Genomic DNA, 55,031 nt, shown 5'->3' with positions numbered 1-55,031 from the left:
GACTGGCCCCAGATCGCCGGCCTCTACGACCAGCTGCGCAAGCACGTCCCCAGCGCCGTCGTCGACCTCAACCGGGCCATCGCGATCGGCATGGCCGACGGCCCGGAAGCCGGGCTCGCCCTCCTCGACACCCTGCCGCTGGAGGGTTACCACCTGCTGGCCGCCACCCGCGCCGACTTCCTCCGCCGGCTCGGCCGCCCCGCCGAAGCCGCCCGCTGGTACCGGAAAGCCCGCGACCTGGCCGGCACCGAAGCCGAACGCACCTACCTCACCCGAAGAATTTCGGACCTCGTGTCGGTCCCGGCCGACGCCGTTCGTCGGGCTGGTGGAACCCGACCACCGGAGGAAGCCCCATGACCACCCTCGCCGTCCCCGGCGCCACCCTCACCTACGACGTCCACGGCACCGGCCCGGCACTGCTGCTGGTCCCCGGCGGACCCGCCGACGCCCAGGTGTTCACGCACCTGCGGCCGCTGCTGGCCGAAGACCACACCGTCGTCACCTTCGACCCGCGCGGCCTGTCCCGCAGCCCCCTCGACGGCATCCCGGACCCGGACCCGGTCGGCGACCACGCCGGCGACGTGCACCGGCTGCTCGCCGAGGTCGGCCCCGCCGACGTCCTGGCCAGCAGCGGCGGCGCGATCACCCTGCTCGAACTCGTGCGTCGCCACCCGGCCGACGTCGGCACGGTCGTGCTGCACGAACCGCCCGTCACCCGGTACCTGCCCGCCTCCGACGGCCCCGACATCCCGGCCCTGTTCCGCGACGAGGGCGTCGCCGCCGCCTTCGCCGCGTTCATGAAGGTCGTGGGCGTCGACCCCGCGCCGCCGCTCGATCCGCGCGCGGAAGGCAACTTCGCCTACTTCTTCGGCCACCTCATGCCCGCGACCGGCACCTACGAGCCCGACCTCGACGCACTCCGGGCGACGCCGGCGCGGCTGGTGGTCGCCGTCGGCGAAGAGTCCACCGCGCTGCCGGTCCACCAGGCCGCCCTCGGGCTGGCCGCCGCCCTCGGCGTCGAAACCGAGGTGTTCCCCGGTGGCCACGGCGGGTTCGACACCCACGCCGAAGCTTTCGCCGCGCGCCTGCGCGAAGTCCTGAAAGGATGCTGACATGCAGTACCTGCTGATGATCTGCGGCGACGAGACCGCCGAAGAACACGCGAACGACGGCTGCGGCGGCTGGAGCGAAGACGTGGAACGCCGTGGCATCGTCCGCGGCGGTGGTGGCCTGCGCCCGCCGACGGAAGCCACCACGATCCGCGTCCGCGACGGCGAAGTCCTGCTCACCGACGGGCCGTTCACCGAAGCCAAGGAACAGATCGGCGGCTTCGTCATCCTCGACTGCGCCGACCTCGACGAAGCCCTCGAACTCGCCGCCCGCCACCCCGCGGCGACCTACGGCAGCATCGAGGTCCGCCCGATGCTCGGACCGGAGGACTTCGCCTGATGCCGGCCGTCGTCGAACGGCCCGCCCAGCGCTACGTCGCCGAGCGCGCCACCCTCGCCATCCCGGAGTTCCCGCGGATCGCCGACCGGCTGCCGCCCCTCATCGGCACCCTCGCCGCCCACGGCGTGGCCCCGGCCGGAGCGCCGTTCTTCCGCTACCGCGTGCTGCACCCGGGGATGCGGTTCACCGTCGAAGCCGGCGTTCCCATCGACGGCGACCACACGCCGGCCGAGCCCGCCTTCCTCGGCGAACTCCCGGCGGGCCGGTACGTCCTCGACACCTACGTCGGTGCCCCCGACGGCCTCGCCGCCGCCACCGAAGCCGTCCTCGCCTGGGGTGCCGACGAAGGCCTGAGCTGGGACCGCACCGAAGGCCCGGACGGCGAGGAATGGGGCTGCCGGCTGGAAGTCCTGCGCACCAACCCGCTCGAAGTCCCCGACCCCGCGCGGTGGGTCACCGACCTGCTCTTCCGTCTCGAGGACTAGCCGCGCCCGGTGAGCACGGCCCCGACCAGGCAGCCGAACCCCGCCGTGCTCACCAGGGCGCGCAGCACGTTCCAGCGCACCCACGCCGTCTCGAACGCCGCCCGCACCGCCGCGTAGTCGTCGCCGCCGCGGTCGAGGGCGTTGTTCAGCGGGATGTGCACCGCGCCGGTGAGCAGCACCATCCCTGCCAGGCAGCCGAACCCGGCGATCACCCACGGCAGGGACGGCGAACCGAAGTGCAGGAACACCGCCACCCCGGCCAGCAGCGGCGCCCCCAGGAACGTCAGCATGAACACCGGGTTGATGATCGCGATGTTGATCCCGCGCATGCCTTCGACGAAAGTCTTGTCGTCCCCGCGCGCCAGCCCCGGCAGCACCGAGCAGGCGTAGGCGTAGAACAACCCCGCGATCAGTCCCGCCGCGACCAGCGCGGCCACCAGCACCACCGTCGCCATCGGTTTCCCCTTCCCCTTCACCGCGTCCAGACCCCGGTCGCGGCGGCCTCCCGCGCGAACTCGGCGAACTCCGTCGGCGGACGGCCCAGCACCCGCGCCACGTCGTGCGTCACCGACTCGTTCCGGCCGTCGAGGACGCGGGCGAACAGCTCGGTCAGCGCGCCGACCTCCTCCTCGGGCACCCCCTGGCTCGCCGCCGCGGCCGCGAACTCCCCGGCCGAAACCGGAACATAGCGGACATCCCGCCCGGAGGCGGCAGCAATCTCCGCGGCCGCGTCAGCGAAGCTCAGCAGCCGCGGCCCGGTCAGCTCGTACCGCCGCCCGGTGTGACCGGGCTCGGTCAGCACCTTGACCGCGACGTCGGCGATGTCGCGGACGTCGACGAACGGCTCCGTCACCCTCCCCGCCGGCAGCACGATCTCCCCGGCCCGGACGGCGTCCAGCAGGAAGTGCTCGCTGAAGTTCTGCGCGAACCAGCTGCACCGCAGGACCGTCCAGCCGGTCCCGGCCTCCCGCACGATCCCTTCGCACGCCTCGGCTTCTTCTTCACCGCGGCCGGACAGCAGCACCAGGTGCCGCACGCCGGCCGCCACCGCGAGCCCGGTGAACGCCCGGAGGTCGTCAGCCGCCTGCGGCACCACCAGATCGGGGTAGTAGGTCAGATACACCGCGTCGACGCCCGTGAGCACCTCCGCCCAGGTCCCGCGGTCGCTCCAGTCGAACGGCGGCGACCCTCGCCGGGACGTGATCCTCACCTGCTCGCCGCGCTCGCGCAGCCGGTCCGCCACCCGGCGCCCGGTCTTGCCGGTGCCGCCCACCACCAGGAAGTTCGTTGTCATGCCGTTCAGTCAAGCGACTCGCAGTGAGACTCTCCATGGTTCAAAGCCTTGATCGCATGTTCCAGCGTCTACAGTCGTGCGCATGGACCCGCTTGCCGCTCTCCTCGACGGCCCTCGCGCCCACGGCGCGTTCCTCCTGCGCTCGGTACTGACCCCGCCGTGGTCGCTGCGCATCGAAGACCGGGCGCCGCTGACCGTGGTGTCGGTGGTGCGCGGCGAAGCGTGGATCGTGCCCGACGACGGCGAAGGCGTCCTGCTGGGCGAAGGCGACGTCGCGATCGCCCGCGGCCCGGAGCCGTACCTGGTCGCCGACCACCCGTCGACACCACCGCAGGCGCTGATCCTGCCCGGCCAGGAATGCCGCACCCCCGACGGCGGGCACCTGACCGCCTACGCCGACCTCGGCGTCCGCACCTGGGGCACCGGCGGCCCGGTCGTGCTGCTCACCGGCACCTACGGCATGGAAGGCGAAATCAGCAGAAAGCTCATCGCCGCACTGCCCGCGCTGATCGTCCTGCGCGCCGCCGACTGGCCGACCCCGCTGGTGGGGCTGCTGGCCACCGAGATCGGCCGGGACGTCCCGGGGCAGGAAGCCGTCCTGGACCGGCTGCTGGACCTGCTGCTGATCGCCGCGCTGCGGGCGTGGTTCGACCGGCCGGACACCAGCGCCCCGGCGTGGTACCGGGCGCACGAGGACCCGGTGGTCGGCCAGGCGCTGCGGCTGCTGCAGCACCAGCCGGCCGAACCGTGGACGGTCGCCAAGCTCGCGGCGGACGTCGGCGTGTCCCGCGCCGCGCTGGCCCGCCGCTTCGCCGCCGCGGTGGGCGAGACCCCGATGGCGTACCTGACCGGGTGGCGGCTCGCCCTGGCCGCGGACCTGCTCCGCCAGCACCCGGAGACGACGATCGCCTCGATCGCCCGCCAGGTCGGCTACGGCAGCGCGTTCGCCCTCAGCGCGGCCTTCAAGCGCGAGTTCGGCGTCAGTCCGCAGCACTACCGGACCCGGACGTCATGACCGCGGATCACCGAAAAGGGCAGATGTGGGCGGTCCAAGCGGGACAGCCCGCGGCCGTGGTTCCGGCGCCCGAGATTCCCCTGGTGACGGGCTGATCAGGACTTCAGTTCGCCACCGAGCCGGTCGAGCCACTCGCCGGTGCCCTGCTCGCGCCACTCCGGCTTCTCGGCGCCGTCCAGGAACGTGTCCTGCTCGGTGAGCACCAGCCGCGTGCCCTCACCTTCGGCGAGCAGTTCCACGGTCGTGGTCGAGACCGTCGCGAGCGCGCCGTCGCCGGTGAGCGTGCCGGAGAACACGATCCGCTGCTCGGGCACGATGTCGTGGAAGGTCGCGACGAAGGTCATCGGGCCGCCGGCGGGAGTGCGGGCGTCGATGGTCTCCCGGCCGCCGACGCGGAAGTCCAGCTCGTGCTCCGCCGTGGCCGCGAACCAGCGCTTCTTCGCCTCCGGGTCGGCCCAGGCGGCGAACACCCGCTCCGGCGGGACCGGGTAGGTGCGCTCCAGGCTGAACGTGCTGTGCAAGACGGTCATGACGTGCTCCCTTCCGACGTTCCGGGCGGCTCGGCGAGGAAGTCGCCGAGCCGGTCGAGCCTGCTCTCCCACGTGGTGCGCTGCCGCCCCAGCCACTGCTCGCCCGTGCGCAGCACCGCCGGTTCGATCCGGCAGGTGCGGACGCGGCCGACCTTCTCCGACCGCACGATCCCGGCAGTCTCCAGCACCTGCAGGTGCTGCACGACGGCGGCGAGCGACATGGTCAGCGGCTCGGCGAGCTCGCTGACCGACGCCGGGCCGCGCACGAGCCGCTCCACCAGCGCCCGCCGGGTCCGATCACCCAGGGCGCGGAACACCAGGTCCAGCGACTCTTCATGGTTAAGCACCTACTTAAGTTAATGCTGCGACGCCTGACGGTCAAGTAATCGCTTAAGTGTTGCGGGCAGCTCGGGCGTGGCACGCAAGGCGCTGAGCACATCGGCCAGCTCGCGCTCGGCCGCTTCGGCCCGGCTGGACGTGGCCCGCAGGTCGGCGCCGAGGTTCGTGGTGGTTTCGTGCATCGACCGGACGGTCTGTTCGTGCCCCGCCTGCAGCTCGGCGAGCCGCTGGTCGAACCCGGCACGGGCCGCTTCGTGCGCCGCCATCGCCGTGGCGTGCTCATCGCGAGCGGCGGCGAGCGCTGCGGTCACCTTCGCATGGTCGTCACGGGCGGAATCCAGCGCCGCGGCCACCTTGGCGTGGTCCTCGCGGGCCGCGTCGAGCCGTTCCTGGACGGCATCGGCCCGCGCGACGGCGGCCTGCCCGCGCCCGCGTTCCTCCTCGAGCGCCGCCCGGACAGCGGCCAGTTCGGCGGTCAGCGTCGCGATCACCGCGGCCCGTTCGCCGGCGAGGGCGGCGGAGGCGTCGGCCCGATCGGCGACCCGCGCGAGCTCGTCGCGCACCGCGGCCAGCTGCCCTTCGGCCCGCTGCTGCTCCTGAACCGCAGCCCGCCGGGTGGCACGCTCCTCATCGCGCTCCCTCAGCGCGGCCGCTTTGTCCCGCTCCGCCGCGGCGGCCTTGGCGACCGCGGTCTCGGCGATGTCCCGGGCCTGGGCGGCTTCGGCTTCCGCACGGCCACGCTGCAGCCGGTGGTCGTCGGCCTCGGCCAGGGCCGCGTCGCGTTCGGCCAGGGCGGTGGCGGTCGTCGCCTCGAGCTGGTGGCGCAGTGTCGTGAGGGTCTCGACCAGCCCACGGGCCGGTTCGAGGACGCGGTCGACCTGACCGGCGAGCGCGGTGACGGCGGTGTCGTCCAGCTCGGTGTCGCTCTCCCGCAGCGACTCCGCGTCCGCGAGCACGGCCTCGGCGTCCCGGCAGCTGAGGTTGCGCCGGCCCCAGGTTTTCCCGTCCTGGCAGAACCGCGCCCGGCTTCCCCGCCCCACCGCCGGCGGCAGCGGCGCTCCACACCTCCGGTACTCGCACACCCGCACCTGACCAGCGTCTTCTGTCATGATCAGGACTCTACCAAAGCTTCTAATCAGAACTAGATTTACCTGTTCAAAATTAAAAGATAAGCGGCAACAGCTCTGAGTTTGGATAAGGTCACATATCCTAACCCAGAACCAGACAGATGACCGAGGGACTGACAAGGGTCGGATCGGGGCTCGAAAAACTAGGACCCCTCGAAATGTCAACCCAGGGTTGACGCGCGCTTCCGTTCCAGCAGAGTCCGTTCCGCGGTGTTGCCGGTGAGCTCGATGGCCGTCGTGTAGGCCGCGGCGGCCTCCTCCGGGCGATCCACCCGCGCGAGCAGATCCGCCCGGATCGCGTGGAACAGCGGGAACCGCGGCAGATCGAGCTCCTCGACCAGCTCCAGCGCCACGAACGGACCGTCGACCTCGGCGACCGCCACCGCCCGGTTCAACGCCACCACCGGCGTCGGCGTGTGGGCCACCAGCTGGTCGTACAGCGCCTTGACCTGGGACCAGTCCGTGGGCGCGTCGCTGTGCACGGCCTGGATCGCCGCCTGGATCTGGTACGGGCCCGGCTGGTTGCGGCGCAGGCAGCGGCGGACGATCTCCCGGCCTTCGGCGATCAGGCCGGCGTCCCAGCGCGACCGGTCCTGGTCGGCCAGCAGCACGACGGCACCGGACGCGGTCGTGCGCGTCTCGCGGCGGGCGTCGATCAGCAGCATCGTCGCGAGCAGGCCCTGCACCTCGGGCTCGTCGGGCATCAGCCCGGCCAGGACGCGGGTCAGCCGGATCGCTTCCCGGCACAGCTCGGCGCGGATCAGCTCCTCCCCCGCGCTGGCCGCGTACCCCTCGTTGAAGATCAGGTACAGCACGGCGAGCACCGCGGCCAGCCGCGCGGGCAGGTCGGCGTCCCGCGGGACGCGGTACGGGATGCCCGCGTCGCGGATCTTGTTCTTCGCCCGGACGATCCGCTGGGCCATCGTGGGCTCGGCGACCAGGAACGCGGCCGCGATCTGGCCCGTCGTCAGGCCGCCGAGCAGCCGCAATGTCAACGCGACCTGCGCGGGCCGGGCCAGCGCCGGGTGGCAGCAGGTGAAGATCAGCCGGAGCCGTTCGTCGGGCACGGCGCCCTCCTCCACGGGCTCGGTCTCCGCGTGCAGCAGAGCCGCCTGGGCGTGCTTGTCCGCCCGGGCGGCCTCCCGCCGCAGCCGGTCGATGGCGCGGTTGCGGGCGGTGGTGATGATCCAGCCCGCCGGGCTCGGCGGGAGCCCGGCCGAAGGCCACCGCCGGACCGCCTCGGCGAACGCGTCCTGCACGGCCTCTTCGGCGACGTCGATGTCCCCGAAGACCCGCACGAGCACCGACACGGCCCGGCCGTACTCCGCGGCGAAGACGTCCTCGACGCTCACCCCTGGAACGGCCGCACCTCGACCGGCAGCGGGGCGACGGCGTCGGCGAGCCGGCCACCCCAGGTGAGCGCGGCGTCGAGGTCGGGCGCGGTGATGATGGTGAACCCGCCGAGGTGTTCCTTGCCTTCGGTGTAGGGGCCGTCGGTGACGAGGGTGTCGCCGTCGCCGGCCCGCAGCACGGTGGCGGTCGAGGGCGGGTGCAGCCCGCCGGCGAACACCCAGGCCCCGGCCGCCTTGAGATCGGCGTTGAGCGTGTCGAGCTTGCGCACGATCCCGTCCAGGACCTCCGGCGGCGGGGTCGGGCCGTCGGGCTGGTAGATGCTGAGCAGGTACTGCTTCATGTCGTCCTCCTCGGTGTCTTACCGCTGATACGAACGGCACCCGCGTGGATCGACACGGGAACCTACCGGGATCCCGTAACCTCGGCGCGTGCCCGAGCTGGAACCGGTGACCGACGCCGCGCTGAGCGCCCGCGAGCGGCTGGCGCTGCTGGACGAGGCCGCCGCCCGGCACGTCGACGAGCAGCGGCCGCCCAACACGCTCAAGGCCTACGCCCAGGACTGGCAGGTGTGGCAGGACTACACCGCCGAAGCCGGGATCCCGCCGCTGTCGGCGACGATCGGCGCACTGACCGGATTCGTCGTGTGGCTGGAACGCGGCCGCACGCTGCGGCCGGGCGAACGGGCCGTGCCCGACGTCCCCGAACGGGCGGCCCCGGCGGCGCCGTCGACCATCGAGCGACGTCTCACCGGTGCGCTCGCCGGGCTGCGCCACCACAAGGTGATCGTCGATCCCGAAGCCAGCCGCGCCGCGTGGCGGGCACTGAAGGGCTACCGGCAGCGGCTCGCGCGCGAGGGCGTTCAGCGCGGCCGCGGCAAGGCCACCATGGTCACCCTCGCCGACCTGCGGGCGATGTCACGAGCGTGCCCGGACACCCTCGCCGGCGCGCGCGACCGGGCGATGCTGCTGATCGGCTTCCCCATCGCCGCCCGCTGCTCCGACCTGGCGAACCTGCTGGTCACCGACGTGCAGCCGGTCGACGACCGGGGGCTCGCGGTGACGGTCCGGCACGGCAAGAGCACCGGCGACATGGTCGTCCCGCGGCGGGAAAGCCCCGACACCGACCCGGTGCGGGCGTGGCACGCGTGGCGGTCGGGTGCGGGGCTCGCCGAGGGGCCGGCGTTCCGCCGGGTGGATCGGCACGGCAACGTCGGTGAACCCGCGCTGACCACGACCGGCGTCAACCAGATCCTCACCCGGGCGGGCGTCCGCGCGGGGCTGCCGTACCCGGTCACCGGCCACTCGCTGCGGTCCGGGTTCGCCACCGAGGCCCGCCGAGCCGGGGCCGACGACCTCGCGATCGCCGACCAGGGCCGCTGGGTGCGCGGCAGCCGGGCGCTCTACGAGTACATCCGCCGCGTCGACCAGTGGAACGACAACGCGGCGGGCGCGCTCGACCTCTGAGTTCACGGCGCCGATCGGGTCGCGCCGACGACTTCGCCGTCCCACCGGGCGAGCCAGCTGCCGCAGACGCAGCGCACGTAGTCGAGCCGAGGGGTGACGGGCTGCGCCGCGGCCGCCGGGAGTTCGGCGAGCGGCCAGCCGCAGCGGGGGCAACGGTTCCGGTCCATGCCCCCGATCGTGGTGTAATGACTTTGTGCACTTCAACCCTTACGGCGGTCCGGCCGCGCTGGTGGCCGCCGACCTGGTCAACGCCGGTTCCGCGAGCGAGCTGCTCGACGGGATGGTCCGCAACGGCATGGCGATCAAGGCCCTGACCGACGGCGAAGCGACGCTGATCGGCGCGTGGGCCACCCGGCTGCGCCCGGTGTTCGCCGCCGACGTCACCGCCCGCCCGGACCTGGTCAACGAGCTGCTGGCCGAAGCGGCGTGCCGCCCGTACATCACCACCCACGACGGCAAGCCGCCCCACCTGCACTACTCGGCGGAGGACGCCGGGCCGGTCGGCCGCGTCCGCGCGTACACCGCGGGCGGGCTGGCCCACCTGGTGTGCGAAGCCCCGGATCGCCTGGGCATCTGCAGCCGCGAAGGCTGCGAAACGGCGTATGTGGACACCTCGCGCAACGGCCGCCGGCGGTTCTGCTCGACGCGGTGTGCGACGCGGGTGCACGTCGCCGAGCACCGGGCCCGGCAGGTCAGCGCCTAGGGGGCCAGGAGCCCGGCCGTGACCGCGGCTTCGACGCAGGCGACGGCCTGGTCACGCTCGGCGGGGCTGGCCTTGGCGTCGGCGTAGGGGCGTGCTTCGAGGCGGCCGTCGGGCAGATTGGCGATCGCCGGGGACAGGTCCTTCCGCACGCGGGCCACAACGCCGCATCCAACGTGCGGGTGGCTGCCGCGCGGGCCTCGTCACCGATCCGGGTCCCGCACGCCGTGCACCGCCTGCCATCGCGGGAGCACAGCGATCCGGACATGCCAGTCAGCGGCTAGTTCCTTCGGCGTACGGCTTTCTCGCCCGCCACGCGAAAACCGTCGGCGTCGGCGCGCCGCCTTCGGCGAACCGCTCGAACACCAATCCCGCCTCCAGGACCGCGCCCAGCAGTGCGGGCAGCGGCCGGTGGGTGGCGCCGACCTTGTCCCGCAGGCCCTGGTCGCTCCACGACTCCATGGTCCAGCCGGGCTCCCGGTAGCCGGGCCGGATGACGACCGCGCGGGCGTCGGTGCGGTCGGCGAACCCGCCGCAGAAGCACGGGTGCACGCCGACGTGCACGAACACCCCGCCCGGCGCCAGGACCCGGGCCGCTTCCCGCAGCACCGCGGGATATCCGGGCATGTCGGTGTGGACCATGATCGCCACGACGGCGGGCAGCGCACCGGTCGCGATCGGCAGCGCCGTGGCATCGCCTCGCACGACCGGCAACCGCGCCCCGGCGTGCCGCAGCATCCCCGCGGAGACGTCGACGCCGAGCGGAGTGCGGCCCAGCTGCCGGATTCGCCCGGCGTGGGCGCCGGTGCCACAGCCCAGCTCGAGGCACGCTCCGGCGCCCGGTCCGAGGAGGTCCCGCAGCACCGGCCCGAACTCCAGCGGATCCTCCCGCCAGCCGGGGACGAGCGTGGTTTCGTACCAGTCGGCGATGGCGTCGTAGGAGGTCACCTCCCCGTCGTACCGGCGGGGCGCCGGGTGGTCCACGGATTTCGCGCGGAGCGGTCTACAGCAGCCGTTTCAGCCGGGCCACCGCCTCCTCGCGGTGCTGCCGCCGGTACATCGCCAGCGCCCGCGACCAGGTGTCCCGCGCCGCGTTCCGGTCTCCGAGCGCGTCGTGGGCGCGACCCTGCCGTTCGAGGGTGTCGGCGGCGAAGTACTCGCCGCCGCAGGCCAGGTACGCGGTCACGGCCTGGCGGTAGTAGCCGACGGCGGCCTGGTGCTCGCCGGTGTGGTCGGCGATGAAGCCGAGGCTGTCCAGCACGTCCGGCTCCAGCGTCGGGTGGCCGAGCCGGCGGATCAGCCGCAGCGAAGCGGCGCAGTGCTCCTGCGCGGGCTCGTACTGCCCGAGCCGGGCGTGGTACCAGCCGACCGAGTTCAGCGCGACGGCCTTGGCGTGCGGGAGGTCCAGCCGGTCGTGCAGCCGCAGCGCCGTGGTCGCGTGCTCCAGCGCGGCGGCGGGCGCGTCCTGCTGGCCGTAGGCCTGCGCGAGGATGACGTGCGTGCGGGCCTGCGCGGCCAGGTCACCGGACTGCTCGGCCAGGCGCAACGCTTCGGTCAGGTGCGCGCCGGCCTCCCGGTGGTCGCCGGCGTGCGCGGCGGCGTGGCCGAGGTTCGCGTGGACGGTCATCCGCACGTGGCACGACTCTTCCGGGGCCACCGAGGCGAGCGCCGCCCGCCACGACTCGAGCCGGTCCCGCACCCGGCCCTGGCGTCGCTGGGCCACGTCGAGGCTCCAGGCGAACCGCCACAGCACGTCGCGCCAGCCGCGCTCGGCCACGAGCCGGAATGCGGCCTGCAGGTTGGGCATCTCGGCGCCGAACCACTCGACCGCTTCGGCCTGGCCGGTGAAGCGCCGGGGCTCGCACCCGGGGCGCGGCGGGTCCAGCGGTGGCACCGGGTACAACGGCTCGGCCAGCGCGCCGGCCGCGGCCGCGGTGTGCAGGGAGAACTCGACGAGCCGGGCCAGCGCGTCATCCTGTTCCGCGTCCGTGAGGTCCCGCCGGCTGCACCGGATGGCGAAGAGCCGGATCAGGTCGTGCAGACGCCAGCGGCCGGGGGCGTGCTGGTCGACCAGGTGCAGCTCCGCCAAGGCACGCAACACCCGCTGGGCTTCGGCGACGGTGAGCCGGGCCAGCGCGGCGGCGGCGGGCACCCCGATGTCGGGCCCGGGCGCGAGCCCCAGCAGAGCGAACAACCGCGCGTGGGTGGCGGGCAGCGTCTCGTAGGTCGACCGCAGCACCGCCGGCAGGCTCGTGGCGACGCCGTCGTCGAGGGCGTCCAGCCGGCTGTCGGTCTCCCGCAACTCCGCCGCCAGAGCGGCGAGCGCCAGCTTGGGCGTGACGGCCGCGCGGCCGGCCACGATCCCCAGCGCCAGCGGGTATCCCGAGCAGTACGCCAGCAGCTCGTCCACCGCTTCGGGCTCGGCGGCCAGCCGCGCCGGCCCGAGCCGGGCGGCCAGCAGCCGGCGCGCCTCCCGCGGGGGCAGCACGTCCAGCGGGAGCGGCCGGGCGCCGTGCCGGACCACCAGGTCGGTCAGCGAACGCCGGGACGTCAGCACGACCACGCACGCGGACCCGGCCGGCAGCAGCGGCGCGACCTGCGCCGAGTCGGCGGCGTTGTCCAGCACCACCAGCATCTTCCGGCCGGCCAGCACGCTGCGGTACAGGCCGGCCATGCCCTGGGTCGTCGCCGGGATGGCCGTCCCGGCGATGCCGAGCGCCTCCAGGAAGCCCCGCAGCGCTGCCGCCGGCTCCAGCGGCGGCATCGACGGGCTGAAACCGCACAGGTCGACGAACAGCTGCCCGTCGGGGAAGCGGCCGGCGTTGCGGCGGGCCCAGTCCAGCGCCAGCCACGTCTTGCCGATGCCGCCCGCCCCGGCGATCGACGACAGCACCACGACACCACCGGGGGCGTCCGCGACCGCCGCGTCGAGCGCCGCCAGTTCGGCGTCCCGGCCGACGAACGCCGCGGGCGAAGCCGGAACTTGCCGCGGCGACGGCAGGTTCCGGGTGTCCCGCCGGGGGGCCGCCAGCGCCGGATCGGCGTTGAGGATGCGCGCGTGCAGTTCCTGGGTGCGCGGCGCGGGATCGGTGCCGAGCTGTTCGGCGAGCCGCTCGCGCAGGGACCGGTAGTGCCCCAGCGCGTCGGCGACCCGGCCGGCGCGGTAGAGCGCCAGCATGTACTGGGCGGAAACCCGTTCGTCCCAGGGGTGATCCGCCGTCCGGGCGGCCAGTTCCGTGACCAGGCCCTGTTCCCGGCCGGTGCGCAGCCGGAGGTCGGTGTGATCGCACACGGCGTCGAACAGCTCCCGCTCGAGCTGCCGGCGCTGCCGGGTGGCCCAGTCGCCGTCCAGCCCGCCGAGGGGATCGCCGCGCCACAAGGCGATCGCCTGGTCGAACAAGTCCGCCGCGGAGTCGTCGTCGGCGGCCCGGGCCCGCGCGCAGAGGGCGCGGAAGCGGTGGAGGTCGATCGCCGTCTCCGGGATCGCCAGCAGGTAGCCGCCGGACCTCCCCACCACCTCGGCGGTCAGCAGGCGGCGCAGCCGGGACACGTAGCTCGCCAGCGTCGCCTTGGCCCGCGGCGGCGGATCCGCGCCCCACACGCATTCCGCCAGCCGAGCGGCCGGCACCACGCGGTTCGGCTCCATCGCCAGCGCCGCCAGCACACACCGTTGCTTGGCCGGCCCGGCCGCCACCGGCCGCCCGGCCACGCAGGTCGTCACATCGTCCAGAAGCACGACTTCGACACTCATGGCGCTCCCCTCGCCAAGACCAGGCATAGCCGAGGTCGAGAGCGCATCGCACGCGAACCGGACGAAGTCCACACGAACGGCCGACAACGCACCCGGAGCAGGCGATTGCAAAACCACACAACCCCCGTGCAATGCGCCGACACCATGCTTCTGCACCGAGGGGGGAACTCATGAAGCGAACACCGATCATCACGGTTTTCGTCACGCTGGGCGCTGTCGCCGCCGGCTGTGCGGCCCCACCGGCCACGCCGCCGGCGGCCGCGGTGCCCGACAGCCGGGTGCTCGACGAGGCCGAGCAAGTGGTGCTGCGCGATTGCATGGCGAAAGCCGGCTTCGAATACCGGATCACGCCGCCGCCGTCCGTGCCCGATCAGCGGGAGTTCCCGTACGTCGTCGACGACGTCGAGTGGGCTCGCAAGCACGGCTACGGCTCCGACATCGAGCAGCAGCTGGACGCCCTGCGTGCCGATGATCCCAACCAGCGCTACTTCCGGAGCCTGCCGGCGGAGCGCCGTCCGGCGGCCGCGGCCGCCGCGAACGGCCCGAAACCGCTCGGCCTCACCGCCAAGGACCCCGACGGCGGCACCGTGACCCGCAGCGACCAAGGCTGCCGCACCGAGGTCTTCCGGGAGCTGTACGGCGACCCGCAGACGTGGTTCCAGGCCAGCACCACCGTCGCCGGCCTGAAACCCCTCCGGGTGCGGCGTGTCATGGCCGACCCGAAGTTCACCGGCGCGCTCGGCCCGTGGTCGGCGTGCATGCGCTCGGCCGGCTTCGCCTACTCGAGCCCCGCCGACCTGCGCGCCCACCGGCCCGAGCAGCCGGCGTTCGCCGACGAGCAACGCATGGCGGTCACCGAAGCGACCTGCGCCGGGCAGAGCGGGCTCGCCGCCACCGCCAAGGAGCTGGACGCGCACTACGAAGCCGAACTGAACCAGCAGTACCAGGCCGCGCTCGACACCCGGCACCGGCTGCAGGTGGCCGCGCTGCCGCACGCGCGGCAGCTGCTCCGCCAGGACCGCCCGGGCTCGTAGGCCCGGGGGAAACGCACCACCGAGAGGGAGGACCACCATGCGCAAGTCCCGGATCGCCGCGGGGGCGGTCACGATCGCCGCCACGGCACTGGTCGCCGGAGCCGTCACCGCCGAGGCGGCCACCGCGCCGCCCGCGGCACCGGCCACCGCCCAGGCCGACGGGTACTTCTACACGTACAACGGCCCGTACTTCACCGAGTTCTGCAACGGCTGGCGCACGGGCTCCACGAACTGGGGAGGCTGCGCCAACGAGGACGAGTCGCTGTGGAACAACGGCTACCCCGGCCGTCTCGACGACGTCCTCGTCTTCTACGCCCCGGGCCCGAGCGGCGCGTGGCGTGGGGTCTGCAACGGCGACGCGCTGCCCGACATCAGCGGGCTGACCTTCGACTGGAGCGGCGGCGAGGACGGCCACGGCGAGTCGATCTGGCACAACATCGCCGCGCACAAGTGGGCGACCCTGGGGGGCGTCTGCGCTTGAGCCGGCCGTGGTGCGTGCTGTCGCAGGCGGCACGCACCACCCCGTCCGGCGCTGCCTACACTGGACACATGAGCAAGCGCTTAGTGACTTTGGGGGACTCGTTCACCGAAGGCGTCGGCGACGACGATCCCGCCGCCCCGAACGGCGTGCGCGGCTGGGCCGATCGCGTCGCCGAACAGCTCGCCGCGCGGGAACCGGACTTCCGGTACGCCAACCTCGCCATCCGGGGCAAGCTGATGCCGCAGATCCTCGGCGAGCAGCTCGAGCCCGCGCTCGCCATGGCACCCGACCTCGTCACCCTCTACGGCGGGGGCAACGACCTGATGCGGCCCAGGGTCGACATCGACGCGCTGATGGCCGGCTACGAAGCCGCGGTCGCGAAGATCCGGGCGACCGGGGCCCGGCTCGTCCTGTTCACCGGGGTCGACGGCGTCGAGGACCCGCTCTTCCGCACGATCCGCGGCCGGGTGGCCATCTACAACGAACTCGTGCGCGGCATCGCGGCCCGCCACGACGCGCTGCTGGTGGACCTGTGGTCGATGCGGCAGCTCTGCGACCGCCGGTTCTGGGCGCCGGACCGCCTGCACCTCAACGCGCTCGGGCACACCGAGGTCGCCATCGAGGTGCTGCGGGTCCTCGGCGTGGAACACCCGCTGGTCAACTCGGAACCGGCGCCGCGCGTGGTGCTGAGCCCGGCGGCGCGCCGGAGCCAGAACCTGCGGTGGGCGCGGGAACACGCGCTGCCGTGGGTGCGGCGGCGGGTGAAGGGCGAATCGTCCGGGGACACGCTCACCGCGAAGCGCCCGACGCTGGCGCCGGTCGGCTCAGCGCCGGTCCCCCGCTGACGGGCGGAGGCCGTCGAAGAGGATCGCCACGGCCCGGTCACGCACGGGTGCGTCCGGGCCGGCGTACTCGGCGGCCCGCGCGACCCCGATGATCACCGGGATCAGCTCGCCGACGACGAGGTCGGCCCGGACCGCGCCCGCCGCTTGCGCCCGCGACAACAGCACGCCCAAAGCCGACAGCAGGCGCGCGCCGGCGTCGGACTTCGCCACGGGCACCGTGACCCCGGCCGCGGTCAGCGCTTCGAAGTAGGCGTTCTTCGCACTCGACATCTCGACCCAGCTGCCCAGGAACGTGAAGAACGCGCCGCCCGGGTCGGTGGACTCCGCGGCCACGGCCGTCTCGGCCTCGTCGACGAACCGGCTCAGCCGCGCGAAGAGCACCGCTTCGAGCAGCGCCTCCTTCGTCGGGAAGTGCCGGAACACCGTGCCGATGCCGACACCGGCGACGCGGGCGACCTCCTCGGTGGGTGCCCCGGTGCCCTTGGCGGCGAACACGCTCTCGGCCGCCTCCAGCACGCGCGCCCGGTTGCGCCGCGCGTCGGCGCGCAGGGGTTTCGGCTCGGCGGGCTCAGCGGCGGGGGTCACCTTCCGATCCTAACGGCGCCGGATCGGGCAGCGAGTCCAGCAGCCGGGCCAGGGCCCGCGGGACGTGGGAGCGCCAGCCGCCACCCATGATCCGGCGGGAGACGCGCTGGAACTCGTCGTCCGGGTCGAACCCCTCGTGGCTGAGGAACAGCCGGGTGCCGGTGCCCTCCGGCTCCAGCCGCCAGGTCACCGTCCACTGCGGACCCCAGCGGATGCTGAGCTTGCGTTCGGGTTCGACCTCCAGGACTTCGCACGCGACCGGTCCGCCGGCGAACCCGGCCGCGGGCACCGGCTCGGCCAGCAGCTCGAACCGGTGCCCCACCACGGGTTTGATGTCGTTGGGCATGTTGAGCCAGCGTTCGAGAAGAGCCGGCTCGGTCAGGGCGCGCCACACCTTGCGGGCCGGGTGGGCGAGGAACTGGTCGACGTGGATCGCGGCCGGGTCGTCGTCGGTCACAGGTCTTCCTCTTCGTCCAGTAGGTCGCGCAGGGTGGCGAGCTTGGTGCGCCAGAAGCGCTCGTACGGGGTGAGCCAGTCCGCGACTTCCTCGAGCGGCGCCGCGTCGAGGCGGTAGACGCGGTTGCGGCCTTGGCGTTGTTCGGTGACCAGACCCGCCTCGCGCAGCACCCGCAGGTGCTCCGAGAGGCTGGGCCGGGCCATCTCGAACCGTTCGGCGATGGCGCCGGCGGGCATCGGGCCGTCGAGCAGCAGCCGCAGCACTTCGCGCCGCGCCGGGCTGGCCAGCGCGGCGAAGACGTCGTCGTTGACCGGCATCAGCGCGGGACGGCGCCGAAGTCCGACGGCTCGAGGAGGCCGATCGTGTGCCCGTCGACGTCCCGGAACGACGTCGCCCGGCCCCACGGCCGCTCGTCCGGATCGGCGACGTCGACCCCGGCCGCCCGCAACGCGGCGACATCGGCGTCGACGTCGGTGGTCTGCAGCTGGAAGTGCCGCGGCCCCGGCTCGACCCCGGTGACCTGCTGGTCGGTCAGCACCACGCCGGTCTTCGCCCCCTGGGGTGCGACCAGCACGAACCGGCCGCCTTCGGGCGTGCGGCGGTCGACGAGGGCTTCGAAGCCGAGCTTGCCGACGTAGAAGTCCCGCGCGCGGGCGTGGTCGGCGACCGGCAGGGTCAGGAACTGGACGTGGGTGATCGTCATGCCGGCGACAATACGTAGGAGATATCCTACGCGTCAAGCGGGTGGCCGAACCACCGTTCCAGGGCCGTGCGTAGGGCCTTGCGTTCGGTGTCGTCCGGTTCCGTCGCGCTGCTCGCCCAGGCGACGTACCCGTCGGGCCGGACGAGCAGCGCGGTCGCGTCGCCCTCCGCGTGGCTGGGCACGAGGTCCACGCGGTCGGTCCAGCCGCGCAGGTCGTCACCGAGCGAGCCGGTGAAGTCGAGCAGCAGCGGCCGGGCCGTCGTGGTCAGTTCGGCCAGCCGGGTGCCGTCGGCGAGGACGAGATCGGGGGCCCACCGGCCGTCGAGCGGGTGGTCGGTGCCCGGCTCGTACCGGACGTCGGCGCCGGACATCAGGTCGGCGACGTGCTGCACGGTGCCCGGCAGCCGCAGGAGTTCGCCGAACAGCTGGCGCAGCGCGGTGACGTCGCGGCCCGGGCTGATCAGCGCCGACTGGGCCTGGGTGTGCATGACGACGCGCTCGGCGACCGGGCGGCGTTCGCTCTCGTAGGTGTCGAGCAGGCCCGCCGGCGCCCAGCCGCGCACGGTGGCGGCGAGCTTCCAGCCGAGACCGACCGCGTCCTGCAGGCCGAGGTTGAGGCCGGGGCCGCCGATCGCGGAGTGGACGTGTGCGGCGTCGCCGACCAGCAGGACGCGTCCTTCGCGGAACTTCTCGGCCAGCCGCGTGTTGCGCCCGCGCAGCCGCCGCAGCAGGTGCGGGCCGTCGCCCTCGGGCGCGCCGAGCGGCACCTCGACCCCGAGGACACGCCGGACGCTCGCGCGCAGCTCGTCGACGGACATCGGCGGCTCGTCGACGGACTCCGGTTCGTCGGTCCATTCCATGGTGCTGATCAGCGGGCCGGCGGGGAACGGCGCGTACACGAACAGGCCGGTTTCGGTGCGGTAGTGGAAGAACGGCGGGATGACGCCGTGGCCCGGCACCCGCAGGCCACCCGATTCCGCGTCGGCGAACTCCGCGGGCACCGTGGCGTTCGCGGTGAAGGACAAGGTGCGGTCTTCGGTGACGCCGGGAAAGCCGATGCCGGTGAGCTTGCGGGTGACGCTGCGGCCGCCGTCCGCGCCGACGACGTACCGGGCACCGATGCGGTACGGCCCTTCGGGACCGGTGACGTCGAGGGTGACCGCGTCGGCGTCCTGGGTGAGGCCGGTGAGCTCGTGGCCGCGCCGGACCTCGATGCCGAGTTCGGCGGCGCGTGCGTTGAGCATCGCCTCGACCTGCCGCTGTGGCACGCCGAGGATGTTCAGCGAGTTGCGCTCGGCCAGGGTGAGGTCCAGGCGCAGCCCGCCGAAGACGAACGCCGGCGCGGGCGGCGCGATCGGGCCGGCGAGCCGTTCGTGCAGGCCGCGGCGGTCGAGGAGGCGGACGACCTGGCCGACGAGGCCGTTGGCGCGGTTCTCGGTGGTCGGTTCGGGCAGCCGTTCCAGCACCAGCGGCCGGACGCCGGCGAGGGCGAGTTCGCAGGCGAGCATGAGGCCGTTGGGGCCGGCTCCGGCGATGACGACGTCTTCCACGGTGGACTCCCCTTTTGCGGGCATGGCGAAGCAGCCCGGCGTGCGGGCGCTTCTCCGGGTTTTCGGATGAGGTGGGCTAGCGGGGTTCGGGCAGGCCGGCGGCGAGCCGGCCGAAGACGTCCCGCAGGACGTCTTCCAGGGCCGGTCGCGGATCGGCGACCAGCCACTGCTGGGTGACGACGTTGAGCGCGGCACCGACGACCCCCGCGACGAGCCGCGGGTAGACGTCCCGGGTGACGTCGGTGCCGGTGCGTTCGGCGACGGCGAGCGCGAACTCGGCTTCGGCGGCCGCACCGGCCTTCTGGAACTCCCCCTGCAGGGCGGGTTCGGCGACCATCAGCCGCAGCCCCTCGACCCAGCTCCGGTCGGCGGGTTTCCCGTCGGGCACCGGTTCGCCGAGCGCGAACCCGTCGAGCGCGGCGCGGGTGAGGGCGTCCCAGATCGGTTCCCCGGCCGGCCGGTCCCGCAGCGCGGCGGCGATGGCGCGCGCCCGGTCGTGGTGCCGGGCGACGATGGCTTCGCCTTTGCTGCCGAAGTAATTGCTGAAGGTCCGGGTGGACACCCCGGCTTCGGCGGCGATGTCTTCGATCCGGACGTTGTCGAAGCCGCGTTCGACGGTCAGCCGGATCGCCGCCCAGCTCAGCGCGATGCGCGTTGCCCGCTTCTTGCGCTCACGAAGGCCGGCGCGGTCGGTGTCCATGAACCCCACCGTACCGAAACTTGCAGGATCTGCAAAGTTTCCTAATCGGCAAGCTTTCGGCCGGGCTGGAGGAGCCGGCGCACGGCGTCGCGCAGCCACCGGTGGCCGCTGTCGGCGGCGTGGCGCGGATGCCAGGCCATGCCGATCTTCAAGGGCGGCAGCGGCAGCGGGATCTCCAGCAGGCGCAGGCCCAGTGCGTGGGCCGGGTCGCCGAGCGGCGAGGGTGGTTCGCCCGGCACGGCGGCCGGGACCAGGCAGACGACATCGCTGGCGGCGGCCAGGGCCATCGCCGCCAGGTGCCCGGGCAGGACGGCGCCGACCCGGCGGGTGAGCCCGTGTTCGGCCAGGGCCGCGTCCAGCGGTCCGGTGAAGCGGCCTCGGCGGCTGACCGCCACGTGCTCCGCCGCCGCCAGCCGGGCGGGCGTCAGGACGCCTTCGGTGAGCGGGTGCCCGGCGCGGACGCCGGCCGCCATCCGCAGCGTCACCAGGTCTTCGACCCTGGCCTCCGGGTCGGCGTGGCCGATGTTCCCGATCTCCAGGTCGATCCGGCCCTCGCGCAGGGCGGGGCCCGCCTCGAACTCCTCGGCCAGCACCCGCAGGGAGACGCCCGGGGCCTGACGGCGGGCCAGGTCGAGCAGGCCGGGCGCCACCGCCGCGCCGACGACGTCGGCGGCCTGGACGGTGAACGTGCGCCGCAGCGTGGCGGGGTCGATCCCGCCGCCCGGGGTGAGCAGGGCCGCCAGCCTGCGGACCACCGCGGCGGCTTCGTCCCGCAGTTCCTCGGCGCGGGGCGTGGGCACCATCGCCTGCCCGGCACGCACCAGCAGCGGGTCCTGGAGCACCCGGCGCAGCCGGGCCAGGGTGCGGCTCATCGCCGCGGGCGAAGTGCGCAGCCGCTCGGCGGCCCGGGTGACGCTCTGCTCGGTCAACAGGGCGTCGAGGGCGAGGGCGAGGTTGGCGTCGAGGTTCGGTAGCGGGTCGCTCACCAGCATTGTTCCGTTTCGGGCAAGGATTGCTTGCTGAGGTTCCCATTGTGGCAATGCGGTCGGGATCCGCACGATCGAGGGGTCAATCCGATCCGACACAACCGCGAGGTTCCATGATCGTCATCACCGCGCCCACCGGCCAGATCGGCGGGCGCCTGCTGTCTTCGCTGCTCGAAGCCGGCGAGGAGCTCCGGGTCGTGGTCCGCGATCCGGCCCGGCTCCCGGAGTCCGTGCGGGAACGCGTCGAGGTGGTCACCGGCTCCCACGGCGACGCCGCGACGGCCGAGCGCGCCTTCGCCGGGGCCGACGCCGTGTTCTGGCTGGTGCCACCGGACGGCTCGGTCCCGCCCGAGCAGGGCTACCGCGGCTTCACCCGCCCGGCCGCGCGGGCGTTCGCCGAACACGGTGTCGGGCACGTCGTCGGCGTCTCGGCCCTCGGCCGCGGCACCCCGCAGGCCGCCCGGGCCGGGCTGGTCACCGCGACCCTGGCCGTGGACGACCTGATCGCCGCCTCCGGCGTCGCCTACCGCGCGCTGGCCTGCCCGTCGTTCTTCGAAAACCTCCTGGAGGAGGCCGGCTCGATCCGGGACCACGGCGTCTTCACCGACACCGTCGCCGCGGACCGCCCGGCGCCGCTGGTGGCCGTCGCCGACATCGCCGCGGCGGCGGCCGGGCTGCTGCTGGACCGCTCGTGGACCGGCGTCGGCAGCGTCCCGGTGCTCGGCCCGCGGGACCTGTCGCCGGACGACCTGGCCCGCATCATGACCGAGGAGCTGGGCCGCCCGGTCCGTTACCACCGCGAGTCACACGAGGAGTTGCGGGCCACGATGCTCGGCTACGGCCTCGATGCCGCGTTCGTCGAGGCCATGGTCGCCATGAAACGCGCCAAGGACGAAGGCCTCGACGCCGGCGTCGCCCGCTCGACGCCGTCGGGCACCGAATTCGCGCAGTGGTGCGCCACGACCCTCAAGCCCGCCGTTCTCGCCGCCCCGGAGGCCGCCGATGCCCGCTGAATCGACCGTCACCGCGTTCATGCTGGTCAAGACCACGCCCGAATGGCTGGCCTTGACCGTCGACGAACGCATCCACGCCTTCAAGACCCAGATCGTCCCGGTGATCGAAGCTCAGACCCACGGCGTCCGGTCCCGCTTCTACGACACGGAGTTCTACTCCGCGCGGGTCACCGACGTCTGGGTCTGGGAGGCCGACGACCACGACACCTACCGGCTGCTGATCGACGCGCTGCGGGAAACCCCGTTCTGGGACCGCTGGTTCGAGGTCGTGGACCTGCTGGTGGGCCTCGAGAACGGCTACGCGCGCACCTACGGCGTGGAGCCGGTGGCCACCATCGCCACCTGAGTCCCGCGGCACCTCCGGTGCCCGGTCACCGACTGGACGAGAAACCGGTCATCGATCGCCGAAATCGTCGTCGGGCGTCACACTGTTGTGTGACATCGGTCACCGGAGGTGTTGCGAGATGGTTCTGGGCGACAACGGCGTCACTCACAAGGTGCCGGCGGACAGCAGAGTGCAGGTACGGCGGGCGGCGCTGGCGAGCGCGGTCGGCACGACCATCGAGTGGTACGACTTCTTCCTCTACAACACCGCGGCGGCTTTGGTCTTCCCGCACCTGTTCTTCCCCGCTTCGAGCGCCTACGCCGGCGCCATGCAGTCGTTCGCCACCTACGCGGTCGGGTTCGCCGCCCGGCCGGTCGGGGCCGCGATCTTCGGGCACTGGGGCGACCGGATCGGGCGGAAGGCGACGCTGATCGTCACGCTGCTGCTGATGGGCATCTCCTCCGGCGTCGTCGGGATCCTGCCCGGGACGTCGGCGATCGGCTTCGCGGCGCCGCTGATCCTGGTGCTGCTGCGGCTGGTGCAGGGCATCGCCATCGGCGGTGAGTGGAGCGGCTCGGTGCTGCTCGCCATGGAGTGGGGCAACCAGCGCAAACGCGGGCTGCTGGGCAGTTTCGCGCAGATCGGCGTGCCGGTCGGGCTGGTGCTGGGCACCGGCGGGATGACGCTGCTGTCGGCGACGCTGTCCCCCGCCGCCTTCGACTCCTGGGGCTGGCGGATCCCGTTCCTGCTCAGCCTGGTGCTCGTCGCCGTCGGGCTGGTGATCCGGCTGAAGATCCTCGAGACGCCGATGTTCGCCAGGCTCGTCGAGAACCGGCAGACCGCGCGCACGCCGGTGCTCGACGCGATCCGGCACCACTGGCGGGAAATCCTGCTCTCGGCCGGCGTCCGGTTCAGCGAGCAGATGCCGTTCTACCTGTTCACCAGCTACGTGCTGATCTACGTGGTGTCGCGGCACGACTTCAGCAAGACGTTCGTGCTCAACGCGGTCCTCGTCGGGGCCGCGTGCGAGCTGGCGCTGATCCCGCTGTTCTCGGCGTTGTCGGACACCTTCGGCCGCAAGCGGGTCTACCTGTGCGGGGCGGTCCTGACCGGACTGATCGCCTTCCCGTACTTCACGATCCTGGCGCACGGCAGCCACGCGCTGGTGTTCGTCGCGGTCGTCGTGTCGTTCATCCCGCACGCGCTGCAATACGGCCCGCAGGCGGCGTTGATCGGCGAGAGCTTCCCGACGCACCTGCGCTACGGCGGCGCGGGGCTGGGGTACCAGCTGGCGTCGGTGTTCGCGGGCGGGCCGGCGCCGCTGCTGGCGACGTGGCTGCTGCACACGACCGGGACACCGTACGCGATCTCCGGCTACATCATCCTGTCGGCGGCGGTCAGCGTGGCCTGCGTGATCGTCCTGAAGGACCGCTCCAAGGCGGACATCGACGACGTCACCGTCTACCAGCGGACCTGAAAGCGCCCCAATGTGGCGTTCGGTGCGTTGGACGCACCGAACGCCACATTCGGTGCGTGGGACGCAACCAACGCCACATTGGGGCGCTTGGGGTCAGCGGCGGGGGCCGCCCTGGGGACCGCCCTGGGGGCCGCCGAAGGGGGGCTGCTGCGGGAACGGGCCCGAGCCCGGGTTCTGCTGCTGCGGGCCGCCGAACTGGCCCGGCGGCGGGGCCTGCGGCGGCTGGCCCTGGTACTGGCCGCCCGGCGGCGGGCCGGCCGGGGACTGCGGCTGCGGGAGGGCCGGCTGGCCGCTCTTCGGCGTCGACGGCTGCTGCGGCGGGGGCACGGCCTCGGTGCCGCGGTCTTCGTCGGCTTCCGGTTCGGCCTGCTGCTGGGCCGGGCGCGGGATCGACGGCCGCGCGGGCGGCGAGGAGGGCGCCCCGATCGCCGGGACCTCCTTGCGGGCCACCGCTTCCGCGGCCGCGACGGCCTCGGCGACCTTCGGGTCGCTCTTGGTCTCGAACCAGCTGGAGACCTCGTCGTCCTCGAGGTCGGGCTTGTCCGGGACGTCGTCGTCCCTCGGCGGCTCGTACCGGAACACGCCGTCGTCGCCCGGGGCGCCGAGCGCGCGGGCGAAGCCTTCGAGGGCCTTGCCGTAGTCGCTGGGGATCATCCAGACCTTGTTCGCGTCGCCCTGCGCCATCTGCGGCAGTGTCTGCAGGTACTGGTAGGCCAGCACCTCCGGGGTCGGGCGGCCGGCCTTGATCGCGGCGAACACCTTCTCGATCGCCTTCGCCTGGCCCTGCGCCTGCAGGTAGCGCGCGGCCCGCTCACCCTGGGCCCGCAGGATGCGGGACTGCCGCTCGGCCTCGGCGGCGAGGATGGTGGCCTGGCGGGCACCTTCGGCGGCGAGGATCTGGCTCTGCTTCTGGCCTTCCGCGGTCTTGATCGCCGATTCCCGCTGGCCTTCGGCGGTGAGGATCATGGCGCGCTTCTCACGGTCGGCGCGCATCTGCTTCTCCATCGAGTCCTGGATGGAGGGCGGCGGGTCGATCGCCTTCAGCTCGACGCGGGCGACGCGGATGCCCCAGCGGCCGGTGGCCTCGTCGAGCACGCCGCGCAGCTGGCTGTTGATCGAGTCGCGGGAGGTCAGGGTCTGCTCGAGGCTCATGCCACCGACCACGTTGCGCAGCGTGGTGGTGGTCAGCTGCTCGACACCGACGATGTAATTGGAGATCTCGTACACCGCGGCGCGGGAGTCGGTGACCTGGAAGTACACGACCGTGTCGATCGAGACCGTCAGGTTGTCCTCGGTGATCACCGGCTGCGGCGGGAACGAGACGACCTGTTCGCGCAGGTCGATCCGGGCGCGCACCTTGTCCAGGAACGGCACGAGGATGTTGAGGCCGGGCGAGGCGACCGTGCGGAACCGGCCGAGCCGCTCGATCACGGCCGACTGTGCCTGCGGCACCACCATGACCGCCTTGGCGATCGTGATGATCACCAGCAAGGCCAAGGCTATGACCAGGCCGATCACAAATCCGGTCAAGAGAATTTCCCCTTACCTAGTACCATTCTTGCGCGGTTGACGGCGTTCCGGGTGCGGCGGGCGGGCTCACCTCGAGGTGCAGTTCCCGGGTGGTGACGCCCCAGCGGCCGGTGGTGTCGTGCAGGACCGTCCACACTGTACGGTGCAGGTCCCCGGGTGCGGCGACGGCGCGCTCGGCGGTGGTCAGGCCCGCTTCCTGCCGCAGCGCGGTGCGGGTCAGCTGCTCGATCGCCAGGGCTGGGGCGGCGATTTCGTAGGTGGCCAGGCGTGGATCGGTCACCGCGAAGACGACCTCGAAGCCGATGAGGACCTCCCGCCCGTCGCCGGTTTCGACCGGGCGGGGCGGGGCCGAGAGGATCTGGTCACCGAGGTCGAACCGGGCGCGGACCCGGTCGGCGAACGGGAGCACGACGTGGCGGCCGGGGCCGAGGACGGCGCGGAACTGCCCGCCGCGTTCGAGCACCGCGGCGTGGCCTTCGCCGACGACGACGAGTCCGAGGCTCACGGCTCGGCCGACACGACGGCGGTGGCACCGGAGATCTCGACCACGGTGACCTGGGTCCCGGGCGCGATGGGCGGCAGGTGCTCGCCGAGGCTGCGGGCCGACCAGACGTCGCCGCCCAGCTTCACCTGCCCGGCTTCGGCGTCCACTGTGGACAAGACGACGGCGCGGGCGCCGATCAGCGCGTCGATCCCGGTGTGGTGGGTCGGCCCGGAGAGGAAGCGCCGCTTGAGCGCGGGCCGGACGAGCAGGAGCATGCCGACCGAGGCGACGGCGAACACGGCGACGTCGATGACCAGGTTCCCGGTGAGGACCTCGGCACCGGCGCCGAACAGCGCGGCGACGCCCAGCATGATCAGCACGAAGTCGCCGGAGACGACTTCGGCGATCACCAGGGCGATCCCGACGATCAACCAGACCAGTGCCCAAGTCATGGCTTCATGCTCTCAGATCACGCCGGTTCGCACCGGCGTGGTGACGGGACGTGACCTTCGCGTGACCTTGGACAATTCGGACATTCAGCCCTCTTCCCCCGGTTCGGTGACGAAGTCGATGAGCCGTTCCACGGCCCCGATGAGCGGGGTCTCGAGGTCGCGGAAACTGCTCACTCCGCTCAGGACACGCTGCCAGCCTTCGAAAGGTTGCCCCCAGCCGAGCGCGTCGCAGATCCCCTGCTTCCACTCGGTCCCGCGCGGGATCTTCGGCCAGGCCTTGATCCCGACCGCCTCGGGGCGCACCGCCTCCCAGACGTCGATGTAGGGGTGGCCGGTGACCAGCACGTTCTCGTCGCGGACGGCCTCGACGAGCCGGGATTCCTTGCTGCCGGGCACGAGGTGGTCGACCAGGACGCCGAGGCGGCGGCCGGGGCCGGTGCCGAACTCGGCGATCCGGTCGGCGAGCACGTCCACGCCGTCGAGCGGCTCGACGACGACGCCTTCGACACGCAGGTCGTGGCCCCAGACGCGTTCGACGAGCTCGGCGTCGTGCTTGCCTTCGACCCAGATGCGCGAGTCGCGCGCGACGCGGGCCTTCAGTCCTTCGACGCGGACCGAACCGGACGCCGAGACCTGGCGGGCCGGGGCCTTCGCCGGTGCCCGGTACGGCACGAGCGTGACGGGCTTGCCTTCGAGGAGGAACCCGGCGGGTGCGAGGGGGAAGACGCGGTGGCGGCCTCGGGCGTCCTCGAGCACGACGTTCCCGTACTCGATCTTCACCACCGCGCCGCAGTAGCCGCTGGCCGGGTCCTCGACGACCAGGCCGGGTTCGGCGGGGACCTCCGGCACCTTCTTGCGGCGCGGGCCGGCGAGCACGTCGTCATAGCGTTGGGAGCGCACGACCCCGGAACCTAGTGGCCGCGGCGCCGCGGCCGGGGCATGCCACGCCGGTCAGCGCGCCAGTTCCAGCAGGGTGTCGGTGAACGGGGTGGGTTCGCCACGGCGCAGCGGCGCGTGGGCGGCCAGCGGAGCCAGGGCGGCGCACCACGCGAGGGCGCGGCCGGGGTCGAGGCCGGGCAGGTGCGGGCGGAGTGCCTCGATGCCGTCGTCGAGCGTGCCACCGGCGGCCAGCGGCAGGTAGAGCCAGTCGGCGAGGTCGAAGGCCGGGTCGCCGACGCTCGGGCGCGGGTCGATGGCGACCACACCGCGGCGGGGGCCGGCGTCGAGGACGTTGCCGGGGTGCAGGTCGCCGTGCACGACCGCGACCGGGCCGCCTTCGGCGAGGGCGAGGGCCCGCCTGCGGGCCCTCGCCAGGAGCCCGGGGGTCAGGTGCGGTTCGGCCGCCGAGCCGGGGACGGTGCGTTCGGTGATGTCGAACATGAAGGTCACGCGGTCGGTCAGCGGCGGCAGCCCGGGCGGGGGTGCGACCGCGTGCAGCTCGCTCAGCAGCGCGCCGATCTCGGCCCACGGCACCGGCCGGCCGCGCAGTTCGGTGCCGGGCACCAGGCCTTCGAGCAGGATCGCCCCGGCGTCGAGGTCGGTGTCCAGCACCTGCACCGCTCGGGGGCAGCCGCGCCAGGCTCGCAACCCCGCGGACTCCAGCCGGGCGACCTCGGGATCCGGGGTGAGCTTGAGGACCCGCAGGTCACCATCGGGGCCCGTGCACAGCAATGTGCGGCCGGAGTTGCCGGGCCGCGTCTCGCGGACGGTCAGCCCCCACCTCGCGGTCAGGCGGGCCACCAGGTCCGGGAGCGTGTCGCACCACGGCTCGGCCAGGTCCGCGCCGAAGCGGCCGACCAGCCGCGCGCGGGCGGCCTCGTCGACTAGAACAGCGGCCACGGGATGGCTCGCCAGTCGTCGCCGGGCTCGGGGAAGATGCCCTCGGCGAGCAGGACGTCGGTGCGCGCGGCCAGCGCGCGGATCTCGAACTTGGTGATGTGCTCGGCGAGGGTCTTGCCGAGGCCGCCGTCGAGCTCCGACCGCAGCTTGCGCAGCTTCTCGACGGTGTCCGGTGGCAGCGGCTCGCCGATCCAGCCCCACAGGACGGTCCGCAGCTTGGGGTCGGTGTGCAGGCAGATGCCGTGGTCGACGCCGTAGACGCGGCCGTCGACGCCGGGCAGGAGGTGCCCGCCCTTGCGGTCGGTGTTGTTGGCGATGATGTCGAGCACGGCCAGGTCGCGCAGCCCGGGGTGGTTCGCGTGGGCCAGCACCGCGGGTTCGCCGAACCGGTCGTGGGCGTTGAGCACCGGGCGCCAGCCGTCGGGGACGTCGTCGGGCGGCAGGACTTCCACCAGGTCGTCCTCGGTGGTTTCCACCCACAGCTGGACCATGCCGGGGCCGAACGGCCCGTCGCGCAGCACGGTCGGCGGGATCGCGCCGATGCCGGTCGTGTCGGCGATGATCGCGGTGGCGACCTCGCGCCCGGCGAGGGTGCCGTCGGGGAAGTCCCACAGCGGCCGCTCCCCCGAGACCGGCTTGTAGACGACCCGGCCGGTGACGCCGTCGAGCTCGATGGCGCAGAAGAGCGTGACGTTGGAGGCGTCGACCAGCCGGCCTTCGACGTCGATGCGGCCGTGGGTGACGAGTTCGCGGGAGGCGGGGTCGGCCGGGACGGGCGTCATGGTCAGTCTTCGCCCGCGTCGGTCTCGCGCCGGTAGCCGTTCTGCCGGGGGCAGATGTGCCCGGCCGGGTCGAGCGGCTCGGCGCACAGCGGGCACGGCTTGCGGCCGGCGTTGACGACGCGGTCGGCCCGCTCGGCGAAGGCGCGGGCGGCGGCCGGGCTGAGGAAGACGCGGACGGCGTCCGGGCCTTCCTCGGTGTCGTCGAGCACGACGGTTTCGTCGACCTCGCCCTCGGTGATGGCGAGCAGTTCGATGACGACCGCGCTGCTGTCGGCGTCCCAGCCCAGGCCCATGGTGCCGACCCGGAACTCCTCCTCGACCGGCACGGTGAGGGGGTCGAGGTCGACCAGGTCCTCGGGGGCGTCGTCGGGGACGTCGGCACCGAACCGGCTGGCGACCTCCTCCAGCAGCGAGCTCAGGCGCTCCGCGAGGACGACGACCTGCTGTTTTTCGATGGTGACGCTGATCGTGCGCACGTCCTCCGACGCCTGGAGGTAGAACGTGCGATCGCCGGGCTCGCCGACGGTGCCGGCGACGAACCGATCCGGCTGGCGGAAGACGTGGATTACGCGAGACATAGCACTGACGACCCTAGGCCACCGGCGCATGATCGGCATCCGCCGCCCCACCGTTGGCGGGCCGCTAGCCTCGGGGGGTGTCTCGGATCTCCCCGTGCGGAACCTGGTCGTCGCCCATCACCGCCGCCGAAGTGGCCGCCGCCGGTGGCGGCCCGCAGTGGCTCGACGTCGTCGGCGGCGAGGTGTGGTGGGCCGAGGCGAGACCCGGGGAACAAGGCCGGGTCGCGCTGGTCCGGGCGGTGCCGGGCGGGACCGAGGACGTCCTGCCGGCCCCGTGGAACGTCCGCAACCGGCTGCACGAATACGGCGGCCGGCCGTGGGCGGTGGCCGACGGGATCGTGGTGTTCACGCACTGGGCCGATCAGCGCGTGTACGCGCAGAGCGAAATCGGCGTGGTGGCGCTCACGCCGTCCCCGGCCGAGCCGCAGAGCGTCCGCTACGGCGATCTGCGGGCCGGGCGGCCGGGTGAGGTGTGGGCGGTCCGCGAGCGCAGCACCGGGCCGCGTCCCACCGACATCGAGCGGGACCTGGTGGCGATCGCGGTGGACGGCGGTGGCAAGCGGGTCCTGGCCGCGAGCCACCGGTTCCTGACCGTGCCGAAGCTGTCGCCGGACGGACGGCACGCGGCCTGGTTCGGCTGGGACCACCCGCTGATGCCGTGGGACGGCACCGAGCTGTGCGTGGCGCCCGTCGGCGAGGACGGGGCGTTCGGGCCGCACCGGGTGCTGGCCGGTGGCGTGGACGTCGCGGTGTGCCAGGTCGAGTGGGAGACGCCGGCGACGCTGCTGGCCGTGCTGGACCCCGGCGGCTGGTGGAACCTGCACCGCGTCGGCCTGGACGGGACGCTGAAGAACCTGGCACCGGTCGAGCAGGAGCTGGGCGGGCCGCTGTGGAAGACGGGGTCGCGGTGGTTCGCGCCGCTGGGCGGCGGGCGGCACGCGGTCCTGTCCGCGGGCCGGTTGGCGGTGCTCGACGAGGCCGACGGTTCGGTGACGCCACTGGCCGGCGAGCTGACGGCCTGGTCTTCGACGGGACTCGCGGTGTCGGGCGAAGACGTCGTGGGCGTGGCCGGTGGTCCGGCGCGGGAGGCCGCGGTCGTGCGGGTCTCCCCGGGCGGCGCGGTGACGGACGTGACGCCGCAGCCGGAGCTGCCCTCGGCGTTCCTGCCGGTGCCTCAGGAGCGGGTGTTCAGCACGCCGGACGGCGAGGCCGTGCCGGTGGTGCTGTACCCGCCGCGGAACCCGGAGTTCGTGGCCCCCGACGGCGAGCGGCCGCCGCTGCTGATCGACGTCCACGGCGGCCCGACCGGGCAGCACTTCGCCGAGCTGAACCTGGAGATCGCGTACTTCACCAGCCGCGGCATCGGCGTGGCGGCGGTGAACTACGGCGGCTCGACGGGGTTCGGGCGGGCCTACCGGGAGCGCCTGCGGGGGCAGTGGGGTGCGGTGGACGTCGCCGACTGCGTGGCGGTGGCCGAGGCGCTGGTGGCGGCCGGGCTGGCCGACGGCGACCGGATCGGGATCCGGGGCGGCAGCGCGGGCGGGTTCACCGCGGCGGCGTCGCTGACGACGACGAAGACCTACCGGGCGGGCACGGTGCTGTACCCGGTGCTGGACCTGGCCGGGTGGACCGGCGACACGCACGACTTCGAGTCGCGGTACCTCGACGGGCTGGTCGGGCCGTTCCCCGAGACACGGCAGCGGTACGTCGACCGGTCCCCGCTGGCGAACGTCGGGCGCCTGGCCGGGTCGGTGCTGTTCCAGCAGGGGCTGGAGGACCGGATCTGCCCGCCGGAGCAGGCCGACCGGTTCGTGGCCGAGCTGGCCGGGCGCGGCATCCCGTACGCCTACCAGCGGTTCGCCGGTGAGCAGCACGGTTTCCGGCAGGCGGCGACGATCGTGGCGGCGTTGGAGGCGGAGTTGTCGTTCTACGGCCAGGTGTTCGGGTTCGAAACGCCGGGTGTGGCGCGGCTGGAGCTGTCCCGGTGAGGCCGCCGCGGTTGCGGGCCGGGGACACCCTCGCCCTGGTGGCGCCGGCCGGGCCGGTGCCGGCGGACCTGCTGGAGAAGGCGCTGCCGGTGCTGCGCGGCTGGGGCGTCGAGGTGCGGGTCGGGCCGTGCGTGCGGTCGTCGCCGGGCTCGCCGCCGTACCTGTCCGGTTCGGACGCGGAGCGGGCGGCGGAGTTCACCGAGGCGTGGCTGGATCCGGGGGTGCGGTGCGTACTGGCGGCCCGGGGCGGCTACGGCGTGCAGCGGATGCTGGACCTGGTGGACTGGCCCGCGTTGCGGGCGACGGGCCCGAAGGTGCTGGCCGGGTCGTCGGACATCACGGCGCTGCACCGGGCGGTGGACGTCCACCTCGGACTGTCCACATTGTTCTCCCCGATGCCGGCGAGCGTGCTGTTCGACGACTTCGCGGTCGAGCACCTGCGGCGGTCGCTGTTCGAGCCGGAGCTGAACCGCGTGGTCCGCGGCGGGTCGGCGCTGGTGCCGGGCCGCGCCTCGGGCGTGCTGACGGGCGGCAACCTGTCCCTGCTGGCGGCGGGGATCGGCACCCCGGAGCACGGCTCGGCGCGGGACGCGATCGTGCTGCTGGAGGACGTGACGGAGAGCGTGTACCGGCTGGACCGGATGTTGACGCAGCTGCTGCGCAGCGGCTGGTTCGCCGGAGTGCGCGGGATCGTGCTGGGTTCGTGGGCGGCGTGCGGGCCGGCGCCGGAGGTGCGTGCGCTGCTGGTGGAGCGGCTGGGGCCGCTGGGGGTGCCGACGGTGGAGGAGTTCGGGTTCGGGCACGTGGCCTCGTCGCCGACGTTGCCGCTGGGGGTGCCGGTGACCCTGGACGCGGACCTGGGGACGCTGACCTTCGACTCCCCCGCGTTGACGTGAGGTTGTCGTCGGAGGAGGCCCGCGCCCGGTTCGCCGAGGCGCGGGTCGCCCGGCTGGCGACGGTGTCGGCTTCCGGCGTCCCGCATCTGGTGCCGGTGACGTTCGCGGTGCGCGGGGACGTGGTGGTGTTCGCGGTGGACCACAAGCCGAAGTCCTCGGTGGCCCTGCGGCGGCTGCGCAACATCGCGGAGAACCCGGCGGTGTGCTTCCTGGCGGACGGCTACGACGAGGACTGGTCGCGGCTGTGGTGGGCGCGGGCGGACGGGGTCGCGGGGGTGTTGCCGCCGGGGGCGGAGCCGGTGTCGTGGTTGGTGGCGAAGTACGCGCAGTACGCCGAGCGGCCGCCGGAGCACGCCGTGGTGGTCACCGAGGTGCACACGTGGAGCGGATGGGCGGGGAACTAGTCGCGGAGGAACTTCTCCGGGCGGCGCCAGGCGTCGATGATGCCCAGCGGGTCCGGTCGCAGGAGGGAGGCCGCCGCGTACAGGCTGGCCAGGACGACTCCGGCGATGAACCACCAGTCGTACAACGCCTGCTCGCCCGTCGGGTAGTACACCAAGGTCACGAACACCGAGACCGCCACCACCAGCGCCAGGTGCCGCGGCTGCCACTTGAACGCCGACAGGAGCACGAAACCCCAGGTCAGGTACCACGGCAGGGTCGGCGGCATCAGGATCGCCACCGCCAGGAGTGAGATGCCGGCCCGGTACACCGCCTCCGTGCCGCCGCCGCGGGCGAGCCACCACTGGCGGATGCCGAAGGCGATCAGCAGGAGCATGCCGGCCGCGCGGGCGACCGTCACGAACGGCGAGACCTGGACGTCCACGATCAGGTGGACCAGGTTGTAGAACACCTCGCCGATGCCGGTGGGGATGTTCAGCCAGTTCGCGATGAGCTGCGGGGCCTTCAACCCCGACCACCAGCCCAGGTTGAGGGAGCCCAGCGAGATCCACGTGCCCGCGACGAACACCGGCAGGAACAGGCCCACCGAGGCCGCGCCGGCGCGCAGGAAGTTGCGGACCTTCGACTCGCCCGTGAGGTGGTTGGCCCACATCCAGACGATGAACGGCAGGGCGATCGCCGCGGTGGGCTTGATCAGCATGCCGATCGTGACCAGGACGACCGCGAGCACGTGCTTGCGTTCCAGGGCGGCGAGGACGCCGATGGTGAGGAACGCGAGCATCATCAGGTCGTTGTGCGGGCCGCCGAAGAGGTGGATCACCATCATCGGGCTGGCCACCGCGAGCCACAGCGCGACCGGGAGCTTGCCGCCGAGGTGCTTGACCAGCCGCGGGAGCGCCCACAGCGTGCCGGCCAGGCCGACCAGCAGCACGAGGCGCATGAGGATGACGCCGAGGATCATGTTGTCGCCGGTGGTGGCGACCACGCCCTTGGAGATCAGCAGGAACAGCGGCCCGTACGGGGCCGGGGTGGTCTGCCAGAGCGGGTGGACGTTCTGCACCACGTTCGGCAGCACGTCGAGCTCGGCCGGGCCGTTGGCGTACGGGTCGAGCCCGTAGAGCAGCTGGGCGCCCTGGCCGAGGTAGGAGAAGACGTCGCGGGTGAACAGCGGCGGCGACACCAGCAGCGGCGCCATCCAGCACCCCGCGGCGACCAGGATCGGCCGGCTGCCGATGCGGCCGGCCAGCACGTAGCGGCCGAGCCGGACCCACGCCCACACGACCATGCCGAAACCGGTGTAGAGGACGGCGTTGGCGAGCATGCGGCCGTGGCCGTAGCGGACCCAGGACATCGGGCCGTGGCCGAGCACCGGGTCCTTGATCAGGATGCCGCCGGCGCCGAGGGCGGCGATCATCAGCAGAGTGCTGCCGACGGTGCCCATCGCGATCGTGCGGTAGGGGAATCGCGAGGGCACGCGGAGCCGCTCGGCCAGTCCGGTCGAGGGCGTCTGTGCGGGGTCGGTGGTGGTCGCCATTTCCGTTCGGAGATTACACAACGCGCTCGTGTGCGGTTCCCGCAGTATCAGGTTTCGACGGTGCGGCGCTGGGCGGTGCCGCCGGGCAGCGCGGCCAGCAGGGACTTCGTGTACTCGTGCTGCGGGTCGAGCAGGACCTGCTCCACGGTCCCGGTTTCGACGAGCTCGCCGCGGTACATCACGGCGACGCGGTCGGCGATGTTCCAGGCCAGACCCAGGTCGTGGGTGATCACCAGGGCGGCGAGGCCGAGTTCGCGCCGCAGCCGCAGCAGCAGGCCGAGGATTTCGCCGCGCACCGACGCGTCGAGCGAGGCGACCGGTTCGTCGGCCACCACCACCGCCGGTTCGAGCGCCAGGGCGCCGGCGATGACGACGCGCTGGCGCTGGCCGCCGGAGAGCTGGTGCGGGAGCCGGTCGGCGTACTTTTCCGCCGGTCGCAGCTCCGCGGCCTCCAGGGCGCGGTGGACGACCGCGCGCTCGTCGCTCAGCCGGTGGATCCGCGGCCCTTCGGCGACGGCCTCGTACACGGTGTGGCTGGGGTTCAGCGCGCTCGTGGGGTCCTGCAGGACGAGCTGGACCTGACGGCGGTAGGCCTTGAGGCCCGCTCCCCCGGCCGGCACCGGGTTCCCGGCGTAGCGGACCACGCCGGAGTCGGGTTTCTGCAGGCCGAGCAGGGTCCGGGCGAGCGTCGTCTTGCCGGAGCCGGACTGGCCGACCAGGGCGACGATCTCGTCGCGGGCCACGGTGAGGTCGACGCCGGCGACGGCGTCGATCCGCTTGCCGGTGCGGTCGCGGAAGGACACGCGCAGGTTCTCCGCGGCCAGCAGCGGCTCGCCCGCCTCCCGGTCCGCCGGTTCCGGTGGCAGCGGGGTGCTGGTGGCCGGGGCGAAGCGGGACACCGGGTCGCCGACGGTCGGGAACGCCGCCGCGAGCGCCCGCGTGTGCTCGTGGCGAGGTGACCCCATCACCTCGGCGCCGGGGCCTTCTTCGACGATCTGCCCGTCGTACATGACGGCGATGCGTTCGCAGGTGGCGGCGAGCACGGACAGGTCGTGGCTGATCATGATCAGCCCGATCCGCTGTTCGGCGACCAGCCGGGACAGCAGGGCGAGGACCTGGGCCTGGACGATGACGTCGAGGGCGGTGGTCGGCTCGTCGGCGATGATCAGCCGGGGCGAGCAGGCCAGCGCCATGGCGATCATGACGCGCTGCTTCTGCCCGCCGGACAGTTCGTGCGGGTAGGCGCCGGCCCGGGCCGGGGGCAGGTCGACCTGGGTGAGCAGCTCGGCGACGCGGGCGTCGACCTCGGTGTCGGTGAGAGCCGTGCCGGACGGCGGGTGCAGCCGGATCGGTTCGGCGATCTGCTCGCCGATCTTGCGCACCGGGTTGAGCGCGTGCATGGCGCCCTGGAACACCACCGAAGCCTCGGCCCAGCGGACCGCGCGCAGCCGTCCCCACTTCATGGAAGTGACGTCTTCGCCGTCGAGGAGGATCTCGCCGGTGATCTTCGCCGTGCGCGGCAGGAGGCGCAGCACGCTCATCGCGACGGTGGATTTGCCCGAGCCGGACTCGCCTGCGACGCCGAGGGTGCCGCCGGGGTCGAGGGTGAGGTCGACGCCGCGGACGGCGGGGACGTCGGTGTCCCCGACCGCGTAGGTGACGGTGAGGCCGGTGAGCTGCAGCAGCGGGGTGGTCACTTCTTCAACCTCGGGTTGAACACGGTCTCCAGGCCCCGGCCGACCAGGGTGAAGAAGAGGACGACGAGGACGATGGCGATGCCCGGCGGGAGCACGTTCCACCAGGCGCCGCGGCTGATGGCGCCGTTGTTGAGGGCGTTTTCCAGCACCAGGCCCCAGGTGACGGAGTTGGGGTCGCCGACGCCGAGGAACGACAGGGTCGCGTCGGCGATGACGGCGTTGCCGACGACCAGGGTCGTGTTGGCCAGCACCAGCGGCATCACGCCGGGCAGCACGTGCCGGCCGATGATGTGCAGGTGGCCGCCGCCGAGGGCGTGCGCGCGCTCGATGTAGGGGCGGCTTTCGATGGTCAGCGTCTGGGCGCGGACCAGCCGGGCGGTGCTGGGCCAGGCGGTGAGGCCGATGGCGATGATGATCGTGCCGACGCCCTTGGGCAGCACGGCCGAGAGCGCGATGGCGAGGATCAGCGAGGGCAGGACCAGGAAGAAGTCGGTGAACCGCAGCAGGGTCGCCGACACCCAGCCGCCGAAGTGGGCGGCGGTGATGCCGATCAGGGTGCCGATGACCACCGACAGCAGCGCGGCGGAGAACCCGACGAGCAGGGAGATCCGGGTGCCCCAGACGGTCATCAGCAGCACCGACCGGCCGAAGTTCTCGGTGCCGAGCCAGTACTCGCCGCTCGGCGGGGACAGCGGTGCCCCGGTGGCCTTGGTGACGTCGAGGCCGGTCTCGTCGCTGATCAGCGGCAGCAGGAGGGCGACGACGACGGTGGCGGCGAGCAGGACGAGCCCGATGAGCGCGCCGCGCTGGGCGGCGAACTCGCGCCAGGTCCGGGTCAGCGACGCCCGGCGGCGGGCCCAGGCGATCTGCCGGGGTGTCTCGGCGGTGGTCATGAGGTACGCACCCTCGGGTCGAGCACGCGGTAGAGCAGTTCCGCGAGCAGGTTCATCAGCACCACCGAGCCCGCCAGCACGGTGAACACGCCCTGCAGCACCGGCAGGTCGGGGCCGTGCAGGGCGTCGTAGGTGAGCTGGCCCAAGCCGGGCCAGCTGAACACGGCCTCGACGGTGACCGCGCCGGCCAGCACCGAGCCGAACTGCATGAACACCAGCGTGGTGGTGGGCAGCAGGGCGTTGGGGACGGCGTGGCGGCGGCGGACGAGGTCGTCGCGCAGGCCCTTGGCGCGGGCGGTGGTGAGGTAGTCGGCGTTCATCTCCCCCAGCAGCGACGACCGCATGATCAGCATGTACTGGGCGTAGAACACCGCCAGCAGCGTCACGCACGGCAGCACCAGGTGGTGCAGGACGTCGAGGGTCTGGGACAGCACGTCGGGGGCGGCGTCGGGCGAGTGCATGCCGCGGCTGGGGAACAGCCCGTCGGTGACCACGAGCAGCATCAGGCCGAGCCAGAACTGCGGGACCGACCACAGCGTCAGCGCGATGCCGGTCTGGGTGCGGTCGAAGAAGCTGTCGCGGCGCCAGGCGGCGCGGATGCCGAGCGAGAGGCCGAGGACGACGGCGAGCAGGGTGGCGCTGCCGACGAGCAGGATGGTCGGCCAGAGCCGTTCGCCGATCATGTCGGCGACCGGGCGGCCGTTGTTGAGCAGCCGGGATTCGCCGAGGTCGCCGTGCAGCAGGTTCCAGAAGTAGTTCCCGAACTGGACGAGGACGGGCTTGTCGATGCCCATCTTCTCGCGCAGTTCGGCGATCTGCTGGGGGCTGGTGACGCGGTCGCGGGTCATCGCCGCGACCGGGTCGCCGGGCAGCATCCGGAACAGGAAGAAGAACAGCACGATCACCAGCACGATGCTGATCAGCGCTTCGGCGATCTTGGTGAGCACGAACCGGGCCGTGCCGGTCCCGCCGCGGTGCTCGTCGGGGTCGACGAGCACCGCGGCCTGGTCGGGGGTGGTCATCTCTTACTCGCGGTCCTCTGCGGTCTTGCCGCGGCGGCCGAGCACGATGCCGCCGCCGACGAGGACGACCACGACGACCGCGCCGATGACGATCCACAGCACGGTGGAGCCGCTGCCGGAATCGGCCGCGTTGGTGGTGCCGGCCGGGGTGGCGCCGTAGACGCCCCAGTAGCCGGTCTGCTCGAGGATGGCGCCCTGGGGCTGCGGCTGGGTGGTGAAGCCGGAGAACTTGTCGGAGCGGTAGGCCTCGAGGGCGTTCTGGTAGTCGAGCACGATGGTCGGGACCTGGCTGTAGAGCCGGGCCTGGGCCTGCTTGACGTACTCGGCGCGCTTGGTGTCGTCGGTTTCGGTGAGCTGCTTCTTGTAGAGGTCGTCGTAGGCGGCGTCGCAGAAGAAGGTGTCGGTGCTGCCGCCCTTGCCGTCCGGGGTGGGGCGCGCGGCGCAGGTGTGCAGCGAGAGCGCGTAGTCCGGGTCGGGGTTGGTGCCGTAGCCGCCGATGGCGAGGTCGTACTTGCCGGTGGAGGTGCGGTCGGACAGCTCGTCGTCGGAGACCAGGTCCTGCTTGACGGTGATGCCGACGTCCTTGAGCCAGCCGGTGACGTACTGGGCGACGCCCTGGTCGTAGCTGCGGTTGGCGTGCCCGGTCAGGCGCAGTTCCAGCTTCGCGCCGCCGGGGGCGGTGCGGACGCCGTCGGCGCCCTTCCGGTAGCCCGCCTGCTCGAGGGTGGTGTTGGCCGCGGCGAGGTCGAACTTGATGCGTTCGGCGTCGCTGGGGTCCCAGTGGTAGTCGCGGTAGATGGCGGGCACGACGCCGCCGCCGACCTGGCCGAGGCCCTTGAGGACCTTGTCGACGAGGGTCTTGGTGTCGACGGCCTGGGCGATGGCCTTGCGGAGGTTGAGGTCCTTGAGGACCGGGTTGCCGTCCCCGATCGGGTTGCCGGCGTTGTCGGTGACGCCGAAGTTGATCGCCAGCTCGTCGTAGCGGCGGCCGGGGGCGGCGTTGGTGGTGATGCCCTGCTGGCCCTGCAGCGCGGCGAACTGGTTGGGGTTGAGCCGGTTGATGACGTCGACTTCGCCCTGTTTGAGCGCGTTGACCGCGGCTTCGGTGTCCTTGAACTGCAGCAGCTGCAGTTCGTCGATCTTGGGGGCGCCGCGCCAGTAGTCCTTGTTGGCGCTGAACTTGACGTACTCGTTCGGCTTGTACTCGGTGACGTGGAACGGGCCGTCGGAGACGCCGGCGACGGCGAGGGTGTCGGTCGAGGCGGCCTTGAGGTCCTTGACCGGCTCCCAGATGTGCTGGGGCACGATCGGCACGTCGAGCAGGTTCATGTTGACCTGGACGGTCTTGGTCTTGATGACGAGGGTGGTGTCGTCGGGCGCGGTGACCGTCTCGAAGTTGGCCACGTAGTTGCCGTTGGCGGTGCGGGCGTTCTCGTCGGTGAGCATCCGGTTGAAGGTGAACGCCGCGTCCTTGGCGGTCACCGGCTGCCCGTCGCTCCACTTGACGCCGCCGCGGATCTTGAAGGTCCAGGTGAGCTTGTCCGGCGACGGGGTCCAGGACTCGGCGAGCGCGGGCGCGGCTTCGGCCTTTTCTGCGTCCGGGACGGTCAGGAACTCGAAGGTGAACCGGCCGATCTGCGTGGACGCCGAGAGCACGGCGGTGAACGGGTTGAGGTGGTCGATGCCGGTGGTGAGCGCGACCCGCAGCACCTTGGCCTGCTGGGCCTGGGCGGGGACGGCGAGCGGGATCGCCGTCAGCGTGGCGGCCGCGACGACCGCGCCCACCCGGGCGAAACGCCCGGCTCTGTGTTGGAACTGCACCGAAAACCACCCCATCGTTCGCTTGTGAGCCTCCCCAAGGACGAGAAGTAACCACATATCGGGACAACCGCGCAATATGTTGCCACCTCGGCAGGTGCCCGATCGTTATCGACACCCCGATCGTCACGCTGAGTGACGTTCGGCGATGTGGGTGATTCGCGTCCGGGGGCCGGGCGCGCTGGTTAGAGTGCCCGGCATGCGCATCCTGATCTCGGCGGACATGGAGGGCGCCACCGGCGTCACCTGGACCGACGACGTCGTGCCCGGGTCGCCGCAGTGGGACCGCTTCCGGCGGCTGTTCACCGGCGACGTCAACGCCGTGCTGGCCGGGCTGTACCAGGCCGGGGCGAGTGACGTGCTGGTGAACGAAGCCCATTCCTCGCAACGGAATCTGCTGCTGGAGGACCTCGACCCGCGGGCGCGGATGCTCACCGGCCGGCACAAGCCGCTGTCGATGATGCAGGGCATCGATTCCAGTGTGGACGGTGTGGTGTTCCTCGGCTACCACGCCGGCGCGGGCTTCGACGGGGTGCTTTCCCACACCTACCTGGAGAACCAGATCACCGGGGTGTGGCTGGACGACGTCCCGGCGAGCGAGGGCCGGTTGAACGCGGGGATGGCCGCGGAGTACGGCGTCCCTGTCCTGCTCGTTTCGGGTGACGACAAAACGTGCGACGACGCCCGTGATTACGCTCCGGAGGCGGAGCTGGTCCAACTGAAGGAATGCGTGAGCCGGTACGCGGCGATCTGCCTGCCGCCGGCGCGCACCGCGGAGCTGCTGACCGGCGCGGCCGCCGAGGCCGTGGCCCGGGCCGGCCGGGAGGAGCGGCAGGTCGGGCCGCACCGGATCGAGGTCGAGTTCGACGCGAGCCATCTGGCGCAGGCGACGGCGGTGATCCCGACGGTGGAGCAGATCGGCACCCGGCGGGTCGGGTTCGACGCGCCGACCATGACCGAGGCGATGAAGTGCTTCAAGGTCGTCACGGCGATCGCGGCGGGGGCGGTGCAGGGCATCTATGGCTGACGTCGTCGAGCTGTGCGCGGACCTGATCCGCTTCGACACGACCAACCGCGGCGGCAACGACGCCGAGCCCGAGCGGCCGGCGGCGGAGTACGTGGCCGCGTTCCTGGACGGCCTGGGCATCCCCGCGCGGATCCTGGAGGCCGCGCCGGGGCGGGCCAGCGTGATCGCGCGGGTGCCGGGCACCGACCCGTCCCGGCCGGCGCTGCTGGTGCAGGGGCACCTGGACGTCGTCCCGGCGGACGCGGCGGACTGGTCGGTGCCGCCGTTCGCCGGCGAGGTGCGCGACGGGTACCTGTGGGGCCGCGGCGCGACCGACATGAAGGACTTCGTGGCGATGGTGCTGGCCGCGCTGGCCGGCGGGGCGCGGCCGCGGCGGGACCTGGTGCTGGCGTTCGTCGCCGACGAGGAGGACCGCGGCGAGTGGGGCGCGCACTGGCTGGTCGCCCGCCATCCCGAGCTGTTCGAGGGCTGCGCGGCGGCGATCAGCGAGTCGGGTGGCTACACCTACCACGTGCCCGCGGCCGACGGCCGGGACGTCCACCTGTACCCGGTCGGGACGGCCGAGCGCGGGACGGCGCACCTGCGGCTGACCGCCCGGGGCCGCGCCGGGCACGGTTCGCGTCCGAACGACGAGAACGCCGTCACCCGGTTGGTGGGGGCGTTGCACCGGATCGCGTCGCACGAGTGGCCGGTGTCGCTGACGCCGGCGGTGCGGGCGTTCCTGGAGCGGACCGGCGCGGCGCTGGGTGTCGCGGTGGATCTGTCCACTTCGGAGGGTGTGGACGCGGCGGTGGCCGCGCTGGGGCCGGCCGGCTCGCTGGTGGTGCCGACGGTCCGCAACAGCACGACCCCGACGATGCTGGACGCGGGGTACAAGGTGAACGTGATCCCCTCGACGGCGACCGCGCAGGTGGACGTCCGGGTGCTGCCCGGGACCGAGGAGGCGTTGTTCGCCGCGCTGGACGACCTGCTCGGCGCGGGCGTGACGCGGGAGTTCGTGGCGCACCAGCCGCCGGTGCAGGCGCCGGTGGACTCGCCGTGGTTCACCGCGATGGCGGCCGCGCTGCAGGCAGAGGATCCGGAGGCGGTGGTGGTGCCGTACTGCCTGGGCGGCGGGACGGACGCGAAGGCGTTCGCGCAGCTGGGGATCGACTGCTACGGCTTCGCGCCGCTGTGGCTGCCGAAGGGGTTCCCGTACCGGGCGATGGCGCACGGGGTGGACGAGCGGGTGCCGGTGGCGGGCCTGCACTTCGGCACCCGCGTCCTGGCCCGGTTCCTCGAGAACTGTTAGAGGGCCCGGCCGAGGAGCGCCAGCAGGCTGTCCCAGTGGCGTTCGAGGGCGGCGGGGTCGAAGGAGTCGGTGTCGGACATGGTGAAGCCGTGGACGGTGCCGGGGTAGATCTCGGAGGTGTACTCGAGTCCCGCGGCGTCGAGGGTTTCGTTGAGCTCGCCGAGAGCCTCGGGCGTCAGGTCGGTTTCGGCGTGGCCGAAGTGGACCCGGGCGGTGATCCGGCGCAGGTTGTCGGGCCCGGCGGCGCCCACCGGGGCGTGGAATCCGGCGAGGGCGGCCACCCGGCCGGGGTGGGCCGCGGCGGTGTGCGTCGCGAGGAGGCCGCCGATGCAGTAGCCGGTCGTCGCGACCGGGCCGGGGGCGACCTCGGGCCGGGCGGTGAGGAACTCCAGGCAGGCGTCGGCGTCACGCAGGATCCGGTCGGTGGTGTGCGCCTCGATCATGGGCATCAGCCGGGCGAAGACCGCGGGCCGGGCTTCGGCGCCGATGTACTCGGGCAGGTCGATCACCGGTGTCGGGCCGTGCCGGTAGAAGGGGTTGGGGACGAGCACGTAATACCCGTGGCCGGCCAGTTGTTGCGCCATTTCGCGCAGGACGGGCCGGATGCCGAAGCCGTCCGGGTACATCAGCACGCCGGGGTGGCGTTCGCCGTCGCCGGGGAACGCGGCGAAGGCGTCGGCCTGGCCGTCGGCGGTGGGGATCTGCAGTGACTGGGTGGGCATGATCACCGAGCCTAGGCCACCCGTTCAGGGCACGACGACGAGTTTTCCGGCCGCCCGGTCGTCCTCCATGTAGCGGTGGGCGGCGGCGATGTCGTCCAGCGGGAAGATCCGGTCGATGTGCGGCCGGTACGTGCCCGCCTCGACTTCGCCGATGATCCGCTGCAGCAGGGCGGTGCTGCCGGTGAGGGTGCCGCTGTGGAAGGCGGTCAGCTTGGTGCCGGACGGGATCTTCGCGATCGGCTCGAAGTCCGGGACGAGCCAGCCGCTGAGCGAGCCGGCCACGCACACCGTGCCGCCGCGGCGGACCAGGCGCAGCGAGTCCACCGCCGTGCGGGCGCCGACGAGGTCGAGCACCCAGTCCGGGCCTTCGGGCCACAGCTGCGGCAGGCCGGTCAGCGGGCCGCCGTCGTCGATGAGGACGTGCCCGGTCAGCGCGCCGGCCTTGTCCGGGCGGCGGGTGGTGGCGGCGACCTCCAGGCCGTGGCCGGCCGCGATCGCGGCCGCGGCCAGCCCGACCGAGGAGCTGCCGCCGCGGATGAGCAGCCGCCCGGTGCTGTCCGGGCCGATGCCGAGCGCGTCGAGGGCGCCCTGGGCGGTCAGGTAGGTCTCGGGCAGCGCCGCGAGGACGTCCCAGGGCAGGGTGGTGGTGACCGGCATCAGCAGCGGGTCGGGCAGCAGGGCGTATTCGGCGTAGCCGCCGTCGAAGGCGCGGCCCATCTCCCCCATCATCGCCGCGACCGTGGTGCCTTCGGGCAGCCGCGGGTCGGTCGAGGCGGCGACGGTGCCGACGCATTCGATGCCGAGCACGCGGGGGAAGACGACGTCCGGGGAGTGGCCCTGCCGGGTCCGCAGTTCCGACCGGTTCAGGCCGGTGCCCTCGACCCGCACCAGGCTCCAGCCCTCCCGCACCGCCGGGACGGGCAGCTCCCGGAGTTCCAGGACTTCCGGGCCGCCGGGCCGGACACACACCGCCGCTCGCATCGTGTTCATGGGTCCCACTCTCACCGGCGGGGCCGGTGGCCGACCACCGGTAGAATGCCAGCTTGTGCCCATTGCCCGCCAAGTCGTCCCGGAGTCGCGGATCTGGCCGTCGGGCGGGGCGCACCGGTGGCCGCCGGGCGGCACCAGCGCGGCGGACGTCCACGACCGGGGACACCTGGTGTACGCGGCCCGGGGCGTGCTGTCGGTGCACACCGAGCGGGGGACGTCGATCGTGCCGGCCAACCGGGTGGCCTGGACGCCGGCCGGGTTCGTCCACCGGCACCGCGCGCACGGCCACACCGACATGCGGATCGTGTTCCTGCCGGCGGCACTGGCCCGGCTCGTCCCGCAGCGGCCGGTGGTGTTCACGGCGTCGGGTCTCGCCCGGGAGGTGCTGCTCGCGTTGACCGGCCCGCGCGAGTACGACCGGTCGGCGAGTGCCCGCCTGCGCCGGGTCCTGGTCGACGAGCTGCGCGAAGCACCGGAGCAGCCGCTGCACCTGCCCGAGCCGCGCGACGACCGGTTGCGGGCCATCGCGCGACAGCTGTACGAGGAGCCCGGGGACGCCACGCCGCTGGCGGAGCTCGGGCAGCGGATCGGGGCGAGTGCCCGCACGCTGAGCCGGTTGTTCCGCGACGAGCTCGGGATGACGTTCTACGAGTGGCGTACCCAGGTCCGCATCGGCCACGCGCTGGTCCTGCTGGCCGACGGCCACGACACGGCGGCCACCGCGCGGGCGTGCGGGTGGGCGAACCCGAGCCACTTCATCGCGGCGTTCACGGCCGTGGTGGGGACCACGCCCGGGCGGCACCGGAACGGCGCCGGGTAGGCCGGATGTTCCGCGGCGGAGAAGACGAGCGCGTCCGGGCGGCACCGGGCTAGCGGGTGAAGGTGGCCCAGTAGCGGGTGCCTTCGCGGATGGTGTCGAGGCTGACCAGCCGGACGCCGTCCTGGGCGATGGACTCGATCTCCGCCCGGCTGAACGGCCACGGCGGGCCTTCCCACGTCTCGGCGTCCGTGCTCTCCTCCGCGACCTCGCTGACCAGGAGCGTGCCGCCGGGGGCGAGGAAGCCGGCCAGGGCCGTCACCGCGGCGGGCCGGAATTCGCGGGGCATGGCCTGGATGTTGATGATCTCCACGACCAGGTCGAACGCGTGGCGCCACTCCCCCGGCGGGTGCAGCAGGTCCGCCACGACGTAGTCCGCTGCGGACTCCGGGAAGCGGGCGCGGGCGGCGTCGACCGCGGCCGGGGCGACGTCGAAGGCGGTGACGGCCCAGCCGGCCGCGGACAGCAGCTCGGCGTCGTCGCCGAGGGCGCTGCCCACCACCAGGGCGCGGCGGCCCTCGCCCGGGCGGACCCAGGCGGCCAGGTCGGTGTTCGGGGTGCCGCGGGTCCACGGGACCTCGGCTTCGCCGCGGGCGGCGGCGGTGTAGAGCCGGTCGAACCAGGCGGTCGGGCTGCCTTCGGCGAGGGAGGCGCGGGCGAGTACGCGGTCGGCGGGTTCCGGCGTCGTCATGGTCGTGACCCTAGCGACGACGCCGGAACCCGCGAGGCCGGTTTACGGCGCGACCGGCCCTGGGATCGCGTGCAGCTTCTCCCCGGCCCAGTGGACGACGTCCCGGACCGGCGCGGCCGGCGGTGCGGGCCGGAAGTTGGCGGCGTCGTCGATGCTGCCGGTGCCGTCGTAGACCGTTCGTTGCGGGTAGGCGAACACCGGGCGGGTCCGGGTCACCGTGCCGGCGGCGTCGCGGCCGGTCGCGGTGACCACCGTGGGCGTCGTGCCGCGTTCGACCCAGGCGACCAGCTGCTCGAGCGGGTCGAACTCGGTGAGCGTGGTGCCGCCGCCGCAGTGGTAGAGCGACGGGACCATGAACAGCCGCGCCCAGTCCTGCGGGCGGCCGTGGGTGAGCCGCTGGTAGTAGTCGAGCGTGCCGGCGGGCGGGATGGCTTCGTCGTTCCAGCCGTGCCAGAGCAGCAGCTTGCCGCCGCGCCGCTGGAACGCCGAGAGGTCGAGGCTCAGGGCGTCGTAGCGGACCCCGACCGGGGTGAGCCGGTCGAATTCGCGGCGGGTGAAGGCGAAGGTGTCGACGGTCGACGCCGGTGCGCCGATCGGGTAGCCGAGGTAGCGCAGGTAGTTGTCGGCGAGGTTGCGGGCGAAGGAGAAGCCGCCGGTCTCGGGGGTGGCGATGATCCACCCGGCCCACGACAGCTCGGACCCGGGCAGCTGGCCGCCGGGGTAGAGCAGTGTGCCGCGCTCGTCGACGGGCGGCGAGTACAGCTTGCGGACGACTCCGGCCTGGGCCGGGGTGAGGCAGGACGGCGTGTCGGCGCCGGCGCAGGTCAGTGTGGCCGGGTCGAAGCGGCAGGTGCGGGGGTCGTCGAGCTGGCCGTCGGCGAGCCCGTCGAGGCGGTCGCAGGCGGCCAGGACGGCGTTGTGCAGGGCGGGCAGCTTGGCGGCGGTGAGGATCGGGCTGCCGTCGGCGGCGCTGTTCACCCGGGCGAGCCAGGTCTGGTACACCCCGAGCAGCGGGCCCCAGTAGTTCGCGGGGGCGCCGGCGTCGATGCCGTCGAAGTCGTCCGGGTAGCGCTGGGCAAGCAGGAGGCCTTCGCGGCCGCCGTCGGAGCAGCCGCTGAAGTAGGAGTTGCGCGGCGGGGCGCCGTAGAAGGCCTGGATGATCGCTTTCGAGGCGCGGGAGACGACGTGGGGTGCGCGGAACTCGAAGTCGTTGCGCGCGGCCTGGTCGTGCGCGCCCCAGCGGCCGTCGTCGACGATGGCGGGCGTGCTGCCGACGTGGCCGTCGTCGGTGGCCGCGACCGCGACGTCGCCGCCGTGGGGCAGGCCGCAGTCGGCGAAGGCGGGCGGGTTGACCACGCCGCAGAAGCCGCCGCAGCCGTACTGCAGGTAGCGCCCGGCGTAGGTCTTGGTGGGCAGGCGCAGCTCGAACCGGACGGCGGGTTCGACGTACCCCTGGACGCCGCAGTATTCGGGGTCGGTCGCGGTGGCCGCGACGACGGCCGCCGAGGTGACGTGGGTGGGCGCGCCCGGGAGGGCGAAGCCGCGGACCAGGCCGGCGCAGGAGGTCACCGGCCGGACGGCCGAACCGGTCGCCGCGGTGGCGGTGGCCGGGGTGAATGTGGTGGTGGCGAGCGCCAAGGTGGCGATCGCGGTGAAGATCCGGAACGTTCTCATCGGGCCCCCGTTTTCCGCGTTGTCTGATTCCGGTCAGGTTTGGCGAGCGGTCTTGACATCGATGTCACCCGCGCGTTTCCCTTCGTTGGCGCCGCCGGTCCCCGCCTGCGCGGCGCTGCTGAATCCGCCCTCCGAGCTTGGAGCAACGATGCCCCGAAGCGCCAGACCGCCGGTCGCTTTCCTGGTGACCGCCGCCGTGGTCGCCGCCGGCCTGGTCGCCCTCCCCGCGGCCTCGTCCGCCGCCGAAGACGCCCTCCCCGCCGACTTCTCGTCCTCCTTCGAGCCCGGTGACGTCCAGCCGACGTGGACCGACACCGTCGACACCGACGCGGCGGGCAAGCCGCGCGCGTCCGGGATCAACGGCGCGAACGGCACCGCGATCCCCGGCGACATCCGCGGCAAGGTGACCGAAACCAGCGCCACCAGCGAGAACACCAGCGGCGGCGAGGTCGTCTCGAACCTCGTCGACGGCACCACCGACACCAAGTGGCTGTCCTGGAACCCGACCGCCTCGGCGCAGATCACGCTGTCGGAGCCGACGTCGATCACGCACTACGCGATCTCCTCGGCCAACGACTTCGACAACCGCGACCCGCGGGACTGGACGCTGCAGGGCTCCAACGACGCCTCGTCCTGGACCGACCTCGACAAGCAGGCCGACCAGGCGTTCACCGCCCGGTTCCAGCAGAAGGACTACCAGCTGGCCGCGCCGACGGCCGCGTTCAAGTACTTCCGGCTGGACATCACCCGCAACAACGGCGGCCCGATCCTGCAGCTGTCGGAGCTGCTGCTGGCCAACGACGAGCCCGCGCCGCCGCCGCTGCCGAACATGCGCACCTTCACCGACTCCGGGCCGACCAGCGGGTACACGAACAAGAACCGCGTCGGCTTCACCGGGCTCAAGGCGTTCCGCTACTCCGGCAGCCAGACCCAGGCCCACGGCTGGTCCTACAACAAGGTCTTCGACGTCGACATCCCGGTCGTGCCCTCGACCGAGCTGACCTACAAGGTGCAGCCGCAGTTCATCACCGGTGACCTGAAGTACCAGAGCACGAACGTGGCGATCGACCTGGTCTTCACCGACGGCACCCGGCTGCGCGACCTCGGCGCCACCGACCAGTACGGCTTCCCGCTGACCCCGGAGGGCCAGGGCAAGAGCAAGGTCCTCTACACCAACCAGTGGAACCTGGTCCGTTCGGCGATCGGCACGGTGGCCAAGGGCAAGACGATCGACCGGATCCTGGTCGGCTTCGACAACCCCGACGGCCCCGGCTCGCTGCAGGGCTGGCTCGACGACGTCAAGATCTCCGCGACGCCGACCCCGCCGGCCAGCACCCGCCCGAGTGACAACGTGCTCACCACGCGCGGCACGATGGCCAACGGCAGCTTCTCCCGCGGCAACAACTTCCCCGCCACCGCGGTGCCGCACGGGTTCAACTTCTGGACCCCGGTCACCGACGCCAACGCCGACAACGGCGACGTGCGGTGGATGTACAACTACCACAGCCAGAACAACGAGCAGAACCTGCCGGAGCTGCAGGCCTTCGCCGTCAGCCACGAGCCGAGCCCGTGGATGGGCGACCGGCAGACCTTCCAGGTGATGCCGTCCGCGGCCGCCGGTGTCCCGGACGCCAACCGCGACGCGCGGGCGCTGCCGTTCAAGCACGACAACGAGACCGCTCGCGCGCACTACTACGGGGTGCAGTTCGAGAACGGGATCAAGACCGAGATCGCCCCCACCGACCACGCGGCGGTGTTCCGGTTCTCCTTCCCGGGCAGCGACTCGAGCCTGATCTTCGACAACTACAAGAACCAGGGCGGGCTGACCCTCGACACCGCGAACGGCACGCTGTCGGGCTACACCGACGTCAAGAGCGGCCTGTCGGCCGGGGCGGGCCGGATGTTCGTCTACGCCACCTTCGACAAGCCGGTCACCGCGGGCGGGAAGATCACCGGCCAGGGCCGCGACAACGTCACCGGGTACCTGCGGTTCGCCGCCGGCGCCGACAAGACGGTGACCATGCGGATCGCGACGTCGCTGATCAGCGTGGACCAGGCGAAGAAGAACCTGGCGCAGGAGATCGCCCCGGCCGCGACCTTCGACTCCGTCCGCGACGCCGCGCAGCGCCTGTGGGACGATCAGCTGAAGGTGATCGAGGTCGAGGGCGCGTCGAAGGACCAGCTCACGACGCTGTACTCGAACCTGTACCGGCTGTTCCTCTACCCGAACTCGGCGTTCGAGAACACCGGCACTCCGGAGAAGCCGAAGTACCAGTACGCGAGCTTCGTCTCGCCGAAGGCGGGCGCGGACACCCCGACGCAGACCGGCGCGAAGATCGTCGACGGCCAGACGTATGTCAACAACGGGTTCTGGGACACCTACCGCACGACCTGGCCGGCGTATTCGCTGCTCACGCCGGACATGGCCGGGAAGATGGTCGACGGGTTCGTGCAGCAGTACCGCGACGGCGGCTGGATCTCGCGGTGGTCCTCGCCGGGTTACGCCGACCTGATGACCGGCACCAGCTCGGACGTCGCGTTCGCCGACGCCTACCTCAAGGGCGTCCGCAACTTCGACGTCAAGGCGTCCTACGACGCGGCGCTGAAGAACGCGACGGTGACCCCGCCGAACAACGCGGTCGGCCGCAAGGGCATCGACGAGGGCATCTTCCTCGGCTACTCGCCCAACACCGCCGACCACGGGTTCTCGTGGTCGATCGAGGGCTACGTCAACGACTACGGCATCGCGAACCTGTCGAAGAAGCTCTACGACGAAGCCCCGGCGAGCGACCCGCGCAAGCCGGAGTACCTGGCCAACTACGAGTACTTCACCAGCCGCGCGCAGCAGTACGTGAACCTGTTCGACCCGAGCGTCGGGTTCTTCCAGGGCCGCGACGCGCAGGGCAAGTTCAGCCGCTCGCCGCAGGACTACGACCCGCGGGTGTGGGGCATCGACTACACCGAGACCAACGGCTGGGGCATGGCGTTCTCCGTGCCGCAGGACGGTCAGGGCCTGGCGAACCTCTACGGCGGCAAGGCGGGCCTGGCGAAGAAGCTCGACGCGTTCTTCGCCGACCAGGAGACCGCGAACTTCCCGGGCTCCTACGGTGGGGTGATCCACGAGATGCGGGAGGCCCGCGACGTGCGGATGGGCCAGCTCGGCCACTCCAACCAGGCCTCGCACCACACGCTCTACATGTACGACTACGCGGGCCAGCCGGCCAAGACGCAGGCGAAGGTCCGCGAGGCGCTCTCGCGGCTCTACACCGGCAGCGAGATCGGCCAGGGCTACGCGGGTGACGAGGACAACGGCGAGCAGTCGGCGTGGTGGACGTTCAGCGCGCTGGGCTTCTACCCGCTGCAGATGGGCAGCCCGGACTACGCGATCGGGTCGCCGCTGTTCAAGAAGGCGACGATCCACCTGGCCGGCGGCAAGGACCTGGTGATCAACGCGCCGAAGAACAGCGCGAAGAACGTCTACGTCCAGGGTGTGAAGGTCAACGGCAAGGCGTACTCCTCGACGTCGCTGCCGCACGACCTGATCGCAAAGGGCGGCAAGATCGACTTCGACATGGGCCCGAACCCCTCGTCGTGGGGCACCGGCCCGAACGACGCGCCGAAGTCGATCACCACGGGCGACGCCGCGCCGGCGCCGCTGCACGACGAGACCGGCCCCGGCAAGGGAACGCTGTCCACTTCGGACGGGTCGAACGCGGCCGCGCTGGTGGACAACACCTCGCGGACGCAGGCGGCGGTCACCGGTGCGGTGCAGTACCAGCTGAACTCGACCGACGAGGCCGTCGCGAACTACACGCTGACGTCCCAGACCGGCGCGGGGGACCCGAAGAGCTGGGTGCTGAAGGGCTCCTACGACGGCAAGACGTGGGCGGTGGCCGACCGGCAGGAGAACCAGGCGTTCAGCTGGCGGCAGCAGACCCGCGCGTTCAAGGTGGCGAACCCGGGGCACTACGCCCACTACCGGCTCGAGGTGACCGCGACCAGCACCGGCGCCCCGGCGCAGCTGGCCGAGTTCGAGCTGCTGGGCAAGCCGGACGCGGCGTGCACGAAGACGATCACGGGTGCTTCGTCGGGCCCGCTGTCGGTTTCGAGCGGGACGGTGTGCCTGGAGAACGCGACGGTGTCGGGCCCGGTCACGGTGAGCGGCGGCGCGTCGCTGATCGTCCGCGGCGGCCAGGTCAAGGGCCCGCTGGCGGCGACGGGAGCGGCACAGGTGGTGCTGAACCGCACGAAGGTGGCCGGTCCGGTGGCGATCACCGGGGCGACCGGGACGGTGTCGATCGAGCTGACCGACATCGGCGGTCCGGTGGCACTGACCGGCAACCACGGGCCGGTGCTGACCTCCAGCACGGTCGGCGGCCCCCTGGCGTGCGCGGTGAACAACCCGGCGCCGACCGACCACGACCTGCCGAACGTGGTGCGCGGCCCGGTGGCCGGGCAGTGCACGAAGATGTAACTCAGCAGTAGGTGCGTGAAGGCCATCCCGAGTGCATCGGGGTGGCCTTCACGCGTTTCCGGCGCCGCTGGTGCGGATGACTCATTCGGGACGGCAGGTGTCGGTGTAGCGGGCGGCGATCGCCATCGCCCGGTCGCGCAGGGCCGTGCGGAGGGACTGCGGGGCGAGGGCTTCGGCGTCCGCGCCCAGCTGCCACAGCGCCCACTCGGCGTGCCAGGCGTCCTGATAGGTCACTTCGAACCGCAGCCAGCCGTCACCGTCGGGTTCCTCCGCGCGGACCGCCACCGCGGTGCCCAGCAGGTCTTCTCGGCGGGCCGGGCGGACCCGGACCAGCGTCGTGAGGTGGCCGTCGGCCAGGAACGCGGCGCAACGTTGCCGCCAGAGCCGGTCCAGGTCGACTTCGCCCGGCCGCTCGGCCGGTTCGGCCAGCGACTCGGCGGCCAGGATCCGCGACAGCCGGTACGTCCGGTCCACGCCCGCCCGCGTCGCCAGCAGGTAGCCGCGGTCGCGGACGGTGACCAGCCCGATCGGGTCCACCGTCCGCCACCGCGGTTCCTGGTTCGCGGCCGCGTAGTGCACACGCAGCCGGCGTCCGCCGAGGACCGCGCGGCGGACTTCGAGCATCGCCGGGTGGTCGACCTCCTCGACGACCGGACGGCGGGGAAGCAGGTCGGTCTCGGGTTCGACGAGGAACCGCCCGGCCGTGGCCACCTGGGTCGGGGGCAGCGCGTCGGCCACCTTCCGCATCGCCGAGGCCAGCGCCGGGCCGAGGCCGAAGGCCCGCCCGGTGGTCAGCAGGGCCAGGGCTTCGTCGTGGTTGAGACCGGTGAGTTCGGTCCGGAAGCCCGGCAGCAGCGCGAACCCGCCGTGGCGGCCGCGTTCGGCGTACACCGGGACACCCGCCGCGGACAGCGCGTCGATGTCACGCAGCACCGTGCGGGTGGACACCTCCAGCTCGCGGGCCAGCACGTCCGCGGTCAGCCGGCCGCGTTGCCGCAGCAACAGCACCAGGGAAACCAGCCGGTCGGCGCGCACCCGGAGAACCGTAGCGAATACCCGACACAGGATGTCGTGATTGCCCGGAAAGCTCCACGCGGTACTCGCGACGAACGGAGCTGAAGTGGCACTGGAACGCACGGCGGTCAACCCGGTGACCTGGTCCCTGGATCTGGGCTTCAACCAGGGGGAGGTCGTCTCGGGGCAGACCCGCACCCTCTACTGCTCGGGGCAGACGGCGCTGGACGCCGGGGGCAAGCCCCGGCACGAGGGGGACATCGCCGCCCAGCTCGCGCTGAGCCTGGACAACCTCGAGGCGGTGCTCGCCGAGGCCGGCATGTCCCTGGCGCACCTCGTCCGGCTCAACGTCTACACCACCGACATCGACGGGCTGTTCCCGCACTACGGCGTGCTGGCCGCGCGGCTCGGTGCCGCCGGGGTGGCCCCGGCCACCACGATGCTGGAGGTGAGCCGGCTGGCGGTCCCGGGCCAGCTGGTCGAGCTGGAGGGCACCGCCGTCGCCTGATCCGGACACTGCTGCCCGCGCCGGCGCGGGCAGCAGTGTCCAGCACGCTGCGCCGTTCGGCGGCGGTTACGGTGGGCGCATGTCCGACGCCGTGTTCTTCTCCTCCTTCGAAACCGGTGACCCGCAGCCGGTGGACCCCGGCCTGCACGTCGGCGGCGGCCCGGACCGCTCCCCCACGGCCAAGACCGGCGTCGGCCACACCGGCCTGCGGGCCCTGCGCTACGGCGACCGGCCGCGGGCCGTCCTATTCGAACTCGACGCACCCGTCACCGGGCGCACCGAGCTGTCCTATGTGGTCTTCCCGGTGGCCGACGGCGAGATCCCCGCCTACCACGCCACTCGAATCAGCCTCGACGTCGAATTCGCCGACGGCACCACCGCCGGCTTCGACCCGGTGGACGACAAGACGCTGTGGGTGGACCAGTGGAACCTCGTCCGCCGCCCGCTCGGGGCCTTCGCCGGGCGCCGGATCGCCCGGATCGTGCTGCGCACCGACGCGCCCGGGGAGATCACCGGCTGGCTCGACGACGTCCGGGTCGCCGAGCGCCCCGAGCCGCCGCGCGACCCGGTCGACTGCGTCCGCACGACCCGCGGCACGCACTCCAGCGGCGACTTCTCCCGCGGCAACAACTTCCCGGCCACGGCGGTGCCGCACGGGTTCAACTTCTGGACCCCGGTCACCGACGCCGGCGTCACCAACTGGCTGTACTCCTACCACCGCCACAACGACGAGGAGAACCGGCCCGCGCTGCAGGCGTTCGCGCTGTCGCACCAGCCGAGCCCGTGGATGGGCGACCGGCACACCTTCCACCTCATGCCCGGCACCGGCCCGGTCGAACGCGACCGCCGCAAGCGCGCCCTGGCCTTCACCCACGACGACGAGACCGACTCGCCGCACCACTACGGCGTCCGGTTCGCCAACGGGATGACCGCCGACCTCGCCCCGACGTCCCACGCGGCGATCATGCGGTTCACCTTCCCCACCAAGCACGGCTGGCTGCTGTTCGACAACGTCCGCAACCGCGGCCGGCTGCGCATCAACGCCGACACCGGCGTGATCACCGGCTACACCACGGTCCGCAGCCGGCTGTCGGCCGGCGCGCGCCGGATGTTCGTCTACGCCGTGACCGACGCCCCGGCCACCCGCGGCGCCAAGGTCCGGTTCCCGCCGTGGCGGCGGGTCTCGGGCTACTTCGAGTTCGACGGGCCCGACGTCACGCTGCGGATCGCGACGTCGCTGATCAGCCTCGCCCAGGCCAAGCGCAACCTCGAACTGGAGATCCCGGCCGGGTCGACGGTCGAGCAGGTGGCGGCCCAAGCGAGACGGCGGTGGCAGGAGGAGCTCGGCCGCGTCGAGGTCGAAGGCGCCACCGAAGACCAGCGCACGACGCTGTACTCGAACCTCTACCGGCTGTTCCTCTACCCGAACGTGGCGCACGAGAACACGCCGAAGGGGATCCGGCACGCCAGCCCGGTGGTGCGCCGGTGGTGGCCGAGCACCCGGCGGCGGACCGGCGCGAAGGTCGTCGACGGCGAGCTGTACGTCAACAACGGCTTCTGGGACACCTACCGCACCACCTGGCCCGCCTATGCGCTGCTCACCCCGGAACGCTGCGGCCGGATGATCGACGGCTTCGTCCAGCAGTACCGCGAAGGCGGCTGGATCGCCCGCTGGTCCTCCCCCGGCTACGCCGACCTGATGACCGGCACCAGCTCGGACGTCGCGTTCGCCGACGCCTACCTCAAGGGCGTCCGCGACTTCGACGTCGAGGCCGCCTTCGACGCCGGGCTGAAGAACGCCACCGTCACCCCGCCGCGCCGCGCGGTCGGCCGCAAGGGCCTCGAAGAGTCGATCTTCCTCCAGTACACCCCGGTCTCGGTCCACGAAGGACTGTCCTGGGCGCTGGAAGGCTGCATCAACGACTTCGGCCTGGCCAACCTCGCCGAGGCGCTGTCCCGGGAGAGCGACGAGCCCCGGGCGCGGAGGTACGCCGAGTACGCGGCCTACTTCCGCGAGCGCGCGAAGCACTACGTCCACCACTTCGACCCGGAGATCGGCTTCTTCCAGGGCCGCCACCGCGACGGCCGCCGCAAGTTCGCCCCCGAGGGCTACGACCCGGCCGCCTGGGGTGGCGACTTCGTCGAGACCAACGCCTGGAACACCGCCTTCACCGCCCCCCACGACGGCCCCGGCCTCGCCGCCCTCCACGGCGGCACCGCGGCACTCGAAGCCAAACTGGACACCT

The 55,031-nt window shown here is 72.6% G+C and carries 57 protein-coding genes (2 of these 57 running past the window's edge); 22 read left to right on the top strand and 35 right to left on the bottom strand.

Annotated elements, in window-relative coordinates:
- The 4 genes in view from ACWEF6_RS14680 to ACWEF6_RS14665 are tightly spaced (at most 1 nt apart) and all read left to right on the top strand, a layout consistent with a single transcriptional unit that may run on beyond the window.
- Positions 1–357: the 3' end of an RNA polymerase sigma factor gene (locus tag ACWEF6_RS14680; protein WP_449683372.1), read on the top strand. 918 nt of this gene lie to the left of the window's left edge; the window shows 357 of its 1,275 coding nt (coding positions 919–1,275); its start codon lies beyond the left edge, outside the window; the stop codon is at positions 355–357.
- Positions 354–1,112 (top strand): alpha/beta fold hydrolase, encoded by a 759-nt coding sequence (locus ACWEF6_RS14675; protein ID WP_449683371.1) that lies wholly within the window; start codon positions 354–356, stop codon positions 1,110–1,112. The genes ACWEF6_RS14680 and ACWEF6_RS14675 overlap by 4 nt, the downstream gene beginning before the upstream one ends.
- A 1-nt stretch (position 1,113) precedes the next feature.
- Positions 1,114–1,449, top strand: a complete 336-nt coding sequence (locus tag ACWEF6_RS14670) for a YciI family protein (protein ID WP_449683370.1) — start codon at positions 1,114–1,116, stop codon at positions 1,447–1,449.
- A complete protein-coding gene (locus tag ACWEF6_RS14665) occupies positions 1,449–1,934 on the top strand; it encodes an AraC family transcriptional regulator (RefSeq protein ID WP_449683369.1) in 486 nt (161 codons plus the stop codon). Before ACWEF6_RS14670 ends, ACWEF6_RS14665 begins: the two co-directional genes overlap by 1 nt.
- Here ACWEF6_RS14665 and ACWEF6_RS14660 read toward each other — a convergent pair.
- Together ACWEF6_RS14660 and ACWEF6_RS14655 are read right to left on the bottom strand one after the other, a co-directional pair.
- Complete coding sequence (locus tag ACWEF6_RS14660) at positions 1,931–2,389, bottom strand: anthrone oxygenase family protein (protein WP_449683368.1); 459 nt, start codon at positions 2,387–2,389, stop codon at positions 1,931–1,933. The genes ACWEF6_RS14665 and ACWEF6_RS14660 overlap by 4 nt on opposite strands.
- Positions 2,390–2,406: 17 nt before the next feature.
- Complete coding sequence (locus ACWEF6_RS14655) at positions 2,407–3,228, bottom strand: NmrA family transcriptional regulator (RefSeq protein WP_449683367.1); 822 nt, start codon at positions 3,226–3,228, stop codon at positions 2,407–2,409.
- Between the two features lie 82 nt (positions 3,229–3,310).
- On the opposite strand from ACWEF6_RS14655, the gene ACWEF6_RS14650 reads away from it, so the two are divergent.
- Positions 3,311–4,243, top strand: coding sequence for an AraC family transcriptional regulator (locus ACWEF6_RS14650; protein WP_449683366.1), 933 nt, complete (start codon positions 3,311–3,313; stop codon positions 4,241–4,243).
- A 95-nt stretch (positions 4,244–4,338) separates the two neighbouring features.
- On the opposite strand, the gene ACWEF6_RS14645 is transcribed toward ACWEF6_RS14650, so the two are convergent.
- From ACWEF6_RS14645 to ACWEF6_RS14625, 5 genes are all read right to left on the bottom strand, one after another.
- A complete protein-coding gene (locus tag ACWEF6_RS14645; RefSeq protein ID WP_449683365.1) occupies positions 4,339–4,773 on the bottom strand; it encodes an SRPBCC family protein in 435 nt (144 codons plus the stop codon).
- On the bottom strand, positions 4,770–5,120 hold the full coding sequence (locus ACWEF6_RS14640) for an ArsR/SmtB family transcription factor (RefSeq protein ID WP_449683364.1): 351 nt from the start codon (positions 5,118–5,120) through the stop codon (positions 4,770–4,772). Before ACWEF6_RS14640 ends, ACWEF6_RS14645 begins: the two co-directional genes overlap by 4 nt.
- Positions 5,121–5,129: 9 nt before the next feature.
- Positions 5,130–6,221, bottom strand: coding sequence for a hypothetical protein (locus ACWEF6_RS14635; RefSeq protein ID WP_449683363.1), 1,092 nt, complete (start codon positions 6,219–6,221; stop codon positions 5,130–5,132).
- A gap of 179 nt (positions 6,222–6,400) precedes the next feature.
- On the bottom strand, positions 6,401–7,591 hold the full coding sequence (locus tag ACWEF6_RS14630; protein WP_449683362.1) for an RNA polymerase sigma factor: 1,191 nt from the start codon (positions 7,589–7,591) through the stop codon (positions 6,401–6,403).
- Positions 7,588–7,932, bottom strand: coding sequence for a YciI family protein (locus tag ACWEF6_RS14625; protein ID WP_449683361.1), 345 nt, complete (start codon positions 7,930–7,932; stop codon positions 7,588–7,590). The genes ACWEF6_RS14630 and ACWEF6_RS14625 overlap by 4 nt, the downstream gene beginning before the upstream one ends.
- An 88-nt stretch (positions 7,933–8,020) precedes the next feature.
- Here ACWEF6_RS14625 and ACWEF6_RS14620 point away from each other — a divergent pair, with 88 nt between their 5' ends.
- Positions 8,021–9,055, top strand: a complete 1,035-nt coding sequence (locus ACWEF6_RS14620; protein WP_449683360.1) for a site-specific integrase — start codon at positions 8,021–8,023, stop codon at positions 9,053–9,055.
- Positions 9,056–9,057: 2 nt separating this feature from the next.
- Here ACWEF6_RS14620 and ACWEF6_RS14615 read toward each other — a convergent pair whose 3' ends face one another.
- On the bottom strand, positions 9,058–9,222 hold the full coding sequence (locus tag ACWEF6_RS14615) for a hypothetical protein (protein ID WP_167455070.1): 165 nt from the start codon (positions 9,220–9,222) through the stop codon (positions 9,058–9,060).
- A gap of 26 nt (positions 9,223–9,248) precedes the next feature.
- Here ACWEF6_RS14615 and ACWEF6_RS14610 point away from each other — a divergent pair, with 26 nt between their 5' ends.
- Complete coding sequence (locus ACWEF6_RS14610; protein WP_449683359.1) at positions 9,249–9,758, top strand: CGNR zinc finger domain-containing protein; 510 nt, start codon at positions 9,249–9,251, stop codon at positions 9,756–9,758.
- Here ACWEF6_RS14610 and ACWEF6_RS14605 read toward each other — a convergent pair.
- From ACWEF6_RS14605 to ACWEF6_RS14595, 3 genes are all read right to left on the bottom strand, one after another.
- The gene (locus ACWEF6_RS14605) at positions 9,755–9,907 is read right to left on the bottom strand and encodes a hypothetical protein (RefSeq protein ID WP_449683358.1); all 153 of its coding nucleotides are present in this window, start codon (positions 9,905–9,907) and stop codon (positions 9,755–9,757) included. The two genes, ACWEF6_RS14610 and ACWEF6_RS14605, sit on opposite strands and share 4 nt — an antisense overlap.
- Positions 9,908–10,028: 121 nt before the next feature.
- Complete coding sequence (locus ACWEF6_RS14600) at positions 10,029–10,703, bottom strand: class I SAM-dependent methyltransferase (protein WP_449683357.1); 675 nt, start codon at positions 10,701–10,703, stop codon at positions 10,029–10,031.
- A gap of 55 nt (positions 10,704–10,758) precedes the next feature.
- Positions 10,759–13,506: an AfsR/SARP family transcriptional regulator gene (locus ACWEF6_RS14595; RefSeq protein WP_449683356.1), complete on the bottom strand. Its 2,748-nt coding sequence runs from the start codon at positions 13,504–13,506 to the stop codon at positions 10,759–10,761.
- A 170-nt stretch (positions 13,507–13,676) separates the two neighbouring features.
- On the opposite strand from ACWEF6_RS14595, the gene ACWEF6_RS14590 reads away from it, so the two are divergent.
- The 3 genes from ACWEF6_RS14590 (at position 13,677) to ACWEF6_RS14580 (ending at position 15,866) form a co-directional block, all read left to right on the top strand.
- Positions 13,677–14,540, top strand: coding sequence for a hypothetical protein (locus ACWEF6_RS14590; RefSeq protein WP_449683355.1), 864 nt, complete (start codon positions 13,677–13,679; stop codon positions 14,538–14,540).
- A 37-nt stretch (positions 14,541–14,577) separates the two neighbouring features.
- The gene (locus ACWEF6_RS14585; protein ID WP_449683354.1) at positions 14,578–15,021 is read left to right on the top strand and encodes a hypothetical protein; all 444 of its coding nucleotides are present in this window, start codon (positions 14,578–14,580) and stop codon (positions 15,019–15,021) included.
- A gap of 68 nt (positions 15,022–15,089) precedes the next feature.
- Positions 15,090–15,866, top strand: a complete 777-nt coding sequence (locus ACWEF6_RS14580; RefSeq protein ID WP_449683353.1) for an SGNH/GDSL hydrolase family protein — start codon at positions 15,090–15,092, stop codon at positions 15,864–15,866.
- Here the strand turns inward: ACWEF6_RS14580 and ACWEF6_RS14575 are convergent.
- The 7 genes from ACWEF6_RS14575 to ACWEF6_RS14545 form a co-directional block, all read right to left on the bottom strand.
- Positions 15,846–16,451, bottom strand: coding sequence for a TetR/AcrR family transcriptional regulator (locus ACWEF6_RS14575; protein WP_449683352.1), 606 nt, complete (start codon positions 16,449–16,451; stop codon positions 15,846–15,848). The genes ACWEF6_RS14580 and ACWEF6_RS14575 overlap by 21 nt on opposite strands.
- Positions 16,435–16,908, bottom strand: coding sequence for an SRPBCC family protein (locus ACWEF6_RS14570; RefSeq protein WP_310972692.1), 474 nt, complete (start codon positions 16,906–16,908; stop codon positions 16,435–16,437). The genes ACWEF6_RS14575 and ACWEF6_RS14570 overlap by 17 nt, the downstream gene beginning before the upstream one ends.
- Positions 16,905–17,225: a metalloregulator ArsR/SmtB family transcription factor gene (locus tag ACWEF6_RS14565; protein WP_310972693.1), complete on the bottom strand. Its 321-nt coding sequence runs from the start codon at positions 17,223–17,225 to the stop codon at positions 16,905–16,907. The genes ACWEF6_RS14570 and ACWEF6_RS14565 overlap by 4 nt, the downstream gene beginning before the upstream one ends.
- The gene (locus ACWEF6_RS14560) at positions 17,225–17,611 is read right to left on the bottom strand and encodes a VOC family protein (RefSeq protein WP_449683351.1); all 387 of its coding nucleotides are present in this window, start codon (positions 17,609–17,611) and stop codon (positions 17,225–17,227) included. Before ACWEF6_RS14560 ends, ACWEF6_RS14565 begins: the two co-directional genes overlap by 1 nt.
- Before the next feature lie 26 nt (positions 17,612–17,637).
- The gene (locus ACWEF6_RS14555) at positions 17,638–19,161 is read right to left on the bottom strand and encodes an FAD-dependent monooxygenase (RefSeq protein ID WP_449683350.1); all 1,524 of its coding nucleotides are present in this window, start codon (positions 19,159–19,161) and stop codon (positions 17,638–17,640) included.
- Between the two features lie 76 nt (positions 19,162–19,237).
- Entirely contained in the window at positions 19,238–19,861 is a 624-nt protein-coding gene (locus ACWEF6_RS14550) for an acyl-CoA-like ligand-binding transcription factor (protein ID WP_449683349.1), read from the bottom strand.
- Between the two features lie 41 nt (positions 19,862–19,902).
- Positions 19,903–20,847 (bottom strand): LysR family transcriptional regulator, encoded by a 945-nt coding sequence (locus ACWEF6_RS14545; RefSeq protein WP_449683348.1) that lies wholly within the window; start codon positions 20,845–20,847, stop codon positions 19,903–19,905.
- Positions 20,848–20,960: 113 nt separating this feature from the next.
- Here ACWEF6_RS14545 and ACWEF6_RS14540 point away from each other — a divergent pair, with 113 nt between their 5' ends.
- The 3 genes from ACWEF6_RS14540 (at position 20,961) to ACWEF6_RS14530 (ending at position 23,662) form a co-directional block, all read left to right on the top strand.
- Entirely contained in the window at positions 20,961–21,860 is a 900-nt protein-coding gene (locus tag ACWEF6_RS14540; protein WP_449683347.1) for an NAD(P)H-binding protein, read from the top strand.
- A complete protein-coding gene (locus ACWEF6_RS14535; RefSeq protein WP_449683346.1) occupies positions 21,850–22,206 on the top strand; it encodes a darcynin family protein in 357 nt (118 codons plus the stop codon). Before ACWEF6_RS14540 ends, ACWEF6_RS14535 begins: the two co-directional genes overlap by 11 nt.
- A gap of 118 nt (positions 22,207–22,324) precedes the next feature.
- Entirely contained in the window at positions 22,325–23,662 is a 1,338-nt protein-coding gene (locus tag ACWEF6_RS14530) for an MFS transporter (protein ID WP_449683345.1), read from the top strand.
- 93 nt (positions 23,663–23,755) lie between these two features.
- Here the strand turns inward: ACWEF6_RS14530 and ACWEF6_RS14525 are convergent, their stop codons facing one another.
- The 7 genes from ACWEF6_RS14525 to ACWEF6_RS14495 form a co-directional block, all read right to left on the bottom strand.
- On the bottom strand, positions 23,756–25,120 hold the full coding sequence (locus ACWEF6_RS14525) for an SPFH domain-containing protein (RefSeq protein ID WP_449683385.1): 1,365 nt from the start codon (positions 25,118–25,120) through the stop codon (positions 23,756–23,758).
- 88 nt (positions 25,121–25,208) lie between these two features.
- Positions 25,209–25,697 (bottom strand): SPFH domain-containing protein, encoded by a 489-nt coding sequence (locus ACWEF6_RS14520; protein WP_449683344.1) that lies wholly within the window; start codon positions 25,695–25,697, stop codon positions 25,209–25,211.
- Complete coding sequence (locus ACWEF6_RS14515) at positions 25,694–26,128, bottom strand: NfeD family protein (protein ID WP_449683343.1); 435 nt, start codon at positions 26,126–26,128, stop codon at positions 25,694–25,696. Before ACWEF6_RS14515 ends, ACWEF6_RS14520 begins: the two co-directional genes overlap by 4 nt.
- Positions 26,129–26,212: 84 nt before the next feature.
- Positions 26,213–27,028, bottom strand: a complete 816-nt coding sequence (locus tag ACWEF6_RS14510) for a DUF3097 domain-containing protein (RefSeq protein ID WP_449683342.1) — start codon at positions 27,026–27,028, stop codon at positions 26,213–26,215.
- Positions 27,029–27,079: 51 nt separating this feature from the next.
- Positions 27,080–27,967 carry an aminoglycoside phosphotransferase family protein gene (locus ACWEF6_RS14505; protein ID WP_449683341.1) on the bottom strand — a complete coding sequence of 296 codons (888 nt, stop codon included), beginning with the start codon at positions 27,965–27,967 and terminating at the stop codon, positions 27,080–27,082.
- Positions 27,952–28,749: an SCO1664 family protein gene (locus ACWEF6_RS14500; protein WP_449683340.1), complete on the bottom strand. Its 798-nt coding sequence runs from the start codon at positions 28,747–28,749 to the stop codon at positions 27,952–27,954. Before ACWEF6_RS14500 ends, ACWEF6_RS14505 begins: the two co-directional genes overlap by 16 nt.
- Before the next feature lie 2 nt (positions 28,750–28,751).
- Entirely contained in the window at positions 28,752–29,327 is a 576-nt protein-coding gene (locus ACWEF6_RS14495) for a DUF3090 domain-containing protein (RefSeq protein ID WP_091311892.1), read from the bottom strand.
- A gap of 77 nt (positions 29,328–29,404) precedes the next feature.
- On the opposite strand from ACWEF6_RS14495, the gene ACWEF6_RS14490 reads away from it, so the two are divergent.
- From ACWEF6_RS14490 to ACWEF6_RS14480, 3 genes are read left to right on the top strand one after another with little or no spacing between them, the layout of a single operon-like run.
- Complete coding sequence (locus ACWEF6_RS14490; protein WP_449683339.1) at positions 29,405–31,315, top strand: prolyl oligopeptidase family serine peptidase; 1,911 nt, start codon at positions 29,405–29,407, stop codon at positions 31,313–31,315.
- Positions 31,312–32,211 (top strand): S66 peptidase family protein, encoded by a 900-nt coding sequence (locus ACWEF6_RS14485; protein ID WP_449683338.1) that lies wholly within the window; start codon positions 31,312–31,314, stop codon positions 32,209–32,211. Before ACWEF6_RS14490 ends, ACWEF6_RS14485 begins: the two co-directional genes overlap by 4 nt.
- 2 nt (positions 32,212–32,213) lie before the next feature.
- Positions 32,214–32,615: a TIGR03668 family PPOX class F420-dependent oxidoreductase gene (locus tag ACWEF6_RS14480; protein WP_449683384.1), complete on the top strand. Its 402-nt coding sequence runs from the start codon at positions 32,214–32,216 to the stop codon at positions 32,613–32,615.
- Here ACWEF6_RS14480 and mptB read toward each other — a convergent pair.
- The 5 genes from mptB to ACWEF6_RS14455 are packed head-to-tail and all read right to left on the bottom strand — an operon-like array spanning position 32,612 to position 39,595.
- Entirely contained in the window at positions 32,612–34,147 is a 1,536-nt protein-coding gene (mptB, locus tag ACWEF6_RS14475) for a polyprenol phosphomannose-dependent alpha 1,6 mannosyltransferase MptB (protein ID WP_449683337.1), read from the bottom strand. The two genes, ACWEF6_RS14480 and mptB, sit on opposite strands and share 4 nt — an antisense overlap.
- Before the next feature lie 47 nt (positions 34,148–34,194).
- Positions 34,195–35,844, bottom strand: coding sequence for a nickel ABC transporter ATP-binding protein NikE (gene nikE / locus ACWEF6_RS14470; protein WP_449683336.1), 1,650 nt, complete (start codon positions 35,842–35,844; stop codon positions 34,195–34,197).
- Positions 35,841–36,737: an ABC transporter permease gene (locus ACWEF6_RS14465; RefSeq protein ID WP_449683335.1), complete on the bottom strand. Its 897-nt coding sequence runs from the start codon at positions 36,735–36,737 to the stop codon at positions 35,841–35,843. The genes nikE and ACWEF6_RS14465 overlap by 4 nt, the downstream gene beginning before the upstream one ends.
- Entirely contained in the window at positions 36,734–37,759 is a 1,026-nt protein-coding gene (locus tag ACWEF6_RS14460) for an ABC transporter permease (RefSeq protein ID WP_449683334.1), read from the bottom strand. Before ACWEF6_RS14460 ends, ACWEF6_RS14465 begins: the two co-directional genes overlap by 4 nt.
- A 3-nt stretch (positions 37,760–37,762) precedes the next feature.
- Entirely contained in the window at positions 37,763–39,595 is a 1,833-nt protein-coding gene (locus ACWEF6_RS14455; protein WP_449683333.1) for an ABC transporter substrate-binding protein, read from the bottom strand.
- Positions 39,596–39,776: 181 nt separating this feature from the next.
- On the opposite strand from ACWEF6_RS14455, the gene ACWEF6_RS14450 reads away from it, so the two are divergent.
- Positions 39,777–40,604 (top strand): M55 family metallopeptidase, encoded by an 828-nt coding sequence (locus tag ACWEF6_RS14450; protein ID WP_449683332.1) that lies wholly within the window; start codon positions 39,777–39,779, stop codon positions 40,602–40,604.
- Positions 40,597–41,895 carry a M20/M25/M40 family metallo-hydrolase gene (locus ACWEF6_RS14445; RefSeq protein WP_449683331.1) on the top strand — a complete coding sequence of 433 codons (1,299 nt, stop codon included), beginning with the start codon at positions 40,597–40,599 and terminating at the stop codon, positions 41,893–41,895. The genes ACWEF6_RS14450 and ACWEF6_RS14445 overlap by 8 nt, the downstream gene beginning before the upstream one ends.
- Here the strand turns inward: ACWEF6_RS14445 and ACWEF6_RS14440 are convergent.
- Together ACWEF6_RS14440 and ACWEF6_RS14435 are read right to left on the bottom strand one after the other, a co-directional pair.
- Complete coding sequence (locus tag ACWEF6_RS14440) at positions 41,892–42,617, bottom strand: dienelactone hydrolase family protein (RefSeq protein WP_449683330.1); 726 nt, start codon at positions 42,615–42,617, stop codon at positions 41,892–41,894. The genes ACWEF6_RS14445 and ACWEF6_RS14440 overlap by 4 nt on opposite strands.
- 24 nt (positions 42,618–42,641) lie before the next feature.
- Positions 42,642–43,607, bottom strand: a complete 966-nt coding sequence (locus ACWEF6_RS14435) for a zinc-binding dehydrogenase (protein WP_449683329.1) — start codon at positions 43,605–43,607, stop codon at positions 42,642–42,644.
- Between the two features lie 55 nt (positions 43,608–43,662).
- Here ACWEF6_RS14435 and ACWEF6_RS14430 point away from each other — a divergent pair, with 55 nt between their 5' ends.
- Positions 43,663–44,427: an AraC family transcriptional regulator gene (locus tag ACWEF6_RS14430; RefSeq protein ID WP_449683328.1), complete on the top strand. Its 765-nt coding sequence runs from the start codon at positions 43,663–43,665 to the stop codon at positions 44,425–44,427.
- A gap of 49 nt (positions 44,428–44,476) precedes the next feature.
- Here ACWEF6_RS14430 and ACWEF6_RS14425 read toward each other — a convergent pair whose 3' ends face one another.
- Both ACWEF6_RS14425 and ACWEF6_RS14420 read right to left on the bottom strand, forming a co-directional pair.
- The gene (locus tag ACWEF6_RS14425) at positions 44,477–45,115 is read right to left on the bottom strand and encodes a class I SAM-dependent methyltransferase (RefSeq protein ID WP_449683327.1); all 639 of its coding nucleotides are present in this window, start codon (positions 45,113–45,115) and stop codon (positions 44,477–44,479) included.
- A 42-nt stretch (positions 45,116–45,157) separates the two neighbouring features.
- Positions 45,158–46,789: a tannase/feruloyl esterase family alpha/beta hydrolase gene (locus ACWEF6_RS14420; protein WP_449683326.1), complete on the bottom strand. Its 1,632-nt coding sequence runs from the start codon at positions 46,787–46,789 to the stop codon at positions 45,158–45,160.
- Between the two features lie 148 nt (positions 46,790–46,937).
- On the opposite strand from ACWEF6_RS14420, the gene ACWEF6_RS14415 reads away from it, so the two are divergent.
- Positions 46,938–51,263 (top strand): GH92 family glycosyl hydrolase, encoded by a 4,326-nt coding sequence (locus ACWEF6_RS14415; protein ID WP_449683325.1) that lies wholly within the window; start codon positions 46,938–46,940, stop codon positions 51,261–51,263.
- A gap of 81 nt (positions 51,264–51,344) precedes the next feature.
- Here the strand turns inward: ACWEF6_RS14415 and ACWEF6_RS14410 are convergent, their stop codons facing one another.
- A complete protein-coding gene (locus tag ACWEF6_RS14410; protein WP_449683324.1) occupies positions 51,345–52,298 on the bottom strand; it encodes a helix-turn-helix transcriptional regulator in 954 nt (317 codons plus the stop codon).
- 91 nt (positions 52,299–52,389) lie between these two features.
- Between ACWEF6_RS14410 and ACWEF6_RS14405 the strand changes: the two genes are divergently transcribed.
- Together ACWEF6_RS14405 and ACWEF6_RS14400 are read left to right on the top strand one after the other, a co-directional pair.
- Positions 52,390–52,785, top strand: coding sequence for a RidA family protein (locus ACWEF6_RS14405; protein WP_449683383.1), 396 nt, complete (start codon positions 52,390–52,392; stop codon positions 52,783–52,785).
- Positions 52,786–52,864: 79 nt separating this feature from the next.
- Positions 52,865–55,031 carry the 5' portion of a GH92 family glycosyl hydrolase gene (locus ACWEF6_RS14400; protein ID WP_449683323.1) on the top strand. 956 nt of this gene lie beyond the right edge of the window, so 2,167 of the gene's 3,123 nt are visible here — the first part of the coding sequence; its start codon is at positions 52,865–52,867; its stop codon lies off the right edge, out of view.

This window comes from Amycolatopsis sp. NPDC004772 (assembly GCF_053601215.1).
Note: the sequence above shows the minus strand (reverse complement) of the source record. Positions and strands in the feature narration are given on the sequence as shown.

Bases quoted from the DNA above. Each gene is read 5' to 3' on its own strand.
- ACWEF6_RS14455 (WP_449683333.1), bottom strand. From the start codon at position 39,595: ATGGGGTGGTTTTCGGTGCAGTTCCAACACAGAGCCGGGCGTTTCGCC.
- ACWEF6_RS14635 (WP_449683363.1), bottom strand. From the start codon at position 6,221: ATGACAGAAGACGCTGGTCAGGTGCGGGTGTGCGAGTACCGGAGGTGT.
- mptB (WP_449683337.1), bottom strand. From the start codon at position 34,147: ATGGCGACCACCACCGACCCCGCACAGACGCCCTCGACCGGACTGGCC.
- ACWEF6_RS14645 (WP_449683365.1), bottom strand. From the start codon at position 4,773: ATGACCGTCTTGCACAGCACGTTCAGCCTGGAGCGCACCTACCCGGTC.
- ACWEF6_RS14540 (WP_449683347.1), top strand. From the start codon at position 20,961: ATGATCGTCATCACCGCGCCCACCGGCCAGATCGGCGGGCGCCTGCTG.
- ACWEF6_RS14660 (WP_449683368.1), bottom strand. From the start codon at position 2,389: ATGGCGACGGTGGTGCTGGTGGCCGCGCTGGTCGCGGCGGGACTGATC.
- ACWEF6_RS14615 (WP_167455070.1), bottom strand. From the start codon at position 9,222: ATGGACCGGAACCGTTGCCCCCGCTGCGGCTGGCCGCTCGCCGAACTC.
- ACWEF6_RS14515 (WP_449683343.1), bottom strand. From the start codon at position 26,128: ATGACTTGGGCACTGGTCTGGTTGATCGTCGGGATCGCCCTGGTGATC.
- ACWEF6_RS14530 (WP_449683345.1), top strand. From the start codon at position 22,325: ATGGTTCTGGGCGACAACGGCGTCACTCACAAGGTGCCGGCGGACAGC.
- ACWEF6_RS14495 (WP_091311892.1), bottom strand. From the start codon at position 29,327: ATGTCTCGCGTAATCCACGTCTTCCGCCAGCCGGATCGGTTCGTCGCC.
- ACWEF6_RS14670 (WP_449683370.1), top strand. From the start codon at position 1,114: ATGCAGTACCTGCTGATGATCTGCGGCGACGAGACCGCCGAAGAACAC.
- ACWEF6_RS14440 (WP_449683330.1), bottom strand. From the start codon at position 42,617: ATGCCCACCCAGTCACTGCAGATCCCCACCGCCGACGGCCAGGCCGAC.
- ACWEF6_RS14565 (WP_310972693.1), bottom strand. From the start codon at position 17,225: ATGCCGGTCAACGACGACGTCTTCGCCGCGCTGGCCAGCCCGGCGCGG.
- ACWEF6_RS14590 (WP_449683355.1), top strand. From the start codon at position 13,677: ATGAAGCGAACACCGATCATCACGGTTTTCGTCACGCTGGGCGCTGTC.
- ACWEF6_RS14585 (WP_449683354.1), top strand. From the start codon at position 14,578: ATGCGCAAGTCCCGGATCGCCGCGGGGGCGGTCACGATCGCCGCCACG.
- ACWEF6_RS14420 (WP_449683326.1), bottom strand. From the start codon at position 46,789: ATGAGAACGTTCCGGATCTTCACCGCGATCGCCACCTTGGCGCTCGCC.
- ACWEF6_RS14415 (WP_449683325.1), top strand. From the start codon at position 46,938: ATGCCCCGAAGCGCCAGACCGCCGGTCGCTTTCCTGGTGACCGCCGCC.
- ACWEF6_RS14655 (WP_449683367.1), bottom strand. From the start codon at position 3,228: ATGACAACGAACTTCCTGGTGGTGGGCGGCACCGGCAAGACCGGGCGC.
- ACWEF6_RS14435 (WP_449683329.1), bottom strand. From the start codon at position 43,607: ATGAACACGATGCGAGCGGCGGTGTGTGTCCGGCCCGGCGGCCCGGAA.
- ACWEF6_RS14550 (WP_449683349.1), bottom strand. From the start codon at position 19,861: ATGGACACCGACCGCGCCGGCCTTCGTGAGCGCAAGAAGCGGGCAACG.
- ACWEF6_RS14675 (WP_449683371.1), top strand. From the start codon at position 354: ATGACCACCCTCGCCGTCCCCGGCGCCACCCTCACCTACGACGTCCAC.
- ACWEF6_RS14560 (WP_449683351.1), bottom strand. From the start codon at position 17,611: ATGACGATCACCCACGTCCAGTTCCTGACCCTGCCGGTCGCCGACCAC.
- ACWEF6_RS14465 (WP_449683335.1), bottom strand. From the start codon at position 36,737: ATGACCACCGCCGAGACACCCCGGCAGATCGCCTGGGCCCGCCGCCGG.
- ACWEF6_RS14665 (WP_449683369.1), top strand. From the start codon at position 1,449: ATGCCGGCCGTCGTCGAACGGCCCGCCCAGCGCTACGTCGCCGAGCGC.
- ACWEF6_RS14500 (WP_449683340.1), bottom strand. From the start codon at position 28,749: ATGACGCCCGTCCCGGCCGACCCCGCCTCCCGCGAACTCGTCACCCAC.
- ACWEF6_RS14650 (WP_449683366.1), top strand. From the start codon at position 3,311: ATGGACCCGCTTGCCGCTCTCCTCGACGGCCCTCGCGCCCACGGCGCG.
- ACWEF6_RS14460 (WP_449683334.1), bottom strand. From the start codon at position 37,759: ATGACCACCCCCGACCAGGCCGCGGTGCTCGTCGACCCCGACGAGCAC.
- ACWEF6_RS14525 (WP_449683385.1), bottom strand. From the start codon at position 25,120: ATGGTGGTGCCGCAGGCACAGTCGGCCGTGATCGAGCGGCTCGGCCGG.
- ACWEF6_RS14595 (WP_449683356.1), bottom strand. From the start codon at position 13,506: ATGAGTGTCGAAGTCGTGCTTCTGGACGATGTGACGACCTGCGTGGCC.
- ACWEF6_RS14445 (WP_449683331.1), top strand. From the start codon at position 40,597: ATGGCTGACGTCGTCGAGCTGTGCGCGGACCTGATCCGCTTCGACACG.
- ACWEF6_RS14425 (WP_449683327.1), bottom strand. From the start codon at position 45,115: ATGACGACGCCGGAACCCGCCGACCGCGTACTCGCCCGCGCCTCCCTC.
- ACWEF6_RS14535 (WP_449683346.1), top strand. From the start codon at position 21,850: ATGCCCGCTGAATCGACCGTCACCGCGTTCATGCTGGTCAAGACCACG.
- ACWEF6_RS14580 (WP_449683353.1), top strand. From the start codon at position 15,090: ATGAGCAAGCGCTTAGTGACTTTGGGGGACTCGTTCACCGAAGGCGTC.
- ACWEF6_RS14625 (WP_449683361.1), bottom strand. From the start codon at position 7,932: ATGAAGCAGTACCTGCTCAGCATCTACCAGCCCGACGGCCCGACCCCG.
- ACWEF6_RS14450 (WP_449683332.1), top strand. From the start codon at position 39,777: ATGCGCATCCTGATCTCGGCGGACATGGAGGGCGCCACCGGCGTCACC.